The organism is Wocania arenilitoris (assembly GCF_021728535.1).
Taxonomy (GTDB): domain Bacteria; phylum Bacteroidota; class Bacteroidia; order Flavobacteriales; family Flavobacteriaceae; genus Wocania_A; species Wocania_A arenilitoris.
In genome coordinates this window covers 1-57,671 of record NZ_JAKKDU010000001.1, presented here as the reverse complement: position 1 = coordinate 57,671, position 57,671 = coordinate 1, and the positions used below count along the sequence as shown (strand labels likewise).

54 protein-coding genes (1 of these 54 running past the window's edge) are annotated in these 57,671 nt (G+C 30.7%); 8 read left to right on the top strand and 46 right to left on the bottom strand.

Features of this window, described 5'->3' with window-relative positions:
* From L3X37_RS00265 to L3X37_RS15205, 10 genes are all read right to left on the bottom strand, one after another.
* A protein-coding gene (locus L3X37_RS00265; protein ID WP_237238135.1) for a F0F1 ATP synthase subunit B crosses the window boundary here: on the bottom strand, positions 1–382 show its 5' portion. 119 nt of this gene lie to the left of the window's left edge; only the first 382 of its 501 coding nucleotides appear in the window; the start codon lies at positions 380–382; its stop codon lies off the left edge, out of view.
* Between the two features lie 81 nt (positions 383–463).
* A complete protein-coding gene (atpE, locus tag L3X37_RS00260; RefSeq protein WP_223032293.1) occupies positions 464–658 on the bottom strand; it encodes an ATP synthase F0 subunit C in 195 nt (64 codons plus the stop codon).
* A 46-nt stretch (positions 659–704) separates the two neighbouring features.
* Positions 705–1,787, bottom strand: a complete 1,083-nt coding sequence (gene atpB / locus L3X37_RS00255; RefSeq protein WP_237238134.1) for a F0F1 ATP synthase subunit A — start codon at positions 1,785–1,787, stop codon at positions 705–707.
* Positions 1,788–1,903: 116 nt separating this feature from the next.
* Positions 1,904–2,290, bottom strand: coding sequence for a hypothetical protein (locus L3X37_RS00250; protein ID WP_237238133.1), 387 nt, complete (start codon positions 2,288–2,290; stop codon positions 1,904–1,906).
* Positions 2,290–2,463 carry an AtpZ/AtpI family protein gene (locus tag L3X37_RS00245; RefSeq protein WP_237238132.1) on the bottom strand — a complete coding sequence of 58 codons (174 nt, stop codon included), beginning with the start codon at positions 2,461–2,463 and terminating at the stop codon, positions 2,290–2,292. The genes L3X37_RS00250 and L3X37_RS00245 overlap by 1 nt, the downstream gene beginning before the upstream one ends.
* A gap of 16 nt (positions 2,464–2,479) precedes the next feature.
* Positions 2,480–2,899, bottom strand: a complete 420-nt coding sequence (locus tag L3X37_RS00240) for a bactofilin family protein (protein ID WP_237238131.1) — start codon at positions 2,897–2,899, stop codon at positions 2,480–2,482.
* Positions 2,900–2,913: 14 nt separating this feature from the next.
* Entirely contained in the window at positions 2,914–5,475 is a 2,562-nt protein-coding gene (gene porW, locus L3X37_RS00235; RefSeq protein ID WP_237238130.1) for a type IX secretion system periplasmic lipoprotein PorW/SprE, read from the bottom strand.
* Between the two features lie 240 nt (positions 5,476–5,715).
* Positions 5,716–6,420, bottom strand: coding sequence for an ABC transporter ATP-binding protein (locus tag L3X37_RS00230; protein ID WP_237238392.1), 705 nt, complete (start codon positions 6,418–6,420; stop codon positions 5,716–5,718).
* 8 nt (positions 6,421–6,428) lie between these two features.
* A complete protein-coding gene (locus tag L3X37_RS00225) occupies positions 6,429–7,646 on the bottom strand; it encodes a DUF5687 family protein (protein WP_262910761.1) in 1,218 nt (405 codons plus the stop codon).
* A 25-nt stretch (positions 7,647–7,671) separates the two neighbouring features.
* A complete protein-coding gene (locus L3X37_RS15205) occupies positions 7,672–7,905 on the bottom strand; it encodes a DUF5687 family protein (protein ID WP_262910760.1) in 234 nt (77 codons plus the stop codon).
* A gap of 122 nt (positions 7,906–8,027) precedes the next feature.
* Here L3X37_RS15205 and L3X37_RS00220 point away from each other — a divergent pair, with 122 nt between their 5' ends.
* Positions 8,028–9,086, top strand: a complete 1,059-nt coding sequence (locus tag L3X37_RS00220) for a ferredoxin--NADP reductase (RefSeq protein WP_237238128.1) — start codon at positions 8,028–8,030, stop codon at positions 9,084–9,086.
* A gap of 91 nt (positions 9,087–9,177) precedes the next feature.
* Here L3X37_RS00220 and L3X37_RS00215 read toward each other — a convergent pair whose 3' ends face one another.
* Entirely contained in the window at positions 9,178–10,200 is a 1,023-nt protein-coding gene (locus tag L3X37_RS00215) for a glycosyltransferase family 9 protein (protein ID WP_237238126.1), read from the bottom strand.
* A 48-nt stretch (positions 10,201–10,248) separates the two neighbouring features.
* Positions 10,249–10,857 carry a DUF4254 domain-containing protein gene (locus L3X37_RS00210; protein ID WP_237238124.1) on the bottom strand — a complete coding sequence of 203 codons (609 nt, stop codon included), beginning with the start codon at positions 10,855–10,857 and terminating at the stop codon, positions 10,249–10,251.
* Positions 10,858–10,931: 74 nt separating this feature from the next.
* Here L3X37_RS00210 and upp point away from each other — a divergent pair, with 74 nt between their 5' ends.
* A complete protein-coding gene (gene upp / locus L3X37_RS00205; protein ID WP_237238123.1) occupies positions 10,932–11,591 on the top strand; it encodes a uracil phosphoribosyltransferase in 660 nt (219 codons plus the stop codon).
* Here the strand turns inward: upp and L3X37_RS00200 are convergent.
* Positions 11,580–12,503 (bottom strand): DUF6427 family protein, encoded by a 924-nt coding sequence (locus L3X37_RS00200; RefSeq protein ID WP_237238122.1) that lies wholly within the window; start codon positions 12,501–12,503, stop codon positions 11,580–11,582. The two genes, upp and L3X37_RS00200, sit on opposite strands and share 12 nt — an antisense overlap.
* Positions 12,504–12,573: 70 nt before the next feature.
* Between L3X37_RS00200 and L3X37_RS00195 the strand changes: the two genes are divergently transcribed.
* Positions 12,574–12,801, top strand: coding sequence for a DUF6341 family protein (locus L3X37_RS00195; protein ID WP_237238121.1), 228 nt, complete (start codon positions 12,574–12,576; stop codon positions 12,799–12,801).
* On the opposite strand, the gene purD is transcribed toward L3X37_RS00195, so the two are convergent.
* Positions 12,796–14,067 (bottom strand): phosphoribosylamine--glycine ligase, encoded by a 1,272-nt coding sequence (purD, locus tag L3X37_RS00190; protein WP_237238120.1) that lies wholly within the window; start codon positions 14,065–14,067, stop codon positions 12,796–12,798. The two genes, L3X37_RS00195 and purD, sit on opposite strands and share 6 nt — an antisense overlap.
* A gap of 36 nt (positions 14,068–14,103) precedes the next feature.
* Between purD and L3X37_RS00185 the strand changes: the two genes are divergently transcribed.
* Positions 14,104–15,477 carry a phenylacetate--CoA ligase family protein gene (locus L3X37_RS00185; protein ID WP_237238119.1) on the top strand — a complete coding sequence of 458 codons (1,374 nt, stop codon included), beginning with the start codon at positions 14,104–14,106 and terminating at the stop codon, positions 15,475–15,477.
* An 8-nt stretch (positions 15,478–15,485) separates the two neighbouring features.
* On the opposite strand, the gene L3X37_RS00180 is transcribed toward L3X37_RS00185, so the two are convergent.
* The 24 genes from L3X37_RS00180 to L3X37_RS00065 all read right to left on the bottom strand — a co-directional run bounded on the left by L3X37_RS00180 (position 15,486) and on the right by L3X37_RS00065 (position 41,550).
* A complete protein-coding gene (locus tag L3X37_RS00180; protein ID WP_237238118.1) occupies positions 15,486–16,229 on the bottom strand; it encodes a glycosyltransferase family 2 protein in 744 nt (247 codons plus the stop codon).
* Entirely contained in the window at positions 16,229–17,581 is a 1,353-nt protein-coding gene (locus L3X37_RS00175) for an undecaprenyl-phosphate glucose phosphotransferase (protein WP_237238391.1), read from the bottom strand. The genes L3X37_RS00180 and L3X37_RS00175 overlap by 1 nt, the downstream gene beginning before the upstream one ends.
* A 2-nt stretch (positions 17,582–17,583) precedes the next feature.
* Positions 17,584–18,570, bottom strand: a complete 987-nt coding sequence (locus L3X37_RS00170; RefSeq protein ID WP_237238117.1) for a UDP-glucuronic acid decarboxylase family protein — start codon at positions 18,568–18,570, stop codon at positions 17,584–17,586.
* Positions 18,571–18,580: 10 nt separating this feature from the next.
* Positions 18,581–19,738, bottom strand: coding sequence for an ATP-binding protein (locus L3X37_RS00165; RefSeq protein ID WP_237238116.1), 1,158 nt, complete (start codon positions 19,736–19,738; stop codon positions 18,581–18,583).
* Between the two features lie 92 nt (positions 19,739–19,830).
* Positions 19,831–21,231, bottom strand: coding sequence for a UDP-glucose 6-dehydrogenase (locus L3X37_RS00160; protein WP_237238114.1), 1,401 nt, complete (start codon positions 21,229–21,231; stop codon positions 19,831–19,833).
* 18 nt (positions 21,232–21,249) lie between these two features.
* Positions 21,250–22,146, bottom strand: a complete 897-nt coding sequence (locus L3X37_RS00155) for a GDP-mannose 4,6-dehydratase (RefSeq protein ID WP_237238112.1) — start codon at positions 22,144–22,146, stop codon at positions 21,250–21,252.
* Complete coding sequence (gene gmd / locus L3X37_RS00150) at positions 22,130–23,164, bottom strand: GDP-mannose 4,6-dehydratase (RefSeq protein WP_237238110.1); 1,035 nt, start codon at positions 23,162–23,164, stop codon at positions 22,130–22,132. The genes L3X37_RS00155 and gmd overlap by 17 nt, the downstream gene beginning before the upstream one ends.
* A 1-nt stretch (position 23,165) precedes the next feature.
* On the bottom strand, positions 23,166–24,314 hold the full coding sequence (locus L3X37_RS00145) for a glycosyltransferase (RefSeq protein ID WP_237238108.1): 1,149 nt from the start codon (positions 24,312–24,314) through the stop codon (positions 23,166–23,168).
* Positions 24,311–25,354: a glycosyltransferase family 4 protein gene (locus L3X37_RS00140; RefSeq protein WP_237238106.1), complete on the bottom strand. Its 1,044-nt coding sequence runs from the start codon at positions 25,352–25,354 to the stop codon at positions 24,311–24,313. The genes L3X37_RS00145 and L3X37_RS00140 overlap by 4 nt, the downstream gene beginning before the upstream one ends.
* Entirely contained in the window at positions 25,351–26,589 is a 1,239-nt protein-coding gene (locus tag L3X37_RS00135) for an O-antigen ligase family protein (protein WP_237238104.1), read from the bottom strand. Before L3X37_RS00135 ends, L3X37_RS00140 begins: the two co-directional genes overlap by 4 nt.
* On the bottom strand, positions 26,589–27,848 hold the full coding sequence (locus L3X37_RS00130; protein ID WP_237238103.1) for an O-antigen ligase family protein: 1,260 nt from the start codon (positions 27,846–27,848) through the stop codon (positions 26,589–26,591). Before L3X37_RS00130 ends, L3X37_RS00135 begins: the two co-directional genes overlap by 1 nt.
* 76 nt (positions 27,849–27,924) lie before the next feature.
* Positions 27,925–29,130, bottom strand: a complete 1,206-nt coding sequence (locus tag L3X37_RS00125; RefSeq protein WP_237238101.1) for a CDP-glycerol glycerophosphotransferase family protein — start codon at positions 29,128–29,130, stop codon at positions 27,925–27,927.
* 17 nt (positions 29,131–29,147) lie between these two features.
* The gene (locus L3X37_RS00120; RefSeq protein WP_237238099.1) at positions 29,148–30,392 is read right to left on the bottom strand and encodes an oligosaccharide flippase family protein; all 1,245 of its coding nucleotides are present in this window, start codon (positions 30,390–30,392) and stop codon (positions 29,148–29,150) included.
* 50 nt (positions 30,393–30,442) lie between these two features.
* Positions 30,443–30,886 carry an FAD synthase family protein gene (locus L3X37_RS00115; protein WP_237238098.1) on the bottom strand — a complete coding sequence of 148 codons (444 nt, stop codon included), beginning with the start codon at positions 30,884–30,886 and terminating at the stop codon, positions 30,443–30,445.
* 15 nt (positions 30,887–30,901) lie between these two features.
* Positions 30,902–32,719, bottom strand: a complete 1,818-nt coding sequence (asnB, locus tag L3X37_RS00110; protein WP_237238096.1) for an asparagine synthase (glutamine-hydrolyzing) — start codon at positions 32,717–32,719, stop codon at positions 30,902–30,904.
* A gap of 14 nt (positions 32,720–32,733) precedes the next feature.
* Positions 32,734–33,513: a dTDP-4-dehydrorhamnose reductase gene (gene rfbD / locus L3X37_RS00105; RefSeq protein ID WP_237238094.1), complete on the bottom strand. Its 780-nt coding sequence runs from the start codon at positions 33,511–33,513 to the stop codon at positions 32,734–32,736.
* Positions 33,506–34,054: a dTDP-4-dehydrorhamnose 3,5-epimerase gene (gene rfbC / locus L3X37_RS00100; RefSeq protein WP_237238093.1), complete on the bottom strand. Its 549-nt coding sequence runs from the start codon at positions 34,052–34,054 to the stop codon at positions 33,506–33,508. Before rfbC ends, rfbD begins: the two co-directional genes overlap by 8 nt.
* 1 nt (position 34,055) lies before the next feature.
* The gene (gene rfbA, locus L3X37_RS00095) at positions 34,056–34,916 is read right to left on the bottom strand and encodes a glucose-1-phosphate thymidylyltransferase RfbA (protein WP_237238092.1); all 861 of its coding nucleotides are present in this window, start codon (positions 34,914–34,916) and stop codon (positions 34,056–34,058) included.
* Positions 34,917–34,969: 53 nt separating this feature from the next.
* Positions 34,970–35,326, bottom strand: coding sequence for a four helix bundle protein (locus L3X37_RS00090; protein WP_237238091.1), 357 nt, complete (start codon positions 35,324–35,326; stop codon positions 34,970–34,972).
* 44 nt (positions 35,327–35,370) lie between these two features.
* Positions 35,371–36,378 (bottom strand): dTDP-glucose 4,6-dehydratase, encoded by a 1,008-nt coding sequence (rfbB, locus tag L3X37_RS00085; RefSeq protein ID WP_237238090.1) that lies wholly within the window; start codon positions 36,376–36,378, stop codon positions 35,371–35,373.
* 4 nt (positions 36,379–36,382) lie between these two features.
* Positions 36,383–37,456, bottom strand: coding sequence for a YveK family protein (locus L3X37_RS00080; protein WP_237238089.1), 1,074 nt, complete (start codon positions 37,454–37,456; stop codon positions 36,383–36,385).
* 13 nt (positions 37,457–37,469) lie between these two features.
* Positions 37,470–39,149 carry a DUF6909 family protein gene (locus tag L3X37_RS00075; RefSeq protein WP_237238088.1) on the bottom strand — a complete coding sequence of 560 codons (1,680 nt, stop codon included), beginning with the start codon at positions 39,147–39,149 and terminating at the stop codon, positions 37,470–37,472.
* Positions 39,150–39,186: 37 nt separating this feature from the next.
* Positions 39,187–40,680, bottom strand: a complete 1,494-nt coding sequence (locus tag L3X37_RS00070) for a GH3 auxin-responsive promoter family protein (protein ID WP_237238087.1) — start codon at positions 40,678–40,680, stop codon at positions 39,187–39,189.
* Positions 40,681–41,550, bottom strand: a complete 870-nt coding sequence (locus L3X37_RS00065; protein WP_237238085.1) for a M23 family metallopeptidase — start codon at positions 41,548–41,550, stop codon at positions 40,681–40,683.
* A gap of 116 nt (positions 41,551–41,666) precedes the next feature.
* Here L3X37_RS00065 and L3X37_RS00060 point away from each other — a divergent pair, with 116 nt between their 5' ends.
* On the top strand, positions 41,667–41,852 hold the full coding sequence (locus L3X37_RS00060) for a Sec-independent protein translocase subunit TatA/TatB (protein WP_237238084.1): 186 nt from the start codon (positions 41,667–41,669) through the stop codon (positions 41,850–41,852).
* 72 nt (positions 41,853–41,924) lie between these two features.
* Here the strand turns inward: L3X37_RS00060 and L3X37_RS00055 are convergent, their stop codons facing one another.
* The 3 genes from L3X37_RS00055 to L3X37_RS00045 form a co-directional block, all read right to left on the bottom strand.
* Positions 41,925–42,935: a DUF4837 family protein gene (locus tag L3X37_RS00055; protein ID WP_237238083.1), complete on the bottom strand. Its 1,011-nt coding sequence runs from the start codon at positions 42,933–42,935 to the stop codon at positions 41,925–41,927.
* 25 nt (positions 42,936–42,960) lie between these two features.
* Positions 42,961–44,514 (bottom strand): LysM peptidoglycan-binding domain-containing protein, encoded by a 1,554-nt coding sequence (locus L3X37_RS00050; RefSeq protein ID WP_237238082.1) that lies wholly within the window; start codon positions 44,512–44,514, stop codon positions 42,961–42,963.
* Positions 44,515–44,706: 192 nt separating this feature from the next.
* Positions 44,707–45,894 (bottom strand): phosphoglycerate kinase, encoded by a 1,188-nt coding sequence (locus L3X37_RS00045; protein WP_237238081.1) that lies wholly within the window; start codon positions 45,892–45,894, stop codon positions 44,707–44,709.
* 308 nt (positions 45,895–46,202) lie between these two features.
* Here L3X37_RS00045 and L3X37_RS00040 point away from each other — a divergent pair, with 308 nt between their 5' ends.
* Both L3X37_RS00040 and L3X37_RS00035 read left to right on the top strand, forming a co-directional pair.
* Positions 46,203–47,357 (top strand): DNA polymerase III subunit, encoded by a 1,155-nt coding sequence (locus L3X37_RS00040; protein ID WP_237238080.1) that lies wholly within the window; start codon positions 46,203–46,205, stop codon positions 47,355–47,357.
* Positions 47,357–48,280 (top strand): diacylglycerol/lipid kinase family protein, encoded by a 924-nt coding sequence (locus L3X37_RS00035; RefSeq protein ID WP_237238079.1) that lies wholly within the window; start codon positions 47,357–47,359, stop codon positions 48,278–48,280. Before L3X37_RS00040 ends, L3X37_RS00035 begins: the two co-directional genes overlap by 1 nt.
* 59 nt (positions 48,281–48,339) lie before the next feature.
* Here the strand turns inward: L3X37_RS00035 and L3X37_RS00030 are convergent, their stop codons facing one another.
* The 5 genes from L3X37_RS00030 to L3X37_RS00010 all read right to left on the bottom strand — a co-directional run bounded on the left by L3X37_RS00030 (position 48,340) and on the right by L3X37_RS00010 (position 55,828).
* Positions 48,340–48,879 (bottom strand): OmpH/Skp family outer membrane protein, encoded by a 540-nt coding sequence (locus tag L3X37_RS00030; protein ID WP_237238078.1) that lies wholly within the window; start codon positions 48,877–48,879, stop codon positions 48,340–48,342.
* A 237-nt stretch (positions 48,880–49,116) separates the two neighbouring features.
* Positions 49,117–49,992: a class I SAM-dependent methyltransferase gene (locus L3X37_RS00025; protein WP_237238077.1), complete on the bottom strand. Its 876-nt coding sequence runs from the start codon at positions 49,990–49,992 to the stop codon at positions 49,117–49,119.
* Positions 49,993–50,072: 80 nt separating this feature from the next.
* The gene (mnmG, locus tag L3X37_RS00020; protein WP_237238074.1) at positions 50,073–51,944 is read right to left on the bottom strand and encodes a tRNA uridine-5-carboxymethylaminomethyl(34) synthesis enzyme MnmG; all 1,872 of its coding nucleotides are present in this window, start codon (positions 51,942–51,944) and stop codon (positions 50,073–50,075) included.
* Between the two features lie 82 nt (positions 51,945–52,026).
* Entirely contained in the window at positions 52,027–52,437 is a 411-nt protein-coding gene (gene ybeY / locus L3X37_RS00015) for an rRNA maturation RNase YbeY (protein WP_237238072.1), read from the bottom strand.
* Complete coding sequence (locus tag L3X37_RS00010; protein ID WP_237238070.1) at positions 52,430–55,828, bottom strand: coiled-coil domain-containing protein; 3,399 nt, start codon at positions 55,826–55,828, stop codon at positions 52,430–52,432. The genes ybeY and L3X37_RS00010 overlap by 8 nt, the downstream gene beginning before the upstream one ends.
* A gap of 99 nt (positions 55,829–55,927) precedes the next feature.
* Here L3X37_RS00010 and gltX point away from each other — a divergent pair, with 99 nt between their 5' ends.
* Positions 55,928–57,445, top strand: coding sequence for a glutamate--tRNA ligase (gene gltX, locus L3X37_RS00005; protein WP_237238068.1), 1,518 nt, complete (start codon positions 55,928–55,930; stop codon positions 57,443–57,445).
* The last annotated feature ends 226 nt before the right edge of the window (positions 57,446–57,671 follow it).

Sequence of the window (57,671 nt, the reverse complement as noted above, 5' to 3'; positions counted from 1 at the left end):
ACTTTAACTCTGAAATTGCTGCTTTCTTTTCTGTTTCTATAGATTCTTGCGCTTGAGCAATTAACTTATTAGCAGTTTCTTTAGCTTCATCTTTAGCGTCTTCGATCATTTTATTTTTGATTTCACGAGCCTCTTTAAGCATAGCTTCGCGTTCTGCTCTTGCTTCCTTAATTAACTTTTGGTTATCTGCTTGAAGGTTTTCCATTTCTAATTTTGCTTTTTCAGCAGAATCTAATGCGTTTTTAATACCTTCTTCTCTATCATTAACTGAATCTAAAATTGGTTTCCAAGCGAACTTTCTTAATAAAAGAATTAGTGCAATAAACAATACTGCTTGCCAAACAAATAATCCTAATGAAAAGTCTTCAAATAATTTTTCCATAATACTATAATTCTAAAACAATTTCTGTTTAACTAAAAAGAACAGCTATAACCAACCGTTATAGCTGTTTCTTTGTTTGTTTTAGTTTACAGCAAATAATGCTGCAAAACCAATACCTTCAATTAAGGCTGCTGCAATAAGCATAGCCGTTTGAATTTTTCCTGTAGCTTCTGGTTGACGCGCAATTGCTTCCATTGCAGAACCACCGATCTTACCGATCCCGATACCTGCCCCAATTACTACTAAACCTGCTCCTACGATAGCTGGAATTTCCATAAAATATATAATTATTAATTAAACATTCAATTTTAAAATCACTTCTTTAGTGATGATCATGCTCTTCAACAGCCATACCAAAATATAGCGCCGAAAGCACAGTAAATATATACGCTTGTAATGCTGCTACTAACAATTCTAAAATAGCTAAAACAAACGCTAACATAAATGATAAACCGCTTCCTAACCAATTTTGGAATAAGAATACCATTCCTATAATACTCATTAATACTACGTGACCTGCTGTAATGTTAGCATACAAACGAATCATTAATGCAAATGGTTTAATGATAGTTCCTAACAATTCAATTGGCGCTAATATTATTTTCATAGGAACCGGTACACCTGGCATCCAGAAAATATGTTTCCAGTAATTTTTATTACCTGAAAATGTTGTGATTATATACGTTATTAATGCCAAACATAATGTAACAGCTATATTATTGGTTACATTCATGCCTATTGGTGTTAAGCCAAATAAGTTAACAATCCAAACAAAGAAAAATACGGTTAATAAATAACTCATATATCTCTTATAATACTTTTCTCCAATATTAGGTTTTGCAATTTCATCTCTAACATAAAGAACAATAGGCTCTAAAAAACGACCCATCCCTTTTGGCATACCATTATTTTTCTTGTATGATTTTGCCATACGACTAAACATAAAGAACATAATAGCAAAAACCATCATAATCATAGTGACGTTCTTAGTAATTGAAAAGTCTAGTGGTTTTTCGTTTGTAGCATGATGCTCTGCATCGTAGTTAATAGTTCCTTCTGCATCAGTCTTATAAATTTTACCATGATAATTTTTATAGTAATTACCATCAACTTCTGCAACAGTTTCTCCATGATGAAATTTAGATGAAGAGAATACTTTTAAACCTCCATCCCAAAGAATTACAGGTAAAGAAAACCCAAAGTGTTTTTCTTCACCAGAATCGGTAGTCCAAGAAAATAGATTAAAATCGTATGAATCCTTCAGGTGATGTTGGATGTATGCTTTTACTTCAGACTTTTTATCACTACCAGAATCTGCATGTCCGTGCTCTTCTTGACTGTAAGTAACAAAAGTTACTATAAATAGTAATAATGTAATTGGCTTTAAAGATATTTTTCTTCGCATATCACTTTAAATAATAGTGGCTTAAAAATCGGTGCAAAGGTATGTTTTTATCTCAAAAACCAAAACTATTTTTGGTTTTATTTTATATGAATTATTTTATGTGAATTATAATAAATTTAGTCTAATTTATTTAGCCATTTACTCAAGCTAAAAGTCTCTAAAATTAAGCCAACTACATATGGCACAAAAAAAGCTGCAAATTCAAGTTTTGTAATTACATCATCCTGCTTGTAAAAAGGATAAAAAACAATAAAAAAAACAGCAAATTTTAAGAAACTTCCAATTAAAAACAGAAATCCTAGTTGTGCTTTATATTTTTCTTTTAATAAGTAAAGTAATCCAAAAACTATAATTACTAAAACTAGATTAATGCAATAAGAAAGCACTATTCTGTTTTCAAATACTGATAAATTGGATATATTTAAAATTAAAATATGAACGCAGAAAACAACGCATAAAAGAATAATTGCTTTAATTGAAAAACGAAAAAAGGGGTTTCTCATTAATATTTAATTCGATTGATTTGCTTTAAAACAGCATAAAGAGATATAGCAACTCCTAAAAGTGTCATTATAATTAGATACAACTTTTCGCCGTCATTATAATTTGTATCTAACCATTTACCCAACAAAACAAATAGGTAAATAGTAACACCCATTTGCATGCCTATTCCCATAAGAACAACAGCGTTTTTAAGCTGTTTTTTCGGTTTCTGATTGTCTTTGTTGCCCACCTTTATTCATTTCTTTTACGGTACCTTTCATAACACAGGCTACATTAAAAGTTGCACCAGGTTCTACAGCTAGCTTTCCAACTACTACTTCGCCTTCAATATGTGCCGCCGTTTTTAATGTAAGCGTACCAGATAGTGATAGTTTTCCTGAAAACTTACCTTCAAAATAAGCATCGGTGCCCTGTAAAGTTCCTTTAATAAAACCAGCTTTTCCTACTACTACTTTTCCTGTGGTTTTAATGTTTCCTTCTATAATCCCATCAATTCTAAAATCGCCTTCGCTATTAAAGTCACCTACTATTTTAGTGCCTTTAGATATAATGTTTTGACTCGATGTTCCTTCTGTCTTTTGTTTGTCTTTTTTATTATCAGAGAACATAATGTTATTAATTTTTATTTATTACTTAGACTTAAATACGTATCTAGATTTTTATGAATCTGAACGATTTGATAATTTGCAGATGATATTGCAAAATAAGGTTTTGTTATTTTTTGTTTATCTTCTTTAGTTAATAATTGATCGAAAGTTTTAGCAACTTGAGCATTTTTTAAACCATGTATTATAACGAATGTTGTATTTGGGTTATAAACATCGACCGATGTTTTTAAATTGTAATATTTAATGTTTTTTAAAACAGAATCTAATGTTTTTTGAAACATTTCTATGTTCTCTAACTCGGTATTTTCAAATTTGTATATCACTTTAAAATTTGTTGAAACATCTTCGGTTTCTTCAATAAAATCTGTAGCCGATATTTTTGGTAAAAGCTCCTCTTCAATTTTTTGGGCTTGTTTACCTTCCTCTGTATTTGCAAAGGTTATGGCCACATAATTTATAGCTTTTTTATAAGCTTCGTAACCAAACAATCTACCTGTGGCGGTAGCTTTTAAAAGTTCGAATTTAGAAACAATGGGGTCGCCATCAAATACATTAATATAGTTTTCGCATTTAGAGATTACCTCTGCGTATTGTTGATTTTCGTGTTGCGTATATATGGCTTCGTAAATATTTTCAGGGCTATTTTCATCTTTTAGATTTGCTAAATCTGGATTGTTTAAAATTGTAGCATAACGCGAATCTGGATAGTTGGTAACAATCTCGTTTTTAGCAATTAAAGCTTCATCGTTTTCTCCCAGTAATTGATAAATCTTATATAAATTATATTTTGAAAGTAATATGAGGCGTTCTTCAGGATTACTACTTAATAAATTTTGAAACTTGTTTTTTGATAAGTTGTATTCTTTAAATTTCTCTTTATAAATGAGTCCTAATTGATAGTACGCAAAATTGCGTTCTTTTGAAATACTATCAATTGCCTTTTCTTCGGTTGGGATTTTTGAGATATAAAATTGAGGGTCTAAACGCTCTTCGTCTGATGCTGTATCTACAATATTTATATCTGATGCATTATTTCCTGCACTAGATGTTGTTTTGTTAGCCCATCGCCAGTTATCTTCTAAAGTTCTATTACCCCAAATTTTAATAAATTCGTTTTTACCATACGCCACTGTAGTTGGGTTGTAAAAATAAAACAGTGCCGCTTGGTTTGGAGCAGCATTATTTTGTGATTGATTACCAATTTTATTGTCTATAGTTGCTAATCCTGCTGCATTACGTTCTGCTGCTTCTGCTTTAGCTTTTTCTTCTTCATCCTTAATTTTTAGGGCTTCAACAAAAGACTCAAAATATTCCAGCCTTTCTGTTTCAGAAAAATTTACTAATTGCAAAATACTATCATTTACACGGGCTATATTTTCATAATAAATAACATCTTCTAAATTATCTCTTTTCCTTTTAATAACACGATATGGCTTAGAGTTTAATACCAAACTTGCCATGGTGCTATCGTAATAATTACCTGCGACTTCATACATCGATTTATCGAAATTCATGTCGCCCAAAGTCTCATAATTTTTTGCTACTAGCAATTTGTCTTGAGAGTTGGTTCGCAGCGATTTATTGTAGTAAGTTACTGCTAAAGAATCTGATTGATTCTTTAAATAGTGTTCCCCAATTTGATGATAAATTTTATCTAAATATGGTCTGTTTTCTCTGTTTTCTTCAAGTTCTGTAAGATGTTCTAAAAGCGCATATTTATCTCCAGTTTCATAATCGAAATTTTTAATTTTTTCAATATGAGCACTAATCATGTAAATTCGAGGTGTTTTTCTGTTGAGTTCAATAACTTTATCGAAAGCAATATTCGCGCTGTCTTTGTAGCCTAATGTATTGTAAAGTTGCCCTTGTATAAATCGGTAACGCCCCCGCTCGTCGTTATTTTTTGTGGCGTTTGCAGCAATTTCTAATTGTGTAATGGCACTATCTACAGATTTAGTGTTTAAATAGGCTTGAGCTAAAATAGATGTGGCGTCTGCTAAATCCTGATCTTCTAACTCTTCCTCATCCAATAAACGTTTTAGTTTTTTTATGGCAATTTCGTTGTTTTCTAAACGGATATTTGCTTTCTCGCGCCAAATTTTTACTTGATTTATTTTATCGCTAGTAGGGTATTTATTAAGAATATTATTAAATGCAGCTAGAGCTGGAACGAATCGCTGATCGAAATAACGTGCTTTACCTAAAAGCAAATATGCCTCGTCTATTTGTGGGTTTTTTTCTCTGCCTTCAATATTTATACTATGCTTTTGAATGGCTTTTACCGCTTTTTCCTCGGCTCTATTAAAGTTTTCGTTTTTAGATTGCCCAGGCAACACAATGTCTTCTTGTATTTGCATGCGCTCGATGGGAAGAATTTCCCAATAATCATCATTGTAGCTTTCGTTTAAGCTGTTTCTTCCTTGTTCTAAGGCTAAGTAGCCATTATAAAGCGCATTGAATTCGGCAGTAACGGCATGATAATTTCGACTAACAAAATTGTCTTTTTTTCTAGAACAACCTGTTACCATAACAATATAAAAAACTATAAGTAGTATGGCTTTAATTGGTACTTTCATTTACTTAAAAATTTTTATTTTTAAATGGAATAAAATAAAAATTTCCTACGCAAATCAACCGCTTCGCTTTCTCACAAAAAATTATATTTTTTATGAAGTCAAACAAAAAAATAAATTTATTTGTGCTCATTTCAATGCTGGTTTTTTTAGTCTAATAAATAACTGAAAAGTACAGCTATTATTATATACAACCGTAAAAATAAGCATCTTTTTGGATTTAACTGTAAAATCAATTGGCTTTTAAACTACCTGCGTTTCAGAAAAATGTGCTTCAAGTTCTTTTAAAGTGGCTTCACTTGTCGCTAAATCTTTAACTATTTCACCTTTTTCAAGTACTACAATACGCTCACAAACATCGGTTACATGCATTAAATCGTGACTGGAAATTAAAACAGTTACGCCTTGTTTTTCGGCTAAATTTTTAACAATGCCTTTCAGTCGAATTTGAGTCGTTGGATCTAGATTTGCAAAGGGTTCATCTAAAATAATAACTTCAGGATTGCCAATTAGTGCTGCAACAATACCTGCTTTTTTCTGGTTTCCTTTACTTAAATCGCGCAAATATTTTTTTTGGTCTAGAATTTCCCCATGAAAAAAATCTTCAAACTGACTGACTAATTTATCAACATCAGCTTTGTTTTGTCCGCGTAATTCGCCAATAAAATAGAAGTATTCTTCGGCTGTTAAATAGCCTATTAAAAAGCTTTCGTCTATAAAAGCAGAGGTAAATGGTTTCCAATCTTCGCTTTCACTTACTTTTATGTTATTGCTTTTAATATAGCCTGTTGTTGGTTGTATTAAATCAAGCAATAAGCTAAAGTAAGTTGTTTTTCCTGCGCCGTTATTACCTACTAAACCAAAACTTTGTCCTTTAGGAATATCTAAGTTTTCAATATTTAAAACTGTATTATTGTTATATTTTTTTGAAAGGTTTGATGTTATAATATATTCTTTTAGTTATTTTGATCGAAGGCACTAATCATTTTATGTTTTGATTCTATGTATTTTTGTGTAATTGTATTCATTAATTTTTGATGAAAAACAATGCCAATTACTCCCATTATTGCTAAGATTAAACAGGCAATTTCGAATCCTATTAAAAAATAAAATAACGCAAATAAACCCATGGGTAGTAATAAAAGTGGAATACCAATTAACCATTGTACTGCGCCCGTACCTTGGTAATTAAAGGCTGCTTTTTGGCTTAAATCTATTTTTTTTCGGTTAAAAGCCCCTCCATATAAAATTACATGTGTGTTAACGCCTATATTATAAATAGTAGCGGCAAAATGTGCTAGTAAAATTTTCCACCCAAAATACACGTACGGGATTCCTAATACAAATAAAATAACTACACTTACTGCCATTAAAGTAAACTTAGATTTTAAATATTGCTCGTACTTAATATTTTGACTCATAAGGAGTTTGTAATAACCACTATCCCAAGCTGGTATAAACTGCCCGAAATTGATTAAGAAGATTCCTGTTGAAAACACACCAATAAACATAAAAAACCAAGGCATGTTTTGATACGTTGGTTGCGGATAAAAAAACAAACCATATAACAAACCAATTAAGACTAAAAAAGCTGACGATTTAGTACGTTTGTTTCTCCAAATTAGTTTTAAATCTAATTGCAGAAAAGGGGCTATATCGCCAAAGTTTTTAGTCCATTCAAGATTTGAAGCGTTTACCTCTTTTACCTTTGTTTTTAACCCGTTATCTAAGAACAGTTTTTGTCTTAAAATTTTAAAATTATATACATACAACCCAATTAAGGTTAAAATTGGAATGATTACTAAAATTGGGTTTTTAGTAATTGCCGTTACCCCATTTGAAAGCAACTTAGCTATATTTAAAATATTAAAATGATTTAATGCAAAAAGAGAACCTACAAAAACAATAATTGGCAAAAAGGAAAGCTCTGTTTTAGCAGATAAGCTTTCAATAATAAAATTTAAAAAATTGTTGATTAATGTAATGAGTACAATAACAAACATCCAAACCAAAACTGTTGATGCTTTATAATCGTTTGCAATTAATTTAATTCCAAAAGGAATAATGGCGAATAGTGGTAAAAAATTTATGAATGATAGAGCTGATTTTCTTAAAACAAAATTAACTACAGATTTGCGTTTTATTGGGAGTGTTAGTAGTGGCTTAACACTCATTACTGGTAGTTTTTGAAAAAAGAACCTAATAAGTAAAGCCTATTATCCAAAAAAATAAAAGCCCATTAAAAGCAACTAATGCATCTAAATCTGGATAAATCTCTTTTAAAATTTTATCCATAAAAAACCCCATGATAAGAAACATAACCATAAAATATAGAGCCATAAAGCCCATAAATATTTTAATAGCAATGCTTTTGCCTAAGCTAGCCGATCTAAAAAACGCCTTCCATTCTAAATTTATAAAATGCTTAATCATAGTTTTGGTTAGTTTTATTTTTAAATTTAGTTCAATCAGTTAGTAAACGTTTTACTGCAATTGTTACAAATAAAGTTAAAATTTAAAAACCAACTTCACTATTTTTGCTAAAAATCTTATATATGTCATCATTTCATAAACTCAGTATAAAAGCAATAAAAAGAGAAACTAATAAAGCCATAAGTATTAGTTTTAATATCCCTGAAAACTTAAAAAACACTTTTATATTTAAAGCAGGACAATATATTACTTTAAAAACCGAAATTGATGGAAATGAGGTGCGTCGAGATTACTCGCTTTGTTCTTCGCCTAAAAGTGGCGAAGTAAAAGTAGCCGTAAAAGAGGTTGAAGATGGTACATTTTCATCGTATGCCAACAATACGTTACAAGCTGGTGATACTTTAGAAGTCGCTCCACCAAAAGGGCGCTTTGTTTTTGAGCCTAATGATTCTAAAACTAAAAACATTGCCGCATTTGCTGCTGGCAGTGGCATTACACCTGTTTTAAGTATTATAAAATGTGCTTTAGAAGAAGAGGTATATAGTAAAGTAATTTTAGTTTTTGGTAACAAAACAACTAAAGACACCATGTTTTTAAATGAGCTTTTAGAGCTTCAACATGCTTATAAAGATCGATTTTCTATTCAATTTGTGTTTAGTCAAGCTGATGAAGATGATGCTATTTTTGGTAGAATTGAAAAAAGCACGGTTAATTATATTATGAAAAATAAGCACAAACATATTGATGTTGATGCCTTTTACCTTTGCGGACCCGAAGCCATGATTCATACCGTTAAAGATGTTTTAACCGAACATGATATTGATGAAACTCGCATTCACTTTGAGCTTTTTAAAGCTGCAAAACCTGCTGAAATAGATGAAGATGTTACTACAACAAGTGGCAAAACAAAAATAACTGTTGTTGTAGATGATGAAACAACCACCTTTGAAATGTCTGCTAAACAAACCGTACTTGAGGCTGCTTTAGATGAAGATTTAGATGCACCCTATTCTTGTCAAGGTGGTATTTGTAGTAGTTGTATTGCACGCATTACAGAAGGCGAAGCGACGATGAGACAAAATAATATTTTAACAGAAAATGAAGTTGCTGAAGGTTTAATTTTAACCTGTCAAGCACATCCAACATCGTCAACTTTAACTGTTGATTATAATGATGTTTAAACTGTCATTCCTGAGAAAGCAGGAATCTTATTAATTGACCCTTTATTGTTGTAAAATGGATTGCTGCCTTCGCAGGAATGATAAAACATTTTTAGATAATAGACACAATTTTTTTAACTATCGTTTCAGGTGTAATACTTCGTGAAGCTTCTTTGTAGTATTCTGGATATTTGTTTCCGTAAACTGATGTTGGTATTTTAGGATATTTATTTCTATCAGCAAGTAAAGCATAATCTTCAGGTTGATTGAATGGAGCAAAACCAGCATACGGATGGGTTACACCCCAAATAGTAATTACTTTTACACCTAACATGGCAGCAATATGGGCATTCCCAGAATCCATAGACAGCATAGCATCTAAATTTGAAATGATGTCCATTTCTTCATCAAGTGTTAATTTTCCAGCAATATTAACGGTGTTTTTAAATTCATTTTCTAACTCATTTAATAATGCTATTTCGTGTTTTCCGCCACCAAATAAAACCACTTTGTAATCTTTTGAAAGCACTTTAATAACTTGCTTCATCAAATCTAAAGGGTACATTTTACCTTCGTGAGCTGCAAAAGGCGCAATACCAATTCTTTTTTTAGAATCTTCGCCTAAAATAATTTGAAGCTTAGGAGTTAAAAGCGCTTTTTTAGGAAAAACGGGAGTTAATAAATTTAAAGGAAACCCTAGTGTTTCAAAAACATCGGCGTAGCGTTGGTGGGTGGTTTTTAATTGTTTGAATAGTTTCCCTGAGGTTAAAAGTCGTTTTTCTTTTCTGCCTTTATCAATGGAAACAAAGCGTTTACATCTTATAAACTTTTTTAGAATCTTGCTTCTTAAAACACTGTGTAAATCTGCAATAGCATCAAAATGATTTTCCTTATTAAGTTGGCTTGCTAATTTATACAACCCATAAATGCCTTTGTGTTTGCCTTTAACATCAGCTTCAAATACCGATACATTTTTCAAACCTCTAAAAAAAGGCTTAAAAAAAGCTCTGGTTAAAACAGTTATTTTTACTTTAGGATATTGATGTGTTAAAGCTCTTAAAACTGGAACAGTCATAGCAACATCACCCATGGCTGAGAGGCGAATGACTAGGATGTGTTTTGGCTCTTTTGGCATCTCAACAAAGTTGATGAGATCCTGAAACGAGTTCAGGATGACAAAGTCTTATTTCTGACTTCTTAAAACAGGATTTAGCTCATCGTCATTATACATCTTCATTTGCTTGTAAACCTTCATGTATTTATCACCGTTTTCAATATCGCTTAAAAGTGTATCGATAGCTGTAGATAAGTCAACACGTTGCTCTAATAAAACATCTAATTTTGTTTGGCATGCTGCTTTGTGTTCCGCAGAAGCGTCATTACGAGTAGCTTCCTCATTCATATGGTATACTTTTAAAGCCAAAATAGATAATCTATCAATTCCCCAAGCTGGACTTTCGGTATTTATAGTAGCCTCGTTTTTTACAGTAACGTTTTTATATTTTTCCAGAAAATAACTATCAATATACTCAACCATATCGGTTCTGTCTTGGTTTGATGCATCAATTTGTCGTTTTAAAGTTAATGCAGCAACAGGGTCGATTTGTGGGTCGCGAATAATATCTTCGTAATGCCATTGCACTGTGTCAATCCAACATTTTCTATACAAAAGATGTTCTATTAAATGAGAACTTTTGTTATACGGATTTTCAAAAGGTTGGTCAACTGTATTAATTACATGGTATTTTTCTATAACGTCTCGAAAAATTGTATTGGCTTTAGTTGTAAACATGTCGTATTTATTTTAAAGTGTAAATATACTTCTAAATAATTAACTTTACTATTTCACAATAACAAAAACCTAAGATGTACATTCATAATTTATCTCAACAAAACTCTGTATTAAATACCTTTATTTCTGAAATAAGAGATGCTAATATTCAAAAAGACAGCATGCGTTTTAGGCGAAATATTGAGCGCATTGGCGAGGTTTTGGGCTACGAAATGAGTAAATCATTAAATTACAAAACGGCAACTATTAAAACACCACTGGCAAATTGTACTATGGATTTGTTAGAAAATGATATTGTTTTATGTTCTATTTTAAGAGCTGGTGTGCCTTTACAAAATGGTTTGCTTAATTATTTTGATAGGGCTGAAAATGCTTTTATATCGGCTTACGGACATCATAAAGAAAATCCTGAAAGTTTTGAGATTGTTGTAGAATATTTAGCTTGCCCAGATTTAGAAAACAAAACCTTAATTCTTGCCGACCCTATGTTGGCAACGGGTCAATCTATGGTGGCTACTTTTGAAGCTTTAAAGCCTTTTGGAGCACCTAAAGAAGTACATTTAGTTAGTGTAATTGGCGCTCAAAAAGGTATTGATTATGTAAGTGATGCATTTAATAAAAATACGCACTTATGGATTGCTAGTATTGATAAAGTTTTAAACGATAAAAGCTATATTATTCCAGGCATTGGAGATGCTGGAGATTTGGCTTATGGTAGAAAATTACAACAGTAAAATTACAAACGGCACTATAATTATTACCAAAAGAAACAATTCTTTAAACCACTTTTCTTGAACTATTTCAATGTAATTAGCCATTATAATAGCTAAAGGTGAAAATAAAAATAAAAACTCACTACCATTTTTATTTGGTGCAAATACAATAATTAAAAACCCAAGAATTACAGCAAATAAAACCACGTAGTAAGATGGCCTGAAGGCTTTCTTTTTTTGTTTTATATTTTTTATATAGAAAATTGAGGCCCAAGAGCCAAAAGAAAACAGCATGGTTATTATAACTACATATTGCAAGGAATTGTAATTACTAAAATTGTAACTTACTTCTGGTAGGCTATTAAAAATTTCAAAATAACTATCGTAGCAAATTATAGAAATACTAATTGTAATTAAAAAAACAGTTAATAAACCAGAAAACGGAATAAGCCAATGCCTAATATTATTATCTGTATATAAAACTAAGGTTACAATAATAAGCACAAAAAATAATATAGACCAAAAGTAAAATAGTGCTGCAATGGCAAGCCAAAAAGCAGCATCAAATAATTTTTTTTTAACGTTTGTTTGAGAACGTAAACTTATTATTCGTCTATATCCAAGCAACACAAAAAAGTTAGCATAAATAATATCGGGATTGCTTAATGTTTGAGGAAGGGCTAATAAAAATAGGCTATATAATACAATCTCATAATTACTTCTTTGTGTTAAACTGTTTTTGCCTACAATAAAGCTTAGTACCAAAATAGAGAAGAAGCAAACAAAGAATAAAAAGCTTTGAGTTAAAAAAAATGACCCTGTAATTGGTGCTTTAACATATTTTACATTAAGCGTAATAAAAGCTAAAAGCGTAATAAAAAATACAATAGTGAAATTTATTGGCTTAGATTTATTAAAAATGCTTGTTATCATTAACTGTTTTTGTATTTTTGCTACGTAAATATACTAACTATAAATTCGGTTAGAAAATAATATAATTACCATGAAAGATTTCTTTTACGCTATACAAGATTTATTTGTTGATGTGCTTTTTGCTCCTTTTGATGCTTTAAGAGTATTAGAGTTAGATAACTGGTTTGCAGCAAATGTAATTTCTTGGCTTTTTCTAATTATCGGTTTTGTTGCTATGCTTTATTGGATGAATCAACTTAGAATTTTTGATAAAAACAATGAAGAAGATAAAAGTATATCTTCGCATTCATTTCTATAAATCGAAACCAATATCTTTACGATAATTCATCTTATCAAAATGTAGTTTTTCTATACTTTGGTAAGATTTTTTTATGGCTTCTTTATAAGTATCACCGTATGATGTTATAGCCATTACACGACCGCCAGACGTTACTATTTTATTATCTTGTATTTGTGCGCCCGCATGAAATGGTATTGAATGTTCAATATGTTCAACACCAGAAATTTCTTTTCCTTTTTCGTAAGCTTCAGGATAACCGCCAGATACCAGCATAATGGTTGTAGCTGCACGTTCATCAATTTCTATATTAATTTTATCTAGAGTCTGGTTAGCCATGGCTTGTAAAATTTCCACAAAATCATTCTTTAAACGTGGTAAAACCACCTCGGTTTCAGGATCGCCCATTCTAACATTGTATTCAATAACTTTTGGGTCGTTTCCTACTTTAATAAGACCAATAAACACAAAACCAACATAAGGCAAATTATCTTTTTTAAAACCGTTTATCGTTGGTTTTACAATGCGCTCTTCAATTTTATTGAGAAATTCATCGGTTGCAAATGGTACTGGAGATACAGCTCCCATTCCGCCAGTATTTAAACCTGTGTCGCCTTCTCCAATACGTTTATAATCTTTGGCTGTTGGCAAAATTTTATAGTTTTTGCCATCAGTTAGTACAAAACAGCTTAATTCTATGCCATCTAAAAACTCTTCAATAACCACTTTTGTACTTGCTTCTCCAAACTTAGCATCAACCAACATGCTTTTTAATTCGGCTTTAGCTTCATTCAAATCATTTAAAATAACCACGCCTTTTCCTGCTGCTAAACCATCTGCTTTTAAAACATAAGGCGGATTTAGTGTTTCTAAAAATGTATAGCCTTTCTCAACAGATTGTTTTGTGAAACTTTGGTAAGCTGCAGTTGGAATATTATGACGAAACATAAACTCTTTGGCAAACTCTTTACTGCCTTCCAATTCGGCTGCTTTTTGTTGTGGACCAATAACAGAGATATGCTTTAAACTGTTATCATTTAAAAAGAAATCGTGCACGCCTTTAACCAAAGGGTCTTCTGGCCCTACAACAACCATATCAATACTTTTTTCTAAAGCTAAGGTTTTAATAGCTTCAAAATCGGTTACACCAATGTTTACATTAGTTGCTATTTCTGCTGTTCCAGAGTTGCCTGGAGCTACATATAAATTTTTACATAAAGGACTTTGAGCAATTTTCCAAGCAAAAGTGTGTTCTCTTCCTCCAGAACCCAATACTAAAATATTCATTGTGGTGTATTTTTTCAGAAGACAAAAATAAAACTAATGCTACTAAAACACGAATATTTTTTATTTACTTTACAAAAATTATCTTTTCTTTTGAAATTATTCGATCTTACGTTAAAACTAAAAGGCTTCCCTCTTAAAGAAGCTAAAACGCAACTGGAATTTATTCAAAATAAAAATGATGATGACTTTAAATCTTATCAAGAAACTAGAAAACAAGATATTGTTTTATATCATTTAAAACATAACCCTTTTTACAAAGTGTTTGCAAAAAACACTAATCCTTTAGATTGGAATAGTGTTCCTGTAATAACAAAACAGGATTTACAACAACCTTTAAAAAATAGGCTTTCTGAAGGGTTTTCAAAAAAAACCATTCACATTCATAAAACTTCTGGCTCTTCAGGAACACCTTTTATTTTTGCCAAGGATAAATTTTGTCATGCCCTAACTTGGGCTATTGTTGAAGATAGATACGGTTGGTTTAATATAAACCTCAATACATCTAAGCAAGCTCGTTTTTATGGTATTCCGTTACATAAAAAAGGTTATTACAAAGAGCGTTTAAAAGATGCTTTAAGTAATCGTTTTCGATTTTCGGTTTTTGATTTGAGTGATGCGCAACTTTTTAAAAATGTTGAAAAATTTAGAGAAACACCTTTTGATTATATAAATGGTTATACAAGTCCTATTGTCCTGTTTGCTAAATTTCTTAAAAAAGAACACATTTTTTTAAAATCTATTTGTCCAACTTTAAAAGTATGTATTACAACCTCTGAAATGCTTTTTGAAGATGATAAAAAACTTCTAGAAACCCAATTGGGTATTCCTATTGTTAATGAATATGGCGCTGCAGAATTAGGTATAATAGCTTTTGAAAACACAAAAAACGAATGGCTTTTAAACACAGATGATTTGTTTGTTGAAATACTAGATAGTAAAAATAATGTTTTGCCTCTGGGAGAAAAAGGGCGTATTGTAATAACATCACTATACAATAAGGCTAACCCGTTTATTAGATACGATATTGGAGATATTGGAGCGTTATCAAAAGATGGTTCAAATAAAAAACTAACACTTAAAAAGTTGACAGGTAGAACTAATGATGTTGCCATTTTGCCAAGCGGAAAAAAAGCCTCTGGATTAACCTTTTATTATGTTACAAAAAGCATTATTGAAGATGATGGAAATGTAAAAGAGTTTATTATTGAGCAACAGCAATTAGACACTTTTAAAATTATTTACACAAGCACTAAAAATATTTCTGAAGCCAAAAAAGACATTGTTAAAGCAGAAATGGAAATGTATTTAGAAAAAGGGTTAACTATTATTTTTGAAAGACAAGACACTATAGACCGTTCTAATAGAGGTAAATTGAAACAATTTTCATCCAAAATAAATCAAAATTTATAATTCTAGAATTAATTCTTGTACTTTAAAATACCGTAAAATACCCAAGCAATAAAATAATAAATAGATTGGATTATGTTTAAATTCTCAACCTTTCTATAAAAATCCCATTGCGATTTAATAAGCTTCCATTTATTCCGCGATAATGAGTTTTTTCTAATTCTATAAATAGCTAATGGTTCTTTAATTCCGTAAGCAAACTTTATTTCCTTTAAATATTGCAACCATAAGCCCATATCTTGACGTTTTCTTACTAAGGGCATATACTTTTTACCCAAGACTTCAATATTTATAAAAGCTGTTAAACAGCTGATAGAATTTGTTTTTAATATATCGCTATAGGTAACTTTTAAAGGCACAATAAAATCCTTTAACAAAGGGTTTAAATTTTCGTCCAGACGCTTGTACGATGCAAAAACAAAATTGATTTTAGAAGTTTTTATGGTTTGAATACTTTTTTCAATAAAATTTGGGAACCACAAATCATCTGCATCTAAAAAGGTTAAGTATTTGCCTTTGGCTAATTTAATACCTTCGTTACGGGCAACTGCAGAGCCTGAATTTTTATTAAGCCTTATAATTTTAATTCGATTGTCTTTTGGTAAACATTGCAACGTGTTATCTGTTGAAGCATCATCAATTAATATAATTTCAAAATGTTGGTGCGTTTGATTGAAAACACTATTAAGCGTTTCTAAAATGTACTTTGAAGAGTTGTACATTGGAGTGATTATACTTACCAATTCGTGTTGCATTAGTATGCTTTTTCTTCGCCTTTTAGTGCATTCAAAAAAGTTTGTAAAGTAATTTTTAAATCTAATAGCAACGACCAGTTTTCAATATAAAAGATATCGTATTTTACTCTGTTTATAATATCTTTATCAACTTCTATTTCGCCTCTAAACCCACTTATTTGTGCTAATCCAGTAATTCCTGGTTTAACGAAATGACGCACCATAAATTTGTCTACTTTTTGTGCAAACATGTTTGTATGGCTAACCATATGAGGTCTAGGCCCAACAACGGACATATCGCCAAATAACACATTAAAAAACTGTGGTAATTCGTCTATACTAGTTTTTCGAATAAACTGCCCTATTTTAGTGATTCGCTGATCTCCTCTAGTTGCTTGATGTAAGTGGGCATTTTTATTTGGGGTCATTGATCTAAACTTGTAACAGTCAAACTCCTCATAATTAAAACCATTTCTTGATTGTTTAAAAAACACAGGGCCCTTGGATTCTAGTTTTATTAAAATGGCTAAAATTGGTGTTAACCAGGATAGCACAAAAACAATAATAAAAGAAGAAAATATAATGTCAAATAATCTCTTTACAAATTTATTTAAGGATTCCTGAAGTGGAATAGCGCGTAAAGATAAAATTGGGATATAATCATAATACTCGTACTTAAGTTTTTTAGTAAAAATATCTTTATTATCTGGAATAAACTTTAGTTCTCTTAAGTTGTTGTCTGCAAAATCAATCAATCTATTAATTTGCTGATTAGATAACTCAGCTATAGAAAAATATATTTCGTCAATGTTATTGTCAATAATATAATTAAAACACTCTTTTAAAGAAAATTCATCTTTATTAGTGTCAAACTGTTTTATAAACTTATAACCAAAATCAAGCCTATTATTAAAAATTTGTATTAGTTGTCTGGTTTTTTCATTTTTACCAATAACAATAACATTTCTTGTATTACCTCGTAAAACTGACCTGTATCTTTTAAGTAAAATAAAAGTTAAAATTTTAACAACTGAGATTAGCACAAAAACTGCTATTAAGTAATTTGCTAATCCTAATCTGCTTATGTTAGGTTGCTTGAAAAGACCTATATAAGTATACATTATTAAAGCGAAAAAAAGTATTTGCCTAATTAAAAGTGGTATAATTTGAATTATTCTAGTATGCCTTTGGACTTCGTAAAAATTGTTTTTAAAAGAAATTATTATCCAAAGCAATGATAGATAGCCAACAAAAAGGTAAACATTGGCGAGGTTTAGCTGAAACAAAAAAACAACAGCAACTATTATGCTTAAATCTACTAAACCAAATAATGGTTTCATAAAACTTGAATATCTGCTTTTATTATAATGCATCATTATTTGTTAATATAACTAGAAAAATCTTTATGCTCACTTTTATACAGTTCTTCTTTTGATAATGCTTTAAAATACTCAAAGGTTTTTTTCATGCCTTCTTCTCTACCAACTTTAGGCTCCCAATTAAATAACTTTTTTGCTAAAGTAATATCTGGTTTGCGTTGCATGGGATCATCTACTGGCAAATCTTTATAAATTACTTTTTGTTTTGTTCCTGTTAACTTAATTATTTCCTCAGCAAAATCTTTAATTGTTATCTCGTTTGGGTTACCTATGTTTACAGGGTATGAATAATCACTTAGTAATAATCTGTATATGCCTTCTACTTGATCATCTACATAACAAAACGATCGTGTTTGCATTCCGTCTCCAAAAATAGTTAAATCTTCTCCTCTTAAAGCTTGTCCCATAAATGCAGGAATTACTCTTCCGTCGTTTAAACGCATTCGTGGGCCATAGGTGTTAAATATTCGAACTATACGCGTTTCAAGCCCATGAAACCTATGGTATGCCATGGTTATGGATTCTTGGAAACGTTTTGCTTCATCATAAACCCCACGAGGACCAATAGCATTTACATTACCATAGTAATCTTCGGTTTGTGGATGCACTAATGGGTCTCCGTAAACTTCAGATGTTGATGCTATAAGTATTCGTGCTTTTTTGGCTTTTGCTAATCCTAACAAATTATGAGTGCCTAAAGCGCCTACTTTTAAAGTTTGAATAGGGATTTTTAAATAATCGATTGGGCTTGCTGGTGATGCAAAATGGAGAATAAAATCTAACCTACCTTCGATTTTTATAAATTCAGTAACATCATGTTCTATAAATTCGAAATTTGGATTAGATTCTAAATAATGTAGGTTTTTTTTATCACCTGTAATAAAGTTATCCATTCCAATAACTTTATAGCCCTCATGAATAAATCTATCACATAAGTGTGAGCCTAAAAACCCAGCTGCTCCTGTTATTAAAACTTTTTTCAATACTTATATTTTAATCTTTAATTTTTTTATTAATCAAATCTAAAGGAATTACTTCAAAATTATGGCTTCTTTTTTGATAATCTTCGCCTCCATAAATGATTTTCCCTCCTTCATACCCTGTTAAATTATTCCAATACTTTAACCCTTTAAAATAATCACTTGTAATGGTCTTTCCAGATTTTATTTCAACAGGTATTAATTCATCAAAATTATCTATTACTATATCAATTTCATTTCCTTTACTATTCCTCCAAAAATACAAGTTATTTGCTTTTCCTTTATTTAATCTTTGTTTTAAAAGTTCAACTATAACCATGTTCTCAAACAAATTTCCTTTAAATGGATGCAAATTTAATTGATTAGCATCCTGAACTCCTAATAAGGCACTCGCTAACCCTACATCGTAAAAATAAAGCTTAGGCATTTTTACAACACGCTTATTAAAATTATTATGATGGGGTTGTAATCTAAATAAAATAAAGCTGGCTTCTAGAACCCCTATCCAAGATTCAATGGTCTTACTATCTACGCCTACTTCAATTCCTAAAGCATTTTTATTTAGTAATTGACCTATTCTGCCAGCACATAGTTTTATAAATCTTTCAAACACAACTAAATTTTCAATTCCTTTTAATTGCCTTACGTCCCTTTCTATATATGTTTTAATGTAATTTAAAAACCATTTTTGGGTTTCAAAAGGTTTGTCGTACAATGGTGGATAAAATCCTTTAAAAAGTTTTTCGTGAATGGTTCTTGGGGCTATATCTTTTATTTCAGATAACGAAAAAGGTAATAAGTTTAAATAACCCAGTCTGCCTGCAAGACTTTGTGTGATGCTTTGTTGCAATAAAAAGTTATTGGAGCCTGTTAGTATAAACTGTGCTGTTTCATTGCTTTCATCTAAAATTTGTTGTAAATATGAAAACAACTTTGGTGTTCGTTGAACCTCATCCAGTATAGCACCTTTTGAATATTGTTCCAAAAACGCTTTTGGATCTTCTAAAGCAAAACCTCTTGTGTCTAGATTTTCTAAACTTACATAAGGTTTATCTGGAAACACTAATTTTACCAATGTTGTTTTCCCTGACTGTCGAGGGCCAACAACAGCTATCGCCTTATATTGCTTAGATAAATTTAAAAGTTCTTTATGCGCTTCTCTTAAAACCATATACAAAGGTACTTAAAAAACGCACAATTTCGGAATTGAATTCCGAAATTGTGCGTTTTTTTTATAAAACATAATTAATCCTCTCTTAAAATTTACTTCCCGCTACCAATTTTGTAAAATGTAAATCCTATGTCTTCTAATTCTTTTTTGTTTAAAATGCCTCTTCCGTCAAAAATAAAAGCTGGTTTTTGCATATTGCTATAAATCTTTTCCCAATTATAGTTTTTAAACTCATCCCATTCGGTTAAAATAGCTATAGCATGTGAGTTTTTACAAGCTAGATAAGGGTCACTTTCTACAGTGAGTAAGCTTTTATTTTCTTCTAATGGCCGTGTTTTTAAGTCATCTAAATCAGCAAAAATTCTTTCTTCTACAACTTTAGGATCGTAAACCGCTATTTTGGCTTGTTCATTTAATAAATTATCTGCAACCTTTATAGCAGCAGACTCCCGAGTATCATTAGTATCTTTTTTAAATGCCCAACCTAAAAATGTTATTTTTTTGCCAGAAACGGTGTTATACAAAGTGCTAACAATATTATCTGAAAAACGGTTTTTTTGGTAATCGTTCATAATAATTACCTGCTCCCAATAATCAGCCACTTCATTTAAACCATAGCTTTTAGCAATATAAACAAGATTTAATATGTCTTTTTGAAAGCAAGACCCGCCAAAACCAACAGAAGCATTTAAAAATTTAGAACCGATTCTAGAATCCATTCCTATAGCCTTCGAAACTTCTCTTATATCTGCTCCTGTTTTTTCACATATTTCAGACATAGCGTTTATAGAAGATACACGTTGAGCTAAAAAGGCATTGGCTGTAAGTTTTGAAAGTTCCGATGACCAAACATTGGTTGTTAATATGCGTTCTTTAGGAACCCAATTAGAATATATCTCTATTAAAGCTTGTATGGCAATTTCTCCTTCCTTGGTCGAAGTATCACCACCGATTAGCACTCTGTCTGGGCTTAATAAATCCTGTATAGCTGTTCCCTCAGCTAAAAATTCTGGGTTTGATAAAATTTGAAAATTTACGCCATTACCAACATTGTCTAAAATACTTTTTATAGCAGATGCCGTTCTTACTGGCAAAGTTGATTTTTCAACAACTATTTTATCTTGTTTTGCCACTTTAGCAATTTGACGCGCGCATAGTTCGATATATTTTAAATCGGCCGCCATGCCTTTCCCTTTTCCATAGGTTTTTGTTGGGGTGTTTACTGAAATAAAAATCATTTCAGCTTCATCAATGGCTTTGTTTACTTCAGTTGAAAAGAACAAGTTCTTTCCTCTTGTTTCTTCTATTATTTCTGCCAACCCTGGTTCGAATATGGGAAGATTATCAAGGTTTTTAGAATTCCATGCAGCAATTCTTTCTTCATTAATATCTACTATAGTAACTTTTATATTTGGGCATTGCTTAGCTATTACCGCCATGGTTGGACCGCCTACGTAGCCAGCGCCAATGCAGCAAATGTTTTTTATTTTCATCTTAATCGAATAAAAGTTTTAATGTTTATACATTTTTTTTAATGTGCCTTCTATTTTATAATTACTCGAAAAATCTCCAATTACCGAAATCAACTTTTTATTTGAACCAATAAGGGTTTTAATTTCATTTTTTCTAATAAAATCTGGATTTACAGTAACATCTATTTTATAGTTTGCTAAATTCTCCATTGAATTGATAATATACTTAATATTAAGTGCTTTACCACTGCATACATTAATAATGTCTGATTTTAAATTAGAGATTAAAAGTTTTTCATAGCATTCTATAACATAGTCAACATCATTAAACTCTCGGTAAACATCTATATTTCCTAACGAAATATCTGATTTATTTTCTTTAAAATGTGATACTATTTTTGGTACTAAAAAATGAGGTTCTTGTCCAATCCCAGTATAATTAAATGGTCTAGTAATTATTATATTTTGTTTTTCAAAATATGATTTTATCATATTTTCCATAACCAATTTACTGTTGCCATAATGATTAACTGGTTGAGGACACATGGATTCGTCTAATTCACCTTCAATATTTCCGTAAACAGCGGCACTACTAGCAATTAGAATTTTATTTGGAATGTAATCTAATTTATTTAAAGCTTCAAGCAAATTTAATGTGCCAAATATATTAACATTATATATGTTTTGTTTGTCTTTTGATGCAACAAAAGAAATGGCCGCTAAATGAACCACATACTCTGGTTTAATAGTATTTAGAATACTATGAAAATCTTCTTCTTTTAGAATATCACAAGGAAAATGTTTTGGATTGTCTGACTTGTTTAAAGTGGTTCCAAAAACTTCAAAACCTTTCTGTAAAAGATGTTTTTCTAGATGAACTCCTGTAAAACCATTAATGCCTGTTATAAATACTTTTTTTTTAGAAAGTGCTTCCATTTTCATTTCTTTCGATATCCTTTTTAACCATCATATCACATAATTCTTTAAGTGTTGTTTTAGGTTTCCATTCAAGCTTGTCATTAGCTTTAGAAGCATCTCCAATTAACAAGTCTACCTCAGCAGGTCTGTAAAACTTTGGGTTTACTTTAATTAGTGTTTTACCTGTATTTGCGTCTATTCCAATTTCATTTTCTTCTTTTCCTTTCCATTCAAGGTTAACATCAATAGCATTAAAGGCCAATGATACAAAATCTCTAACTGTTTGTGTTTGGTTTGTTGCTAAAACAAAAGTTCCTGGTTCATCAATTTGTAACATCCTGTACATTCCATCAACATATTCTTTAGCGTAACCCCAATCTCTTTTAGCATCCATGTTACCTAGTTCCAACAAATCTTGTTTTCCTAAGTGAATTTTGGCAACAGCATCTGTAATTTTTCTAGTTACAAATTCCTTTCCTCTTAACGGAGATTCATGGTTAAATAAAATTCCACTTGTAGCGAATAATCCATATGATTCTTGATAATTTAGTGTCGCCCAATGTGCAAATACTTTAGCTACGCCGTATGGACTTCTTGGATGAAATGGAGTGTCTTCATTTTGTGGAATTGCATGTACTTTCCCAAACATTTCAGATGTTGAGGCTTGATAAAATTTTATCTTAGGATTAATTGATCTTATAGCTTCAAGTAAGTTCATAGCTCCAATTCCAGTAATTTGCGCGGTGGCAATTGGCTGTGTAAACGACACGCCTACAAAACTTTGTGCTGCTAAGTTATATATTTCATCGGGTTCAATTTCTGAAATAATTCTATATGCGCTAGATAAATCAATTAAGTCATATTCCAATAAGGTTAAATTTGGGTGTTGGTCTACAGCTAACTCTTCTATTCTCCAAAAGTTAGTCGAACTTGTTCTTCTATAGGTTCCATAAACTTTATACCCTTTATCAAGTAAAAGTTCAGCTAAATATGCTGCATCTTGACCTGTTATACCTGTTATTATAGCTTTTTTCATTTTATTCTTTTTCTTTCCAATTATTATATAATCTTTCTACTGTTTCTTTGAATTCATTTTCAAATCTTTTAATGCTAAATTGTTCTGCATTTTTTCTAATAATTTCTTTATTAAATAATGACTCATTTTTTTCAAAATAACTTAGAGCTTCTATAAGGGAATGTACATTTTGATTATCAAAAAATATCCCTGTTTCTGTTTCAGAAATCATGTTTTCACTTGGAAATGTTCCGTTTATAGTTTCAAGGGCACCTCCTTTTCCATAAGCAATAACAGGAACTCCACAGGCTTGAGCTTCAATTGGGGCAATCCCAAAATCTTCTTCGGCAGCAAAGATAAAGGCTCTTGCTTGTTTTATCAACTTTTGCATCTCTTCTTTTTCAACATATCCTTTAAGGTCGACATTTGAAGCTGCTAGTTTTTTTATTTTTTTATAATCTGGACCATCTCCAACAACAATTAACTTTTTATTAGTCTTTGAAAAAGCTTCAACTATTAAATCAATTTTTTTATAAGGAACCATTCTTGAGCAAGTAATATAATAATCACTTGTATTTGTAGTTAACGTAAATGAGTCCGTATCAACAGGTGGATAAATTACAATGGATTCTTTATTATAGATTTTTTTTATTCTTTTAGCCACATAGTTAGAAATTGCTATATAATAATCTGGCCTGTTTGCTGTTGAATAATCCCATAATCTTAATTTAAACAAAAAATATCTAGCAAAAAAACCTTTTATTCCTTTATCTAGCTTTGCTTCTTTAATATATTGTGAATATAAATCCCATGCGTATCTTACTGGTGAATAAACATAAGATATATGTAATTGATTAGGTCTAGTTAAAACACCTTTTGCAACAGAAGATGATGAAGAAATAACTAAGTCATAACCTGTTAAATCTAACTCTTCAATAGCAAGAGGAAAAAGAGGTAAGTAACTTCTATACTTTGTTTTTCCAAAAGGAAGTTTCTGTATAAAAGTGTTTTTTGTAGGCTTCCCTTTTAAAATGATATCCCTATGTTTTTGTGATAAATTATCAATTAAAGAAAAATGGTCAAAATCATCCCAAATATTATTAAAACTTTCAACACATCTTTCTGCTCCACCATATACTGTATACCAATCATGGATTAAGGCTTTTTTCATATTAACTCTTCAATTATAGATTTTAATTTACTTGTTGAATCCCCCCAATTATAACGTTTTAAATTTATAACACCAAGATTTCTAAGTTTCATCATTTTATCCTTATTATTTATCATTTCTTCCATTTTAATCTTTATACTATCTGTTGATCTTGGATCAAAATACTCGACAGAGTCTTCATAAACTTCTGGTAGAGAAGTAACGTTAGATATAATACATGCACAGCCACAAGCTTGAGCTTCTAGCGGAGGAATTCCAAAACCTTCAAATAAAGAAGCATATATAAATAATTCTGCTTTATTATAAATATCAATCAATTCGTCATCAGTCAAATATCCCGTAAAGATAATATTATCGTTAATAATTTTTTCATTTAATTCAACATTAGAAAATGTTTTGCTTTTTTTACCTACAATTACAAGTTTATACTCAGATTCTATTTTATTAAATGCTTTAATAACTCGCTCTAAATTTTTTCGAGGATCAATAGATGAAACCGTTAAAATAAATTTTTCTCGTTTTAAATTTTTATTAATAAATTTATTTGATGGCGCTGCGTAAATAACATTAATTTTACTATTAGGTATTTTATAAGTTTTAACAATATCTTGCTTTACATAATTGCTATCTGTAATTATTCTCTTAGAGTTCTTTAAACTTACAGGAATTAAAAAGTTATATAATTTTTGAAATGAATAAGAAAACCATTCTGGATGATGTTTAAAAGCTAAGTCGTATAAGAACATTATTTTATTTTTATAAAATATTGGAGCTATGCCAACGAAATTAATTAACATTGGGTTTTTGTTTTTCTTTAAAAAAGCGGGCAAACTTATTTGTTCCCATAGTTGCCCTTTAAACTTACCTACAAAAACAATATCTATATCATTATTTAATTTGTTAATTATAGTTTCATTAGGAGCAATAAAAATAAGTTTCTTATTTCCTATTTTTTTTGGTAATCTGCTACACACTTCGAAAGCGTACCTTTGTACACCCGTCATTCTTTGAGTTAAAAACCTAGCATTAATAACTATCATTGTTTACTATTTAAATTATGTTTTAATTTTTTATTGAATAAAATAGAGTAAGCAAATAAACAATTAAAAGTGGTAAATAAAACTATTCCTGTATTTCTTACTAAAATATTTTCTGTGAGAAACACTAGATAAAATAAGATTAAAAAATTAAGGTACTCTTTGTTTTTATTTATAATAGCAATTCTTAAAAAATATGCAAATGAAAATAAAATTATCACCAATCCTATTACTCCAAATGACAAAATGTAATCAAGGTATTGATTGTGAGTATTGTAATTGGTTTTATGAAATGCATTAGTATTAAATTTTTTATAACATTCATTTAATTCTTGTTGTATATCACCAGGCGAATACCCCATAATTGGTGTTCCCTTAATTAACGAAAAAGAACAGTTATAAATAGCCATTCGTAAATTAAATGAATTATAGTAATCTCCTTTAGGATAAATATGTTTTGTGCTTACAATTTCATTTACTCTTTCTTTAATTGGAGATAAATAAGTAATTACTCCAAGTCCAAAAAAAGATAATAGCACAACTACAACAACTTTTCTTTTGTTTTTAATTTCTTGAAAAGCTAATAATATTCCAACTAACAAAATAGATAGAATTACTCCTTTAGAGCTTGCTATAATAATCCCTGTTATGAATAATAAAGATAAAAAGACATTCAGCCACCGATTTTGAAATCTATTATAAAAAAGCAATAATAAAGCCACTGCCATTATTAAAGAAAAATATATAGCATGCTCTCCAATAACTGGTGTTAATTCAATAGCCTCTCTAAGCTTTATATTAGCAAAATAAGTGTTTTGCTGATTGAAAATATTATCAGTATTAAAAAGCAAATAAATCATTGTAATAACTACAGAAAAGGCAGAAGCGATTACAAATATTTTATTGAAATTTCTAATTTGAAGGGTTGTTTTAAAAGGCTTTAATATAAAAATTGCTATAGGCAAGACACAAAAGGACAATGTTTTTTCAACATACTTCAACCCTACCTGCAAATTATCTGTCCATGAAAGAGATATTAAATACATTAAAAAAGGCAGTAAAAACAATAGAATAACACCTATATGTGTTATTCTATTGTTTTTGTCTTTATGATAAATTGAACTTAAAAAGGATCCTAAAAGAAAAACTATAATAACAAAGCTTACCATAAACAGGGACAAAAGAGGCAAAAGCGCTAATATGTATATATATTTATCCTTTAAAAATTTAAAGTTCATTATATAATTCTTTTTTGATAGTTAATTGCATATGGAATAGCCAAAAACACCCAAATGAATAGCATTATAAAAGAAGGAAATGCGTTAAATGAAATCAAAATTGCAATAATTCCTCCTGTAATAATATCGTTTTTGTTTTTAAATGCCAGTATCAATGTTTTTCCTAAAAAAACTATAAAAAGGAAAAAGCCAACGATACCATACTCAGACCATACTTCTAAATATACATTATTTGTAATACCTCTTTTATTTTTTCTAATAATAAAGTCGTCAAACCATTCAGAAGGATTCTTCACTACTTTTTTATAATCATTATAATAATCATAGTGGAGAGCATAATTATAAGGACCAACTCCTATCAGTGGATTATCAATCCCTTGCTTAAAAGCAATTCTACCTGTTAAATATCTATCTACTTTTGAAAAGTTTCCATTGGTAAGATGGCTAACAGGTTGAAATATTTTTGCTTTTACATAATATTGAAAAAACTCTGTTCTAGTGGAAAATAAAATTATAATAAAAATTAAAGGGTAAATGATTAAAACCTTTCCTGTAAATAATTTTTTTCTATAGATGTAAATTAAAAAAAATCCTCCACAAACGATTGAAATCGTAGACATAGTTGTGATAATTGTAAACAATAAAAACCAACCTGTTTTTGCTTTTCCATTAAAAAAGGCAACTGCTGAAGATAATATTAAAAAAAGTCCAAAAAAGTTTCCTTCTCTAAATGTTCCACATCTAATTATCCCAAATAAATTTTGAGGAGATGATTCCATACCAAATAATTTTATATAAGGGAACCCTAGTGCCGAAAAAATAAATAAATACCAAGAATAACAAGCCGCTATAACAGCCCCTATAACCCAATATTTTAAAATACTTTTGCTCCTTGAAATGAAAAATAAACTAATAAAAAATGCAATTATGTTTAAAATTATATAACAAAGTCTTAAAAAACTATCTCCAAAAGCACTTATCCTAAAAGGTATTTTTTTTAAAGGATACTCATATTGCCAGAAACTATTTATTACAAATGAAAAAAGCGCCCATATTAAAAAAAAGACTAAAGCCTTACTATTTAAAACAAAATATAAATATTCTTTAGACACATATCCCACTAGCATATATAGTAAAATCATTATCATTAATAATAATTCTGAACCTTTTAAAGGGAATCCTATATTTATAGTAAGTGCTTGTGTGAAAGGTAAAAAAAACAAGAACAAGCAAAAAAACGTAGTAAATTTAACTTTCATTATTATGTTTTGAATGAACTTAAATACGATTAAATATCTTACTCATTATTCTTTAAAAATACATTAATGCCTTTTATTAAACGGGGTCATAATTTAATACAAAATTAAACATCTTTAATTTTTGTTTCCTTTTTTCGACAAAATCATCCTTGTTTTCTAAAATATTTGACATAACCTTGAGGGTGTTTTTCCATGATTTACATATTGTACCAATATCTAGGCCTTCAAAATCGTAATAAAACTCAACTTTATCAGCATACTCCTCTAAATCATGGCACATAAATATTATTGGTCGATTTAACAATAGAAAATCAAAAAATACACTTGAATAATCAGTTATCAATACGTTTGTAAATTTAAGCAAAGGATACGGATCCGAGTATGGATATATTAAAATATTTTTGAACTCTTGTGTAATATCATTTAATAAATTAAAATCTAAAAAATGAACTTTTATAACAAAAAGACTGTTGCTATTTTTGCAAAAGGCATTCATTTTTTCCAAATCTAAACCCGAGTCCTTAATTATATCTATAATCGTTTTATTAAATTGTTTCCTTTGAGTTGGTAACCATGAAATTATATTTTTATAAGTATTTCTAAGTTCTAAAAGCATTTCTGCCTCTGGGAAAAAATTTTTATATAATTTAAATGTATCATCAAAGCAAAACGTTCTAGGCTGTTGTGATAAAACGATGTTATCTTTTATCTTATTATTTCTAAATGATTTAGAAAATGGTTCTACATAATTATCCTTTGCCTTTTTACATGGTGCCATTAAAACATCACATTTCATATAATATGCATAAGGTAGCCATTTGGAAATAAAAAGCTTAATTTTACCCGAAAGACCTTTGTCTGTCCAGTCTCCACCATATCCAATTTTCCTTAATGGCATTCCGTGCCATAATTGAATGATTTTCGACCCACCAATTAATGCTCCATTAATGTCACCCAATTGATGAGAAATATATGCCTTTGATGCTCTTAAAGTTATATATATACCTATATAAGAATATAGAAATTCCGCAGGAAGCCCTTTTGAATTTAATTCTTTAACAACATTTCTGTTTTTTGATACCCAAACAAGGTTTAAATCATTTCTTTCTTTACTATAATAGTCTATATAATAATACTTTGAATTATCTGCAAAATGCCTCCCTAACGAAGAGCCTATTACAGCTAAATCTTTTCTCTTTGGGAAGAATATTGAAATATAGTAAACCGGAAACCCAATGCCTATTTTTATTATTGTTTTTAACCCCTCTAGAATCCTTCTCATCTCTTCAATTAGATTTTTTATTTATACAAACGTTGTTGTTTTAAAAACTTACTAACTCCTATAAACCTAATTCCTAAAACAATAATTTGAGTGAAAATTAACAATAATACCATTAAATAAATTGAAAGGAAAGAAGATATAAAGACCAAAATAATTACGTGAATTATGCACGCAATAACTACACTATAATTTGCATATTTTTCAAAACCAAAAGCACCAAGTAACGGATAGCCTATAAAAGTAGCAGGCACAATGATTAACGATAAAAAGCAAAAATATTTTAATAAAACAGCACTTTCTTCATAGCCTTCCCCAAACACAAAATAAATTATTTCACTTGAAAAAAAGATTGTGATTAAGCTAACAAAAAAATTAAAAATTATAGCTGATAAAAAAACTTTTTTAAAGAGTTTTAAATCTTTTTTTTGAACCATATGTGGGTAAATAGCATCAGACAATGGACTATAAATTACTGTCATCGCAGTAAATAACCTTTCTGCGACCCCAAATATACCTGCATAAAATTCTCCAAGAACTAGTCCTACAATAAAGTTATTACTTGATGTGTATAAAGCGACTGATGCTCGAGAAAAGAAGTATTGCGTGCTATTCTTTATTTGTTCAATTATATTAACCCATTTTGTAAAATAAAAAGAAACACCAAATTCTTTATAAGCAAAAATTAATGATAATATACCTGCAAGAATGAATCCAATAGAATAGAGCAATGGAACAAAAATAAAGTCTTCAGAATTTTTTATAAAAACAAAAATTAAAAGGGTAAATAATGACTTTGACACCAAATTAACTATAGTTATATATTTCATTTTTTCCATCCCTTGAAACAACCAAGTAGGTGTTAGCGCTTGGCCTATTACTATGCCAAAACCCATAAAATAGGTAGCCTTATTGGCTGCTAAAACAGGAACATAAATCACCAATATTAATAAAATAAACAGCAATATTATTAACAGTCCAGCTTTTACTAACAAAATACTACTAAAAATAGTATTTATCTTTGAAGTATTGTTTCTAAATAATGAAATTTCTTTTGTAGCTGATAAATTAAAGCCGTAATCACAAACCACTGATAATAATTGCATTATGGAATAAACCATTACCACAACTCCATAGTTAGAAACTCCAAGAACTCTGGTTAAGTAAGGCAATGTGACAAATGGTAAAATAAGATTAACTCCTTGTAATGTAGAAAGCGCTAAAAAATTTTTTACTAATGCATGCTTAAAATAAGAAAGTTTCATCTAATTAATTAACTAATTATGTTCAAAGCTTCTAGATTGAGGTTAAAAAATTACTCTTTTTCTCTTAAGTTCTTTAATGTTTTATTTATTAAGGTAGATGATGTTCCTTTCGTATAAGGGAAGTAGATGATTTTTACACCTACTGCTTTAAATTTTTCATCTAAATCTTTCCATTTTTCACTCTCAAACCAATCGTCTCCAACAAACATCACATCAAATTTAAGACGCTCCCACATTTTAAATTTATCCATGTCATTTTGAGGAACTACGGCATCAACATGCTTTATGTTTCTAACTATTTCCATGCGCTCTTGATGCCCAATTACCGCCTTTTTGTTTTTATAAGCAACTAACTCATCAGACGTTACTCCTACAATTAGTTTATCACATAGACCTTTAGCGTTTTTAATTAAATTTAAATGACCAATATGAAACAAATCATATACACCAGATGTGTACCCTATCGTTGTTTTCTCATCTCCTCTTTTATACATAATTCTATTTTATTATTACCACTTCCACTGTTTGTTAAAGTAGTTTCTTTTAAATAATTCTATATTAATAAACATCCAGAGAATTTGTCCTGCTCTAGATTTAGTTTTACTTTTTTTAATTAAATCGTTAACGACTCCTTCTTTTAACCAGTTCGCATTAGGTAAAAGTTCTTTAGCTAAAGATTCTAGGTTATCAAACCATTCTGTTAAAGGCACAGGAAAACCTATTTTTTTACGTTCAATAATTTCTTTAGGGAGGTATTTATAAGATAGTTTCCTGAGTAAGTATTTTGGTGTATCTAAGGTTTCGCTATATTGGTTAGAGTTCATTGACCTTGCTTGCTTTTCAGCAGCATCATTTATCCAACGCAATTTTAAATCGTAAGGAATATTATTATATGAAAATTCAATCAAGTTATGATCTAAGAAAGGTACTCTAGCCTCAACAGAGGTTTGCATAGTTGTCATGTCTACACGCTGTAATAATCCTTTTACGTGATACTTATGAAAGAACTTAAATATATTTTCTTCGTTAGAGCTTTTGCTGAAATTAGCTTTTATCTCAATATCAAACTCGTCTCTATAGCTTTTAGGCGTATTAATTAATTGATCTCTCATAGATCTTGGTACATACTCGTATTTTGAGATAAAATAATCGTAAAAAGATTCGTTAGTGCATTCATTTGCATAATCAAAAGGTGCTCTAAAAATTCGGCCATATCCGCCCATTAATTCATCGGCGCCTTCACCTGATAATACTACGGTAATTTTTTCTTTTAACTTGCTTGACATTACCGCTAGAGGAATTTCATTTGGCACTCCCAATGGTGCATCTTTAAAATTAATAAGGCGTTCCCAATTAGCTATGTAATCTTCCTTCTTCATTAAAATTTCATGATGCTCGGTACTATATTTTTCAGCAATTATCTCAGAGTATTTAAATTCATTTAATTCTTCAAAACCTATGGTATAGGTATTTACTTTTTCTTTTTTATTTAAAGCGGTAATAGCGGTAATAAGACTTGAGTCGACTCCTCCACTTAAATAGGTGCCCAATGGAACATCTGAGATAAGTCTATATTTAATTGCTTTGTTTAATTCCTCATCTAGCTCCTTAATAATTTTCTCTTCATTATACTCCTTAGACATATTAAATACCTTAGGAATTTCCCAATATCTATTTTCAACCGAGGTCAAGTCCTTTTTTATAGATAAATAGGTGCCAGGGTTTACTTGAAAAATATTTTTAAAGAATGTATAAGGTGCGCGTATATATCTATTTGCTAAATATTCATCCACCGCTTCTTCGTTAAATTCGGCCTCAACTAAGCCACTTGAAAGTATTGCTTTAACCTCAGATGAAAAAATTAAATTCTCCCCATTGTTATAAAAATAAAGTGGTTTTATTCCTAATCTATCCCTAACTAAAAATAAGTCCTTTGTTTCTGAGTTATATATTGCAATGGCAAACATTCCATTAGCTTGATTAATAAACCAATCTAAACCTCTTTCTTCAACTGCTGCTAGTATCACTTCTGTATCAGAAGTTGTTTTAAAATTATAATTTTTAAGCTCTGATTTTATTTCTTCAAAATTATATATCTCTCCATTAAAAACGATGTGCCAAGAGTTCCTATTTGAATGCATTGGTTGATTAGACACATCTCTTGTATCAATAATACTTAATCTTCTATGACCTATTGCGAGATTATCCTCTTTATATATCCCTCCTGCATCTGGTCCTCTATGCTTAATTGAAGTATTCATTTTCTGAATTCTTTCTTCAATATTTAAAATGTTATTTATTGAATATATTCCTGTTATTCCGCACATTAAAATTTAAATTTTTATAACAAAATGCTGTTTTTAGGTCTAATTGCAAAAGTACGATAATTCTTTGCCTTGGCAAGTTTTATGTGCTCATAAGAATGCTCTTTTAAAATTTGGTTAGCAAACTCATACCAGGTCATTATTTTATCATCAGAAAAATGTCTAATTCCATAATGATTAGGCCTATTTATAATTAACTCTATTAAATACTCTGCTAAGCTTTCTGTGCTTGTAGGAGACCCTTTTTGCTCATCAGTTACAAAAATTGCTTCGCTAGCTTTAGCTTTTTCTAGAATGGTTTTATAAAAATTATTTCCGTATTTATTGCTATACAACCACGAGGTTCTTATTATAAAATACTCCTTTAAAATGTCTTGAATATATTGCTCTCCTAATAGTTTCGATTTTCCATATTCGTTAATAGGGTTTGGTTTGTCTTTAATTGTATAGGGTTCTTTTTTCTCGCCATCAAAAACATAATCTGTTGAAATATGAATTAACACAGTATCTGTTTGTTTGCAAGCCTCAGCTAAATATTTTACACCTTCTGCGTTTACTTTATAGGCTATTTCTGGAGTTTTTTCAGCTTGTTCCACATTGGTGTAAGCTGCACAATTTATACAATAATCGAATTTGTTATTTTTAAAAAACTGTTTTAAACCTACTTCTTTTGTAATATCCAGTGTTGCTTTAGTGACAAAGGTGAATTCAAGGTTTACTTCGTTTTTAGAGAACAACTCATTAATGGTTTTTCCTAATTGACCATTTGCTCCAGTTACTAAAACTCTTTTATTCATTTAAATAAGCCCTTAGCGTTGGTAGTCTTTTATCTTTTTCTGAAAGGATTAAGTCTTCCTCTGGAAAACCCCAATCAATATCTAATGCTTTATCATTATATATAATACCTCTTTCCGAATGTTTATTGTAATAATTATCACATTTATAAGAGAAAATAGTGTCATTTTCTAACACCAAAAAACCATGAGCGAAACCTTTAGGAATATAAAGTTGTTTATGCTCAACAGCATCTAAAATTAAAGAGAAATGTTTACCAAATGTTGGCGATTTCTTTCTTAAATCAACACAAACGTCCAAAACTTTACCTTGTATTACTCTTACTAGTTTTGCTTGAGAAAACGTTCCTACTTGGAAATGCAATCCTCTTAAAACACCTTTTGAGGATTGCGATTGGTTATCTTGAATAAAATTGGCAACTATTCCTGTTTTAGTTTCAAATTGAGCTTTGTTAAAGCTTTCAAAAAAATAGCCTCTATTGTCTTTAATTACATTTGGTATAATTACAAAACAATCTTTTAAATTTGTCTCTTCAACTGTCATATTATTCTATTAGTTGTTGAAGGTATTCGCCGTAACCGCTTTTAAGTAATGGTTGTGCTAATTTTTTTAATTGAATAGCATCTATGTATCCCATTTTATAAGCCACTTCTTCTATACATCCTATTTTTTGTCCTTGTCGCTCTTCAATAACTTGCACAAATTGAGAAGCCTGCATTAGTGATGTAAAAGTACCTGTATCTAACCAAGCAGTACCCTTATCTAATATTTGAACGTTTAGCGTACCTTTAGTTAAATATGCTTTATTAATATCTGTAATTTCTAATTCTCCACGATCACTAGGTTTTATTGTTTTAGCTATTTGAACAACAGTATTATCATAAAAATATATACCTGGAACAGCAAAGTTAGATTTTGGGTTTTTAGGTTTTTCTTCAATAGAAATAGCTTTGTTTTGTTTGTTAAACTCAACTACACCATAGCGCTGAGGGTCGTTAACATGGTATGCAAAAATAACACCTCCGCTTGGATTGATATTGTTTTGTAAAGTTTCTTTTAAACCAGATCCGTAAAAAATATTATCTCCTAAAATAAGCGCTATTTTATCGTTTTCTATAAATTCTTCACCAATAATAAAAGCTTCAGCTAAACCATTTGGTTGCTCTTGTATGGCGTACTTAAAACTACAACCATAATCGCTTCCATCACCTAATAGTTCTTTAAATTTTGGTGTGTCTTTTGAGGTTGAAATAATTAAAACCTCTTGTATTCCAGCAGACATTAAAGTGGTAAGCGGGTAATAAATCATAGGCTTATCATAAATAGGCATAAGTTGCTTGCTAACCACCTTGGTAAGCGGATGTAAACGTGTACCTGAGCCTCCTGCCAATATAATGCCTTTCATAAACTTATAGTTATACGGTTAAATAGGTTATAAGAAGTTATACGGAACAACATTTATTTTAAACTTTTTATAAGATTTGCCAGCATTTTTCTAATAAAATAAATACTCTTATTTATCTCCTCTATTTCTTCAATATAGTTTAATCTGTAAGCTATTTCTAATTGAGTTTCAATTTCTGAAAGAGATCCTAAAGCTATATACAGAAACCTTATAAATTCTTTCTCGCCTCTTCTTCCTGCTCCTTCAGCAATATTTGATGGTATGGAAACAGAAGCTCTTCGTAATTGCGATGTTAATCCATACGTTTCATGATAAGGAAATTTTTCAGAAAGTTTATATATTGTTAAAACCAGCGACATTGATTCTTGCCACACTTTTAAATCTTTATGCGATTTTATTTCTTTTAACATCTATAACTTCTTAACCTTTTTAACTTCTTAACCTTTTTAACTTCTTAACCTTTATCTTTTTCAATATACCAATTAATGGTTTTTATTATGCCTGTTTCAAAATTTTCTTGTGCTCGCCAACCTAGTTCTCTTTCAATTTTTGTGGCATCAATGGCGTATCTGTAATCATGTCCTGGTCTATCGGTAACAAAAGTGATTTGGGTTTTATATGATTTGGGTTTGGGTTTTATATCATCTAAAATTTCACAGATTCTATTTGCAATATATAAATTATTGCGTTCATTCTTTCCTCCAATGTTATAGGTTTCTCCAGAAATACCGTTATTAAAAACCAAGTCTATACCTATGCAATGATCTTTAACATATAACCAATCTCTAATGTTTTTTCCATCACCATAAATAGGAATATTTTCTCCAGAAAGCGCTTTTCTAATTATCGTTGGAATAAGTTTTTCATCATGTTGATTTGGACCATAATTGTTTGAACAATTTGTGGTTACTACATTCATTCCGTATGTATGATGATAACTTCGAACAATAAAATCTGATGATGCTTTTGAAGCACTATATGGACTGTTTGGCGCATAAGGTGTTTGCTCTGTAAACAAACCTTGATTACCTAAAGTGCCGTAAACCTCATCAGTAGAAATATGATGGAATCTTGAATTTATATGCTCTTTTTTTGGCGAATTTGGAGCTTCCATCCAATGGTTTTTAGCTACGTCTATCAAATTAAAGGTTCCTACAACATTTGTATTAATAAAAGCTGTTGGACTATTAATAGAATTATCTACATGCGACTCTGCTGCAAAATGGATAACGCCATTAAAGTCGTATTTAGCAAATAATCTTTCCATTAAACTTCTATTGCAAATGTCTCCTTTAATAAATGTATAACGGTTATTGTTTTCAACTTCAGCTAAATTTGATAGGTTAGCCGCATAAGTTAGTTTATCTATGTTTACTATTTTAACATGCTGGTTGCTTTTTAAATAACAAGGAATAAAGTTAGACCCAATAAACCCAGCACCGCCTGTTATTAAAATAGTCATTTATTTATATTTTTTCTTTAAAGCGTTCTAAAAATTTAATAAAGTCTAACCCTAAAAGAATTAATAATAAAACTAAGGTTAATACAATTGCATAAAACACTTTAGAATTTAATGACTTTCCAAATATTTCTATTCTGTTATCAATTGAGCCACTATCTTGTTTGCTTGAAAGCACTTCAATAATTTCTTCTTTATCGGCTATCGCTCTATCTATATTAACAACTCTTTCTCTTAATTCTATAACCTTATTGTACAACTCAAACTCTTTGGTTGTACTTCCTGTATTTTTACCATCAATAGTTATTTTTGTTTGAAGATCATTATTGTTTTCAGCAGACTTTACAATGGCTTTTTGATATACAGATAACAACGTATCTGATTTATTTAACGACTCATTAATAGCCTGTTTTTCGTTTTTTAATTCTATTAAATCCTTAGTTTGCTCTCTTTTAAAATATTTGTTAGTTTTAATATTGTCTATAATTCTATCAAAAACTGTCTTAAAATTATCTCTTTCTTTCGATTTGATTGTTATTTGCTGATATTTATGTGTATGATCTTTTGAGTTTTTTATATACATTTTATAATCTATTGTTGAAGCCAGTGTTGAATCTAACTCTTTTAAATATTTATCGTAGCTTTTTAATTTATCATTTTCACTTACAATTGATTCAACTTCAAACTCTAGAATTGATGAAACGTTTAAGTTTTTAATATCAAGAACTCCTTTTAAAGTACTCGAATCTCTTTGTTTTACTAAATCATTGTAATATGCAATAGAATTATATAAATTCTCTCCTGTTGGATAATTTTGTTTAACTGTTATATAAGATTTATAAACAGGCTCAGATGTTTTTTCCAACAATATGCCTAGTGCAATTCCAATTATTCCTGCAATCACGAACTTTATAAAGTGCTTTTTTAGGAAAAAAACCATCCAGACAAAAGCTAAAAAAAGATTGTTTAATATGTTACCTATAAACTTAAAAAAACGTTCAAAAGCATTTCCTATAAGCTTAAATAATTGTCCTAAATCGACTTCTTCTGATTGCTGTGGTGGTGGCAAATCTTTACTCATAATTATAATGGTGTTAATTAAATAGTTGTTCTAATATTTTTCTTGTAATTAAATAAGTTGGTTTTACTCCCGTTGTTCCCAATCCTCCAGATGCTAAAGTGCTACCCGTTTCTAAAGGGTTATCACTAGCGTAATACGCATAACGTACTTTTACATTGGGGTTTATACTGTTTCTTACTTTTGATGCCGCTTGAATGGCTTTTTGGTAATGCGCGCCTTCCATTTCTAAACCTATAACACGCCATGTTGAATTATAAAAGAATTTTAAAATATCTTTGTTTTGTAATGATGTGCCTAAAACAGTAATCATTGAGCCTTCGCAAACGTTAATATCACTATCTTTAAAATCATCTTTTTTTAATTCATTTGTAAACGGATAGTTGTCTGCTGTTCCTTCAAAAATATGGGCGGTTGGAATCATAATATCACCTTTTCCTCCTTCTAAAATCCCTGCTTTACCCATTATAGATATGGAGTCTACATTTAAATGAATATTTTCTCCTTTTACTTTATAGGGTTTTAATAATTCGTCAATAGTTTCGTAGGCTTGCTCACCAAAAGCATAATCCATTACTAACACCACTGGCTTTTTTGATTTTGATAAAGATTCGTTTGTTTTAAAATCAATCTTAGAGATATCCATTTTAGCAGTATCAAAAATTTGAACATCTATATTGGTGCCCGATGTATCTTCAATATAAATCATCCCATTAAGCAACGCTTCTTTGGTTACTTTATTTCGAAGGTTTTCATTATCTTTTTGGCTTAAAGCTTCATAAACCTCAAAAATATCTTTTTTAGATTTTAACGCATTTGGTGCAAAAAGCGTATTCATTACACTGTGCATATTGGCACTAATAATATGTATTGGTCTTTCTAATAAATTGTTTTTGTGTAAAATTTCTTTAATAGTATTTGCCCAAATTTCGCCATGTATATGATGTCCTAATCGTTCTCTAAGTACCGGACTAAAAGCAACTGTTCGCTTATTATTATTTATTTGTTCCTCAATAGCCAACTTACCCAACCAATATACTATATGTAACAAACGTTCTGGTTGCTTTGTTGTTGCAAATTTAGAATATACACTTGTTAACTCATTAAAAGTGCGACCTAAAATATTAGCTGTGTGCGTTATAGCTATTTCTCGTTCTTGTTGTGTTAGTTTTTTTGTCGATAAAACTGCCTTTTCAAGCTTAACCCAATCTCTTGTTGTGTTTCCAATGTCATCAATTAAAACACGGTTACTTATTTTGTGCGATTCTACAAAAAGAAACGTAAGATGTGTTAATATGTCATAGATTTCTGAGCGCCCTCTGGTTATCTCAATATTCATTTGCTCATCATCTATTCTATAACAGTTACGTCGTCTTTTTGGTGGAATTATAGGTTTAAAATGAGAATTTGCATAGCCTTCATCACTTGTTAAATTAATAAAAGTGCATTCTTCAATGCCAATTGGCAACCTGTCAATTACATATAGCAAGCCTTCTAACTCTGCTTTTTCTTCTCCAATAGAACCATAAATTTCTGGTCGTAATAACAACAATGATTGCCTTAATGTTTCGCCCGAAACACCCATAGGTTTATAAAACCCTCTGTTAAACAAATGGCGCATAGTAATGTACATTCTCTCAATAGCATTCGAGCTTTCTTGAGCTCTCGTTCTTTCATGATGTTTCTTATTACTCATACATTTTTTAATTCATGCAAAGATAGTATTATTTGCCTTAATTAAGCTGCGATAAATCCTTGACAATTTTTCTGTCATTGGATAAACGAGGGATTTTATTTTGCCCTCCTAATTTCCCGACAGACTTCATATATGCTTGAAACCCGCCTTTTTTTACTTTAGTAATTTTAAGCGGTTGCAACACTTTACCTTCTATTAAATCGAAATAATAACTATTTTGATTTTGAAGCGATTCGTCTATTTTTTTCGCTAAAGCGGAAAGATTTTCTGGCTCATTTTCAAACTCTACAAACCACTCATGATATGGCAAACCTTCTTTAGGGTTTATTTGAGGAGCAACTGTAAACTCTGAAACTCTAACCTCAGTATTTATAGTTGCCTCTTTTATAGCTTGCTCTACTTCTTTACCAATTACGTGCTCGCCAAAAGCAGAAATAAAGTGTTTTATTCTCCCTGAAACGATTACGCGGTACGGTTTGGTTGATGTAAACTCAACTGTATCTCCAATATTATAAGCCCAAAGCCCTGCATTAGTAGAAATTATCATGGCATAATTAACGCCTACCTCAACATCTGCAATGGTAATGCGCTTTGCATTTTCGTTAAAAAAATCGTCAGCTTTAATAAACTCATAAAAAATACCCGAGTTTAATTGAAGTAACATTCCTTTTTCGTTCTGTTTATCTTGAAATGCAAAAAAGCCTTCGCTTGCAGGATACAATTCTATGCTATCTACTTGACGACCGATAAGGTTTTCAAATTTAGCACGATACGGTTCATAATTAACACCGCCAAAAATAAAAAGATTAAAGTTTTTAAAAATCTCTCCAACCTGTTTTCCTGATTTTTGTTGTAGTTTTTCAAAATACATTTGTACCCAAGACGGAATACCAGATATAACCGTCATGTTTTCTGTTAGTGTTTCCTCAACAATAGCATCAACTTTTGTTTCCCAATCTTCAATACAATTTGTTTTAAAAGAAGGCATCCTGTTTTTTTGAAGATATTTTGGCACATAATGCGCAACAATTCCTGAAAGCCTCCCTAATTGAATCCCGTTTTGTTCTTTTAAAATTGGGCTTCCTTGTAAAAAAATCATTTTTCCATCAACAAATTTTGCATTTCCTGTTTCGTTTATATACATTAAAATTGCATTTCTTGCAGCATCAACATGAGTAGGCATACTTTCTTTTGTAATAGGAATGTATTTTGAACCAGATGTTGTACCCGAAGTTTTTGCAAAATATAGCGGTTTATCTGGCCAAAGTATATTTTCTTCACCAGCAACTACTTTGTCTACATAAGGCTTTAAAGCTTCGTAATCTCTAACAGGAACACGTTTTGCAAAATCTGAATGGTTATTTATGCTTACAAAGTCATGGTCTTTACCAAAAATTGTTTCGGTCGCTTTACTTATTAACTCTTGAAAAACTAAATCTTGTGTTTCAATAGGTTTATTTGCCCATTTTTTAATTCGCTTAAATGTGCGTTTTGCTAAAGATTTAGCTATAGTTGGTTTTATTGATAGCATTTATTTGAAATCTATAAAATTTGTAGGGTTTATTGGGTAGCCGTCGTTCCAAAGCTCGAAATGCAAATGAGGTCCTGTAGAGAGTTCTCCAGAATCTCCTGCAGTAGCTATTACTTCGCCTGCTTTTACTAAATCGCCTTGTGTTTTTGTTAAAGCACCGTTGTGTTTGTACACCGATATTAAACCATAACTATGCTCTATAATTATAACATGCCCAGTACTTGGTGTCCATTCAGCAAAAATGACTATACCATCTGCTGTAGATTTTATCGGAGCGCCTTTAGCAACAACAATATCTACTGCATAATGTTTTTCTTTTAAATTATAGGGCTCACTAATAGAGCCATTAACTGGAGGGAATAACACAAAATTAGTTTTAGATGTAGCAGATTCAAATAAACTATATTTATCTTCTTTATCAACCTTTTCGCGTAACAAAGAGTCTAGTGCATTCGGGTTTAAATCTATTTCGCTATCTTCAAGTCTAGCAGCTTCGATTATAGAATCTTTATTAAAATCTATTGCACTAACATCGCCTTGTAATACTTTTTTAATAGATGTGTAATACCGCTCGTTCATAGAAATAACCTGTTGTAACGAGTCGGTTTTATAATTAAGCTCAATAGCTTTCTTTTTTAAAGCCGTAGAAGAATACCCTGGAATATATTCTCTAAGTGATGTAAAAGCAATTAAAGCATACGTTGCGCTTATTAAAATAATAATAGATATTGATGCTAACACAAAAACGTTTAAGCGTGTTAACTTAAAAGACAAGCGCTCCTCAAAAGTGTTTTCATTTAAAATAACTAAGCGATACTTATCAAGAAGTTTTCGCTTTATTTTTTTTGAATCTTTTTTCTCTTCCTTCATCTTAAAACAAAAATATATAAAATTATTGCAAGAGATATCCCTCTTTGCGCTAAAATTAGCTTTTAAACGCTATTATTAAACTTTAATTATTAACTTTGTTTTTTAAATTTAAAGTTATGAGTTTATATCTATTACCATTAGCCATAGGTCCAATGCAAATAACATTGATTGTTGTTGCTGTTTTATTATTGTTTGGAGGAAAAAAAATACCTGAACTAATGCGAGGGCTTGGTAGCGGTATTAAAGAGTTTAAAGACGCCAGTAAAGAAGATGAGGGAAATAAAGAAGATAAAAAAGAATAGGACTTTATTTTTTTAAAGTAAAAACCAGCGTAATTAGCTGGTTTTTTTATCTGTTTATTGAATAACGTATGGCTACTTTATTTTGATAGATTTTATAATGGCCTCCAGCTCGAACATATAATTTCTTTTTTCTATTGATGGTGCAAACACAAAACCTTCTGCAATAACCCATCTGTTGTTTATTTTATCTTCTATAGCATAATTTATAAATGGTCCTGCCATAAGGGTGCCTTCTTTTAGGTCCCAAATACCTTTAGTCTCGAAAGCTGGTTTATTATCAATAATCGTTTCAGAATTAAATGGTGTGTATGCATCTTCTGTGGCCATATAAGAACCTTCAATAGTGCCATGAATAAATTTTTTGCCAATAGAGTCTCTCATTTTAATAACCTGTGTAACAAGAGTCGAGTCTCTATTAATAGCACTTAATGGAACTTGGTACAAAAGTATATTTAAGTCTCCCGAAACATTTGAGCTTGCTTTAAAGTCTTTTTTAATCCAAAAAAACTTTTCGTCTTTTCTAGCGGTTGTTTTTACAATTCTGTAAGCTGTTTGAAATTTAATATTTAAGCCTAAGTTTTCCTCTATAACTTTGGCGTTATAAAGCGATTTGCTTATACGTCGTTGTTGTTCTCTAAGCTCTTCGTTTTTAAATTCTTGTAATATTTTTTCAGAATTATCTTTAATTAACTTAATAACATCTGCTTTAGTTTTTCCTGAAACAACAATTACTTTTTGTGGTTTTGCATATACATTTTGAGTAACTTTAAACCCTGTTTCTTTACCTAATTCTATCTTTAAAATAGATCTGTTTCTTGTAATAAAATCAGAAAACACCTTAGTAGGTATTTGGTTTATACTAAACATAGGCTCGTCTTGTGGCAAACCATAAATGGGGGTTAATAACACATTTCTAATAGATTCTCCAACGCTACCATTCCATAACTCGTTGCTAACTACAACAGATATGTGATTTACATTCCCAGAAGAATCGAAAAGTATTCTGTCGTTTGAAGATGTTTTGTCTCCGCAAGAAACAAATAGCACAATTGCCAGTGTTGATAAAAGAAAATTACGCATCATTACATTTTGGTTTTTTAGGAACTACTTATCCTTTCGATATTTTAAGAGTCATTCCTGGTTTTAATTTACTACCACTAATACCGTTCCAATCTTTAATATTTTGAACAGAAACTCCAGAAAATTTTTGTGCTATACTCCAAAGTGAGTCTCCGTTTTTAACAATATAGGTCACAACATTGCCTGAAATGGGCTTCGTTTTTGTTGTTTTTTGGGTTGAAGAGGCACTTGCAATATAGGGTTTTCGTGGGTAAACTGTTAATCGCTGACCAATTTTTAGGTTATTACTCCTTAATCCATTCCATTGTTTTAATTGGCTAACTCTTACACCATATTTTCTGGCTATTTTTCCCAGATAATCTCCAGATTTAACCCGATAGCGTATTTTATCGTTAGCATTAAAAAATTGTGGTAATGGTTTTTCGCGTTTTGCAAACTCTTCTTTTACAAAAGCATAAATTTTTTCTTCGTTATTTACAAAAGTCCCAACAACATCTCTAGGCAATCGCAATACATAGTTTTCTTTTTCTATATAAGGTATAATGTCTAATTTATACGAAGGGTTTAAAAACTGAAGTTCTTCAATAGGTGTTCCTGTAACCTCTGAAACCTGATCGAGTGTTATCATGTGTTTTACTCTAACAGTATCGGTTTCAATTAGTGTAAATTGTGGTTTAAGCTTTTTAAAACCAAGTTCTTCTGCGTATTCAAAAATATACATGTTAGCTAAAAAAGCAGGCAAATAACCTGCGGTTTCGCGTGGTAAATTATGCCTAATGTTCCAATAATTTTGGTAGCCGCCAGATCGCCTTATGGCTTTGGTAACATTTCCTGGTCCAGAGTTATAAGCCGCTAAAGCTAAATCCCAATCGCCAAAAATCTTATATAGTCGTGCTAAATATTTTGCGGCTGCTTCGGTAGATTTTATAGGATCGCTACGCTCATCAACATAGCTGCTTACATCTAAACCATGTTCTTTACCGGTTCCGAACATAAACTGCCATAATCCTGTTGCGCCCACTCTAGATTTTGCTCTAGGCTTTAATGCCGATTCTACAATGGCTAAGTATTTTATTTCTAATGGAATGTTGTGATTGTCTAATTCGCGCTCAAACATAGGAAAGTAAAACTCACTTAAAGTCATTAACTTTTGCAAATGCTTTCTGCGTCGTTTTAAATATGATTTTATAACACTTTCTAATGCAGGATTGTATTCTACATTAAATGGTGTTTTGGCATCTAGCTCTTTTAGCCGTTTTTTTAATGTATCTGTAGGCAGCTCTGGGTAATCAACAGGCTCATAAGTAAGCTCTGTAACCGATTTGTAAATGGTATCAAACAGATTATTACTGTATAATTCTTCCAGCCATTTTTCATCTATTTTTGCAGCAAGTTCTAAATCTTCAAGTTTTTTAACAGCAGTAGTATCTTTTTCCGCTTCAATCTTTTTTATAACAAGGTTATTTCCGTCAATTATTGAATCTTTAATAGATTTTTTTTGAAGTAAAGTAGAGTCTTGCGTTTGTGAAAAACAAACACTAAGGTTAAAAAGAAAGCATATTATAAAAAATCGAAAAGCCATATAATCTATTCAGTATTATTGAACGATTGTATGGCTAAAATCGTATTTTTTGCTGTAATTAGAAAATAAATTCACTTTATTATCTCAACAAACACATCAAATATCTCTATTTTTTTTGACACTAATTTCAAATCACTAAAATTCATCATTCGTACTAATTAGTGAAGTTAGTGTCTGTCTTTTTTTAAACTACTACTCTAAAATAGCGGCAATTCCTGGAAGTGTTTTTCCTTCTAAGCTTTCTAACATCGCACCACCACCTGTACTTACGTAACTTACTTTATCTTCAAAACCAAATTGTTTAACTGCTGCAACAGAATCGCCACCACCAACTAATGAAAAAGCACCATTTTTAGTAGCTTCAGCAATCGAGTTTCCTAATTCTATGGTTCCGTTTGCAAAACTTTCCATTTCAAAAACCCCTAATGGCCCGTTCCAAAGAATCGTTTTTGATTGCATTACCACATCATGAAATTGGGCTCTAGATTTTGGTCCAGCATCAACACCTTCCCAACCATCAGGAATTTCGTTAATATCTAAAATTTGTGTATTAGCATTATTACTAAAATCGTCTGCAGCAACCGTGTCAACAGGAATATGCACTTGCACATTTTTTGCTTTAGCTTGTTCTAATATTTCAAGCGCTAAAGGCATTTTATCGTCTTCGCAAATTGAATTCCCAATTTTTCCGCCTTGTGCTTTTACAAATGTAAATGCCATACCTCCACCAATAATTAAATGGTCTACTTTATCTAAAATATTTTCGATAATGGTGATTTTTGAAGATACTTTAGCGCCACCTAGTATTGCTAAAACAGGTTTTTCTCCTGTTTCCATAACTTTATTGATACTTTCAATTTCTTGAGCTAATAAGTTTCCGAAGCATTTTTTACCTTCAAAAAACTGAGCCACTATGGTTGTAGAGGCATGTGCTCTATGCGCTGTGCCAAAGGCGTCATTAACGTAAATGTCTCCTAATTTTGATAGTTTTTTAGCAAAATCTTTATCTCCAGCTGTTTCCTCTTTATAGAAACGTAGGTTTTCTAATAATAAAATTTCACCTGGTTGTAAATTAGCTGCTGCCGCTTCGACATCATCGCCTATACAATCTGCAACAGTTTTTACTTCTACACCTAAAATATCTTCAACTTTAGATGCGATATGCTTTAATGAAAATTCATCTTGAAACCCTTTTGGACGCCCTAAATGCGACATTAAAATACAGCTTCCACCATCTTCTAAAATTTTTATAATAGTTGGTTTTGCAGATACAATTCTTGTGGCATCAGTTACTTCAAAATTTTCATTTAAAGGCACATTAAAATCTACACGGATTAAGGCCTTTTTATTTTCGAAATTGAAATCGTTTAGCTTTTTCATTATATGTCTATGTTTTTGTTTCTTAGTTAATTTAACCACAAATGTAACTAATTATACAACCATTTAAAATGTGTTTTTTAACGAAAACGATGTAGCTTAAAAGAAATATTTAATTAGCAATTTATATGTGCCCCATATAGAAGTCATCTTGACTTTTTTTGAAAAAAAGATATCGCCCTTCGACTGCGCTCATAAGAAACTCAAGCTCGACCCTTGTGGTAACCTGACTGGCAGCAGGCAGGCGCCCAAATAAAAATCTATAAAAGTTAGGTACTTAGCATCTGATAAAAATTATGTAGGTTTGCGCTATGCTTTTTGAAGATATATTAGGGCAAGAACATATAAAAAAACACCTTACACAAAGTGTGGATAATGGTAGAATACCGCATGCGCAATTATTTGTAGGGAATGAGGGTTCTGGAACTTTGCCTATGGCATTGGCTTATGCTCAATATATTTTATGCTCGAATTCTGACGGAGAAAATAATACGGGAAACGAAGTTTGTAACCTGAAATTTAAAAACTTTTCGCATCCTGATTTACATTTTGCATTTCCGGTAACTACGAGCAATAAAGTAAAAAGCAAACCCGTTTCTAGTTTTTATCTGGAAGAATGGCGACAGCTTTTAAATGAACAGCCTTACGGCAACCTTTTTGACTGGTACAAATTACTTGGAGTTGATAACAAACAAGGACAAATTGGAGTTGATGAAGCACACGAGATTGTAAAATCGCTTACACTAAAATCTTACGAAGGTGGTTATAAAGTGATGCTGATTTGGATGGCTGAAAAAATGAATTCTGCCTGTGCCAACAAGCTTTTAAAATTAATTGAAGAACCACCAAATAAAACTATTTTTTTATTGATTGCTGAAGATGAGGAACAGATTATTAATACCATTCGATCGCGCTGCCAAATATTACATTTTCCGCCTTTAGCTGAAGAGGTTATTAAAAATGCTTTAGTAAAACAGTATAATATAGATATTGGTGTGGCTACAAAAATTGCCCACCAGTCTAACGGGAATTATAACAAAGCTTGCGATTTAGTATATCAAGATTCTGAAGATATTCAATTTGAAACTTGGTTCGTTTTCTGGATTAGAAGTGCTTTTAAAGCTAAAGGCAACAAAGCAGCTATTCATGATTTAATTTCTTGGAGTGAAGACATTGCAAAAACAGGACGAGAAAACCAAAAACAGTTTCTAAACTTTTGCTTAGACTTTTTTCGTCAAGCTTTACTAGTAAATTATAATGCTTCAGATTTGGTTTATCTTGAGCCTAAAACCGAAAGCTTTAAGCTTGAAAACTTTGCGCCTTTTGTTCACGGAAATAATATTTTAGATATTAGCAACGAACTGCAAGATGCTATTTACCATATTGAACGCAATGGGAATTCTAAAATTATTTTAACGGATTTGTCTATTAAATTAACGCACTTACTTCATAAAAAAGCTGAGTAATGGATACTGCTTCCAAATCTTGGTTTGTAATTATTAACCCTACTTCTGGGAATGGTTCCGGCAAGAAAAATTGGCCAAAAATTAAATCCCTTTTAGAGAAGCATGAATTTATTTTTGAACATGTTCTTACAACCTATTCAAAACATAGTATTAAACTTGTTCATCAAGCTATTAAACAGAATTTTAAAAATATAATTTCAGTTGGTGGTGATGGTACTTTACATAACATAGTTAATGGAATTATGACTCAAAATAATGTTCCTACATCTAAAATTAATGTTGGTGTAATCCCCATTGGTACTGGAAACGATTGGGTAAAAACACATAAAATTCCAAAAAATATTGATTCAGCAATTCAACTTATTAAAAACAAAAAAATAGCACATCAAGATATTGGTAAAATTGAGTTTTTAAATCAGACAAAAACTCCCGTTTACTTTAATAATTTAGCTGGTATTGGTTTTGATGGATATGTAGTAAGTAAAGTTAATAAACATAAGTATATTGGAGCTTTAGCCTATTTGTATGGAACTTTAATTAGTTTGTTTTTCTTTAAGAATTTTGAATCTAAAGTGTCGTCAAATTCAGAAACCATTTCTGGAAAAACACTTATGGTTTTGGTTGGTGTTTGTAAATATTCTGGTGGAGGCATGCAGCTTACAGATTCGCCAAACCCCTTTGATGGTTATTTTGATATTAGTATTGCTAAAAATCTTAGCAAATTAGATGTTATAAAAAATGTAAGTAAATTGTTTAATGGAAAAATATCTAATCATAAAAAAATACAAACGTTTAAATCTAAACACATAAAAGTTGAAATTAATCAAGATGAATTTCCGTTTATTCAAGCAGACGGAGAGCTAATTGGTACTGGAAATATTAAAATAACACTTATACCAAAGGCTTTTTCGCTTTATTGTTAAAACAAAAAAGTTCACTAAACTTAAATTTAGTGAACTTTATCGTGTTATTTATTTTTTAATTAATCCTTTTTATCAGCTTCTTTATTTTTCGCTTTATTATCATTTAAAGCATCTAAAATGGTTTGTGTTAAGTCGTTTTCTTCTTTGCCATACATAATTGTTGATACTGCATCAGTAGTTCCTATAATATATGTATAATTGTTTTTTTGTCCGTAATCTTCAACAAAATCTTTTACTTTAACAATTAAAGAGTCCATTTCTGCTTGATAAGCTTGTTGAAATTGTTGAGCATCAATTTGTTTTTGTTGATCCAGCATCTGTTTCTTCTGTCCTAGCTCTTGATATTTTTGTTGCGCTTTTGTTTGAGACATTCTTTTAGCACCTGTTTGAAATTTTTCAACTTCAACTTGAAACGCTTGGTCGATACTATCGAATTTTTTTGTAAATGTTTCTTGCCTAACTTTAAATTTTGCTTCAAGATCTTTCTTTTCATTAAAATCATTTATAAGCGTTGCGTTATTTACATATCCTATTTTTTCTTGTTTTTGACAAGACGATAAAACAATCATAGCTAATACTACGTAAATTATATTTTTCATGGTTTTGGTTTTTTTGTTTTTTTAATCCGCACAAATGTAATAAAGTAGGTTATATTTTTAAGTAGATTTATTTTGAATTTAACACATAAAGAAATCTTATAACGAATCCGTTTTTTAATAATTAATTTCTATTAAAAACAAATGTGTTTAAAGCGTTTTAAGACCGTTTTAAAAACTCGACTGGTATTTGCACGTTTATTAAGTTAAAGAAAGCTATAGCTATGAAAAAATGAATTTTTAACTGTTTTTAATGATGTAAATTAAAGATGAAGCTTCTTTTGAATAAATTGCTTTTATATTTGAAAGCAAACCAATCCAAATACCCTTAATAGGATTCATTTTTCCAGATTTATATTTTTCTGAAAGCATGCTCACATAAAATGAATCAAACCACATAGGTTTTACTTTTTCAACTTTAAAAGATTGTTTTGAAACTAATTTTGAAATAGATGCTTGATTAAAATGCCAAAGGTGTCTTGGCACATCATAAGCTGCCCAAAACTGTTTATAATATTTTGCATCATAACTTTTATAATTTGGCACAGCAATAATTAGAGCTCCATTTGGTTTTAAAAGCTTTTTAAAAATGGAAACATGATCTTCCAAATTTGGTAAATGCTCCAATACATGCCAAAGCGTAATGACATCAAAACTATTGGCATCAAATATTAAAAGCTTATCTGTTTCAAAAACCGAATTATTAGTTTTTTTATTAGCAATTTCTCTAGCTTGATTGTTTGGCTCAATTCCTGAGACTTGCCAATTATTCTTTTTTGCAATTTCTAAAAAATCGCCTGTACCACATCCAACATCTAAAAGGGTTTTTTCTTCTAAGGTTTTACATTGAGATTCTCGAAAAGCAAATGCATTAATTAAGTTTAATTTCTTTTTTAGTGAAATACTTCTAACTAAATGATATGCTTTTTCGAATAGATTTCTTTTAGAATCTGTATGCGAAATGTAGTCTTCACTTATATAATATTCAGGTAATTTATCTAAAGATGGTTGGGGTGTGGTTTCTAAAAAATCGTATTCTGAATTTGGGATTAATTCAAACCTCTCTCCTGAAACGGAGTGGTCTTTTACATTTAAAAAAATAAATTTTTTATCCATTTGAAATAGATTCTAAAACAGGTTCAGAATAACAAAAAAAGAAAATTAAAAGACGACGTTCCACGTGGAACGTCAAACAATTATCGACCCATATAAACCAATAAAACTGAAATATCATTAGGCGACACCCCACTAATTCTTGAGGCTTGAGACACTGTTGTTGGTTGTATTTTTTTTAATTTCTCACGCGCTTCAAAACTCATAGATTTAATTTGAGAATAGTCAAAGTGCTCTGGTATTTTCACATACTCTAGCCTACTTAATTTATCTGCATTGTTTTTTTCCTTGGCAATATAGCCAGCGTATTTAACTTGAATTTCGGCCTGCTCAATCACTTCCCCATCTAAATTATTATCTTGAATATATGCCTCAACACTTTTAACTTTTCTAATATCTTCCATCTCAATATTTGGTCTGGCAAATACTTTAAACAACTTCCCAGATTGTTTTACAGCTGATGAATTTTTGTTTTCTAAAATAGGATTTATCTCTTCTGGTTTTACACTTTGTGATTCAAAAAAGTTTACAAATTTTTCTGCTGCTTCGTGCTTTTCTTCCATCCTTTTTAAACGCTTTTCTGAAGCTAAACCTAATTCAAACCCCTTAGGCGTTAATCTTAAATCTGCATTATCTTGACGTAATAAAGTTCTATATTCTGCTCTTGATGTGAACATTCTATAAGGTTCTTCTGTGCCTTTTGTAATTAAATCGTCTATTAAAACGCCTATATAAGCCTCATCTCTTTTTAGGGTAAAAGATTCTTTTTCTCGAACTTTTAAACTTGCATTTATACCTGCCATTAAACCCTGTGATGCTGCCTCTTCATAGCCCGTAGTGCCATTAATCTGACCTGCAAAATATAAACCTTCAACTAACTTGGTTTCTAATGTGTGCTTTAATTGCGTTGGTGGAAAATAATCATATTCTATAGCGTATCCTGGTCTAAAGAATTTTACATTCTCAAAACCAACTACAGAACTTAATGCTTTAAATTGAACATCTTCTGGAAGCGATGTCGAAAACCCATTTACATAAACTTCACAGGTATTCCAACCCTCGGGTTCAATAAATAATTGGTGCCTGTCTTTGTCGGCAAAACGATTAATCTTATCTTCAATTGATGGGCAATATCTTGGGCCTAAACTTTTAATCCTGCCATTAAACATTGGCGACCTTTCAAAGCCTTCACGAAGCAAATCGTGAACCTCAGGACTTGTATAAGTCATATGACAAGATCGCTGGTTTTCTAACGGTTTTGTAATGTCTAAATAAGAGAATTTCTCAGGATTGTTGTCTCCAGGTTGCTCAATCATTTTAGAATAATCTAAACTTCTGCCATCAACTCTTGGAGGTGTTCCTGTTTTCATTCTACCAGAATCAAAACCCAAAGCAACTAGTTGTTCTGTGATTCCTGTTGCAGCTCTTTCACCTGCTCTTCCTCCTCCAAAGTTTTTATCACCTATATGTATTAATCCATTTAAAAAAGTGCCGTTAGTAAGTACTACAGATTTTGCTTTTATTTCAATTCCTAAAGATGTTTTTACACCTACTACTTTATTCCTTTCTATAATCAAACCCGAAACCATTTCCTGATAAAAATCTAGATTAGGTGTGCTTTCTAAAAGCAATCTCCAGTCTTCTGCAAAACGCATCCTGTCGCTTTGAACTCTCGGGCTCCACATAGCAGGTCCTTTAGATTTGTTAAGCATTTTAAACTGTATAGCCGAAGTATCTGAAACTATACCACTGTAACCACCAAGCGCATCAATCTCACGCACAATTTGTCCTTTAGCAATACCTCCCATAGCAGGATTACAAGACATTTGAGCAATGTTTTGTAAATTCATGGTAACCAATAGGGTTTTACTTCCCATATTAGCAGCAGCAGCAGCAGCTTCACTTCCTGCGTGACCTGCTCCAACCACTATTACATCATATACTTCGTTGAACATAAATTAATAATTTATCCATAGTGTTCCACGTGGAACATACGTGATAATTTTGGTTTGCAAATATACACTGATTTCTTGAATTTTAACCTAGCTGCTTTAAGTAGTGATTTTCTTTGTTTCGCATCAATTTTATTTCATCCTTGGTTTTATCTTTATAGCCACAGTAATGTAAAATACCATGTATGATAACGCGATGTAATTCTTCTTCGAAAGAAACCTTAAAATCTTTAGCGTTTTCTAATACTCTTTCGGTAGAAATAAAGATATCACCTTGTATTATTTTTCCTATAGAATAATCAAAGCTAATAATATCAGTTAATGTGTTATGATTTAAAAACTCGACATTTAATTTGTGTAAATAAGCATCATTACAAAACACATAGTTAACCTCTTCTACTTTAAATCCTTCTGAAGAAATAACTTTTAAAACCCAAGAAGAAATTTCTTCTTCATTATCCAATAAAAAATCGGTTTCGTAATTAAAACTAATCATTTGTTTTCTTAAAATACTCTTGTACTTTCTTTCTATAAACTTGACGCAAAGGTAAGGTTTGTCTGTTCAATATTTCTGTAGTATTAAAATATTGCTTTATAGAAGGAATTTGATGGTTTGTGTTATTTATAAAATCATTCTTGTTTGTTTCTGATTTGCGCTTATTGTCTTCTCCTTGTTGAAACGTAGCATTCTCCATTTTTAATAATTGATGCTTTAATGCCATCATTTTTTGAAGCGTTTGATTTGTAAAACCTTTGTTTAGTAAATCCAATTCAATCTCTTCCATTTTTTTCAACAACTTATCGCCATTTCCTTTAGTTCCTTTTCCTTCTTTGTCTAAACGTTTCTCTAAGGCTTGTCTTAATTCTTGTTGCTGTTGATAAATCTCGTAAAGCATACCATTTAAATCTTCACTTTCTCCTTCACCTTCACCAGAACTTTGTTTGCCATTGTTTCCTTTACTTTCCTTATCACCTTCTTTATCCTTTTCTCCATTTTTACCTCCTTCTCCCTCTTTAGGTTTTTTACCTTCGCCTTTTTTTAGGCCTTCTTCCATCATTTTATTAAGTTCTTCTTGACTCATAATAATATCTGGTAATTGCATTTCGCCTTGTCCGCCTTTACCTTGAGACATACTCATATTTTCCTGCATATTATCTAAAACGTCGCTTAAAAAATTGGCTAAATTATTAGCTGCAGTAATAGCAAATTGTTGATTAGAAACGCCTTGATATAATTGATTTTCGGCCAATAGGCTAAGTGATTTATCAATATTATAAAACACTTCTGTAATCTCTTTATTTACCGTTTCAGATAGTTTTGGTTGACGTAAGGACAAAGCAAACAAGCTATCATCGATATGCTCGAAATGCTCTTTTAAGTTATGCTGTTTTCTTAAAAAAGAAGCATACTTATTATGATTGATTTCAATGGCTTTAAATTGATTCATCAATGCTTCTTGGTCAAAAGAAAATAAAACTAAATTATCAAGTATTTGACGAAGCATTTCAGCGTCTTCTTGCATTTGATTGGAGTCTCCTCCTCCCATTGAGCTTTTCATTTTATCGCTCATTTCCATCATTTTTTTTGCAGCTTTCTTTTGGCTTTTTTTAGCGTTTTGTTTAGTCTCTGCTTTTGGTTTGTCTGATTCATTTTCTTGTTTTTCTGAAGTATTTTCCTCTTTGCTTTTCTCTAATTCCTCAGAGGCATTTTGTTGCTCTTTTTCAACTTCATTTTCATCTAATTTATCTCGAGGTATTTTAAATGATTTTTTTAATTCCTTACTGTCTTTTTCGAGTTGCTCTATGTCCTTTTTAAAGTCTTGAAACTTATTATTTAAATCGTCTTGTTTTTCTTTTGTATTGTTTTGATCTTTTTCGTTAGATAATTTTTCTTGATCTATTGCCAACTTCATTAAATCTTCTTTTAGCTTTTCAAGCTTCTTTTCAACATAAAATCGTTTAGTTAGCTCAATGAGTTGTTGTAAACTTCTTTTTTTATTCTTGTTTTGCTTTGCTAATTCCTCTAATTTTTGAGTTAAATCTTCTTTATTAATTTTTTCTTGAAGCTTTTTTAATTCCTCTAAAAGCTTTTCGTCTTTTTTTAGCTGCTCTTCGTTTTCTTCTAATCGCTTTTTTAAATCTTCTTTAAAAGCATCTTCTTTTTTATTTTCCTTTTGAAAATCTTCTAAATTCTCTTGTAGTTTTTTGTTGAAATTTTTCATCATTTCGTCTTGTTGTTCCTGACGCTTTAAAAATGATTCTAATTTCTTTTTATCATTAAAGTTTAAATTAAATTTCTCTTTTTGGGTTTTAGATAATTCTTCAAGCTTTTTATCTTGTTCTTCAAATTTTTCTAAAGCTTTATTTAAGTCTTTTATGGTTTCGCTCTGCTCTTCAAGCTTCTTTTTTTCTTCTTCTTCTTGGGTCCGTTTTCTGTACGTAAACACATTGCTTTTGGTACGCTTATATTTATTAACCGCATCATTGTCAAATACCTGAAAATACAACTCGTAAGCAATACCCGCCTCAATGTCTAAGTTGTTTGGGAATGCTGCAATAAATTCGTCAATATTACCTTTTGAAATTGGAATGTTTACAGTACGCTTTTTAGACACTTCATTTACAGGATGATACACCATTTCTAGCTTGCTAAAGCCGTAATCGTCGCTTACCTGACCATAGAAATAAAGCGTTTGTAAATCTACGCTGTCTATTTCTGTTTTTAAATTTAGTTCAGGATATTCATCTTTAACCACATCAATTTTAAAAGCTAAATTTTCGTGGTTTTTAAGATTGGCGTTACTTGTGCTTAAACTATAGTCGAAATTATTATAAAGACGTTTAGATAACTTAAAACTATTGGCACTATCTGAAGAAAAACGCAGTGTATCGTATGCAAATAAATGCACATCGTCTGTAGCTTTTGTTTTAAGCTTCCAGGTAATATTAGTACCCTCGGGAACAATAGCGTTTCCTGTGCTTTTTAAAATATCATTTCTCTTTTTGGTATGATTAGGGTAGTCTAATACCACCTCAAAACTCAATAAAGAGGGTGTTTCAATAACGCTAATTTTATACGGTTTTGATATTACATTGTTTGCGGTTAATTGAAATTCTATATCTGATCTTGGTTGAGAAAACACATACTCAAACTCACCAATGTCTTTTTGATTTAAAAAATAGGTTTCATTGTTGTAAATAATTTGTGCGCTTTCTGGAATAACATCACCAGCTGTTTTAACCTGTAGTTTAAAGTCTTTGTTTTCAATAGCTTGCAAGTTGTTATTAACCACAAAAAATTCAAAAGGAGCAGGAGGTTCGTAAGCTGTTTTATAATTTGTTATACGATCGTAACTGGTTGTAAACCAATTTGATTTGCCTGATAAAAAACTAATTAAAAGGATTAAAACAGGAATTGCAGCATATTTTAAATAGCTAATATTCTGTTTAAAATTAACAGCCAATTTAAAAGGAACAGGTTTTAATTCAATCGATTTTTGCTCGATACTCGCTAACAACAATTCAGATTGCGATTGGTCTTGTTTCAACTGAAGCACGTTCAGTAATTTATCGCTAACCTCAGGAAAGTGTTGTCCAATTATTTTTGAGGCATCAATATCGTTTAAGCCTTTTTTAAGCCTAAACAATTTTGCCAATGGGAAAGCAATAAATTTAGCTAGCAAAACAACTTCAACAAGTATAAACAACCAAAATAAAATGGTTCTTGCTAAAGGGTTTAACCACAAAATATGCTCAATAAATAATGTAAACAATAAATAAAGCAACCCTATTGCAAAAAACAAAATAGAACCTTTTATTAGCTCGTTGGTGTAATACCTACTAACAAATTGCTTTAACTTAGTTTGTATGTTTTTAAAATTGTTCAATTATGGTATTTAAGGCTTATAACTTACTAAACTACAATTTTATTTTTATAAGGTTTATAATTAAGTGTTAATTGTATCTTTGCCACAAAATTACAAAACATGACTAAAAACGTTCGTGTGCGTTTTGCACCAAGTCCTACAGGCCCTTTACATATTGGTGGCGTTCGTACAGCGCTATTTAATTATTTATTTGCTAAAAAGCATAACGGCACCTTTATTTTAAGAATTGAAGACACCGACCAAAACCGTTATGTTGAAGGTGCAGAACAATATATTATTGATGCTTTAAATTGGTGTGGCATGCCTACTGATGAAAGCCCTGTGAATGCTGGTAAGTATGGTCCTTACAGACAAAGCGAACGCAAACACTTATACAAACAATACGCAGATAAATTAATTGCTTCAGGCAACGCATATTACGCTTTTGATACTGCTGAAACTTTAGATTTTCATAGAAAAGATCACGAAGCTAAAGGCAAAACCTTTATTTATAATTGGCATAATCGCGAAAAAGGTCGTTTAGTAAACTCTTTGATTTTGTCTCCAGAAGAAACTCAAGCAAAGCTTGATGCTGGTGAAAATTATGTGATTCGGTTTAAATCATCACAAGACGAAACGTTGCATTTAAAAGATATGATTCGTGGCGACATAAAAATTGACACCAATATTTTAGATGATAAAGTGCTGTTTAAAAGTGATGGTATGCCAACCTACCATTTAGCAAATATTGTAGACGACCATTTAATGGAAATCTCACATGTTATTCGTGGTGAAGAATGGTTGCCTAGCTTAGCATTGCACTATCAATTATACCAAGCATTGGGTTGGGAAGCTCCAGAATTTGCTCATTTACCGCTTATTTTAAAACCAACAGGAAAAGGAAAATTAAGTAAACGTGATGGCGATAAATTAGGCTTTCCTGTATTTCCTTTAAAGTGGACAGATCCTAAAACGGGTGATATTTCTAGCGGCTATAAAGAAGATGGTTATTTCCCTGAAGCCATGGTTAATTTTTTAGCATTTTTAGGTTGGAATCCAGGAACTGAACAAGAAATTTTTAATCTTGAAGAATTGATTGCTGCTTTCGATTTAAATAAAGTAAACAAATCTGGTGCCCGTTTTGACCCCGATAAAATAAAGTGGTTTAATCATCATTATATGCAAGAGCAGAGTAATGATGAGTTAGCTAAAGCTTTTAAAAATAGCCAAAACGAATTAGTCGAAATAGATGCTAATTACATCTCAATGGTTATTGGTTTAATAAAAGAACGCGCCACTTTTGTTTCAGATTTTTGGGCGTTGAGTCACTTCTTTTTTACTACACCAACTTCTTATGATGAAAAAGCATCGAAAAAGGCGTTTAAAGAAGATACAAAGAGCATTTTAGAAGAGGTCGCTTCAATTATAAATACTATTGAAGATTTTACTGTAGAAAACCTTCAAACTAAAATTAAAGGCTGGATAACTTCTAAAGAAATAGGTTTTGGAAAAGTTATGATGCCATTACGTTTAGCTCTAGTTGGTGATTTACAAGGTCCAGATGTGTTTGATATTATGTTTATGATTGGGAAAACGGAAGCAGTTAAGCGTGTTGAGAAAGTGATTAACTTGTTATAAACTGCTACATCGTTGCTTGAAGCCAAAATCTTGATTTTGTCAGAAAAAAACCATAACTTCGTTTAACAATCGATAAATTTCATTGAAACGGAAACTTATCTTTGCAACTAACGTCAAATATTAAGTACTGATATTTAGTGTTTTACTAAATCCGACGTCTTCAGGTTTAATCTCAAATTTAGCAATATTTTTCTTGATTCTGTTGACTAATTTTAATTTTCTCTTT

Bases quoted from the DNA above. Each gene is read 5' to 3' on its own strand.
- atpE (WP_223032293.1), bottom strand. From the start codon at position 658: ATGGAAATTCCAGCTATCGTAGGAGCAGGTTTAGTAGTAATTGGGGCA.
- atpB (WP_237238134.1), bottom strand. From the start codon at position 1,787: ATGCGAAGAAAAATATCTTTAAAGCCAATTACATTATTACTATTTATA.
- L3X37_RS00250 (WP_237238133.1), bottom strand. From the start codon at position 2,290: ATGAGAAACCCCTTTTTTCGTTTTTCAATTAAAGCAATTATTCTTTTA.
- L3X37_RS00245 (WP_237238132.1), bottom strand. From the start codon at position 2,463: ATGGGAATAGGCATGCAAATGGGTGTTACTATTTACCTATTTGTTTTG.
- L3X37_RS00240 (WP_237238131.1), bottom strand. From the start codon at position 2,899: ATGTTCTCTGATAATAAAAAAGACAAACAAAAGACAGAAGGAACATCG.
- porW (WP_237238130.1), bottom strand. From the start codon at position 5,475: ATGAAAGTACCAATTAAAGCCATACTACTTATAGTTTTTTATATTGTT.
- L3X37_RS00225 (WP_262910761.1), bottom strand. From the start codon at position 7,646: ATGAGTGTTAAGCCACTACTAACACTCCCAATAAAACGCAAATCTGTA.
- L3X37_RS15205 (WP_262910760.1), bottom strand. From the start codon at position 7,905: ATGATTAAGCATTTTATAAATTTAGAATGGAAGGCGTTTTTTAGATCG.
- L3X37_RS00220 (WP_237238128.1), top strand. From the start codon at position 8,028: ATGTCATCATTTCATAAACTCAGTATAAAAGCAATAAAAAGAGAAACT.
- L3X37_RS00215 (WP_237238126.1), bottom strand. From the start codon at position 10,200: ATGCCAAAAGAGCCAAAACACATCCTAGTCATTCGCCTCTCAGCCATG.
- L3X37_RS00210 (WP_237238124.1), bottom strand. From the start codon at position 10,857: ATGTTTACAACTAAAGCCAATACAATTTTTCGAGACGTTATAGAAAAA.
- upp (WP_237238123.1), top strand. From the start codon at position 10,932: ATGTACATTCATAATTTATCTCAACAAAACTCTGTATTAAATACCTTT.
- L3X37_RS00200 (WP_237238122.1), bottom strand. From the start codon at position 12,503: ATGATAACAAGCATTTTTAATAAATCTAAGCCAATAAATTTCACTATT.
- L3X37_RS00195 (WP_237238121.1), top strand. From the start codon at position 12,574: ATGAAAGATTTCTTTTACGCTATACAAGATTTATTTGTTGATGTGCTT.
- purD (WP_237238120.1), bottom strand. From the start codon at position 14,067: ATGAATATTTTAGTATTGGGTTCTGGAGGAAGAGAACACACTTTTGCT.
- L3X37_RS00185 (WP_237238119.1), top strand. From the start codon at position 14,104: ATGCTACTAAAACACGAATATTTTTTATTTACTTTACAAAAATTATCT.
- L3X37_RS00180 (WP_237238118.1), bottom strand. From the start codon at position 16,229: ATGCAACACGAATTGGTAAGTATAATCACTCCAATGTACAACTCTTCA.
- L3X37_RS00175 (WP_237238391.1), bottom strand. From the start codon at position 17,581: ATGCATTATAATAAAAGCAGATATTCAAGTTTTATGAAACCATTATTT.
- L3X37_RS00165 (WP_237238116.1), bottom strand. From the start codon at position 19,738: ATGGTTTTAAGAGAAGCGCATAAAGAACTTTTAAATTTATCTAAGCAA.
- L3X37_RS00160 (WP_237238114.1), bottom strand. From the start codon at position 21,231: ATGAAAATAAAAAACATTTGCTGCATTGGCGCTGGCTACGTAGGCGGT.
- L3X37_RS00155 (WP_237238112.1), bottom strand. From the start codon at position 22,146: ATGGAAGCACTTTCTAAAAAAAAAGTATTTATAACAGGCATTAATGGT.
- gmd (WP_237238110.1), bottom strand. From the start codon at position 23,164: ATGAAAAAAGCTATAATAACAGGTATAACAGGTCAAGATGCAGCATAT.
- L3X37_RS00145 (WP_237238108.1), bottom strand. From the start codon at position 24,314: ATGAAAAAAGCCTTAATCCATGATTGGTATACAGTATATGGTGGAGCA.
- L3X37_RS00140 (WP_237238106.1), bottom strand. From the start codon at position 25,354: ATGATAGTTATTAATGCTAGGTTTTTAACTCAAAGAATGACGGGTGTA.
- L3X37_RS00135 (WP_237238104.1), bottom strand. From the start codon at position 26,589: ATGAACTTTAAATTTTTAAAGGATAAATATATATACATATTAGCGCTT.
- L3X37_RS00130 (WP_237238103.1), bottom strand. From the start codon at position 27,848: ATGAAAGTTAAATTTACTACGTTTTTTTGCTTGTTCTTGTTTTTTTTA.
- L3X37_RS00125 (WP_237238101.1), bottom strand. From the start codon at position 29,130: ATGAGAAGGATTCTAGAGGGGTTAAAAACAATAATAAAAATAGGCATT.
- L3X37_RS00120 (WP_237238099.1), bottom strand. From the start codon at position 30,392: ATGAAACTTTCTTATTTTAAGCATGCATTAGTAAAAAATTTTTTAGCG.
- L3X37_RS00115 (WP_237238098.1), bottom strand. From the start codon at position 30,886: ATGTATAAAAGAGGAGATGAGAAAACAACGATAGGGTACACATCTGGT.
- asnB (WP_237238096.1), bottom strand. From the start codon at position 32,719: ATGTGCGGAATAACAGGAATATATTCAATAAATAACATTTTAAATATT.
- rfbD (WP_237238094.1), bottom strand. From the start codon at position 33,513: ATGAATAAAAGAGTTTTAGTAACTGGAGCAAATGGTCAATTAGGAAAA.
- rfbC (WP_237238093.1), bottom strand. From the start codon at position 34,054: ATGACAGTTGAAGAGACAAATTTAAAAGATTGTTTTGTAATTATACCA.
- rfbA (WP_237238092.1), bottom strand. From the start codon at position 34,916: ATGAAAGGCATTATATTGGCAGGAGGCTCAGGTACACGTTTACATCCG.
- L3X37_RS00090 (WP_237238091.1), bottom strand. From the start codon at position 35,326: ATGTTAAAAGAAATAAAATCGCATAAAGATTTAAAAGTGTGGCAAGAA.
- rfbB (WP_237238090.1), bottom strand. From the start codon at position 36,378: ATGACTATTTTAATAACAGGCGGTGCTGGGTTTATTGGGTCTAACTTT.
- L3X37_RS00080 (WP_237238089.1), bottom strand. From the start codon at position 37,456: ATGAGTAAAGATTTGCCACCACCACAGCAATCAGAAGAAGTCGATTTA.
- L3X37_RS00075 (WP_237238088.1), bottom strand. From the start codon at position 39,149: ATGAGTAATAAGAAACATCATGAAAGAACGAGAGCTCAAGAAAGCTCG.
- L3X37_RS00070 (WP_237238087.1), bottom strand. From the start codon at position 40,680: ATGCTATCAATAAAACCAACTATAGCTAAATCTTTAGCAAAACGCACA.
- L3X37_RS00065 (WP_237238085.1), bottom strand. From the start codon at position 41,550: ATGAAGGAAGAGAAAAAAGATTCAAAAAAAATAAAGCGAAAACTTCTT.
- L3X37_RS00060 (WP_237238084.1), top strand. From the start codon at position 41,667: ATGAGTTTATATCTATTACCATTAGCCATAGGTCCAATGCAAATAACA.
- L3X37_RS00055 (WP_237238083.1), bottom strand. From the start codon at position 42,935: ATGATGCGTAATTTTCTTTTATCAACACTGGCAATTGTGCTATTTGTT.
- L3X37_RS00050 (WP_237238082.1), bottom strand. From the start codon at position 44,514: ATGGCTTTTCGATTTTTTATAATATGCTTTCTTTTTAACCTTAGTGTT.
- L3X37_RS00045 (WP_237238081.1), bottom strand. From the start codon at position 45,894: ATGAAAAAGCTAAACGATTTCAATTTCGAAAATAAAAAGGCCTTAATC.
- L3X37_RS00040 (WP_237238080.1), top strand. From the start codon at position 46,203: ATGCTTTTTGAAGATATATTAGGGCAAGAACATATAAAAAAACACCTT.
- L3X37_RS00035 (WP_237238079.1), top strand. From the start codon at position 47,357: ATGGATACTGCTTCCAAATCTTGGTTTGTAATTATTAACCCTACTTCT.
- L3X37_RS00030 (WP_237238078.1), bottom strand. From the start codon at position 48,879: ATGAAAAATATAATTTACGTAGTATTAGCTATGATTGTTTTATCGTCT.
- L3X37_RS00025 (WP_237238077.1), bottom strand. From the start codon at position 49,992: ATGGATAAAAAATTTATTTTTTTAAATGTAAAAGACCACTCCGTTTCA.
- mnmG (WP_237238074.1), bottom strand. From the start codon at position 51,944: ATGTTCAACGAAGTATATGATGTAATAGTGGTTGGAGCAGGTCACGCA.
- ybeY (WP_237238072.1), bottom strand. From the start codon at position 52,437: ATGATTAGTTTTAATTACGAAACCGATTTTTTATTGGATAATGAAGAA.
- gltX (WP_237238068.1), top strand. From the start codon at position 55,928: ATGACTAAAAACGTTCGTGTGCGTTTTGCACCAAGTCCTACAGGCCCT.